This window comes from Pseudoduganella sp. RAF19 (genome assembly GCF_052114165.1).
Lineage (GTDB): Bacteria > Pseudomonadota > Gammaproteobacteria > Burkholderiales > Burkholderiaceae_D > Rugamonas.
Map to the genome: position 1 here is coordinate 115,343 of NZ_JBFREF010000013.1, position 56,463 is coordinate 171,805.

Consider the following 56,463-nt stretch of genomic DNA (forward strand, 5'->3'; position numbering starts at 1 on the left):
GCTGACCCAGATCGACGAGCTGTCCGCCCAGTTCGACGAAATCGAAGACGCTTACCTGCGCGAGCGCAAAGCCGATATCCAGCAAGTTGCCGAGCGTGTGCTCAAGGTGCTGATGGGTTCCGAGCAGCTCATGCCGAAGCAGGGCGAGCTCGAAGGCGACGAATTCCTGGCCCAGATGATCGTGGTGGCCCACGATATTTCCCCGGCCGATATGCTGAAGTTCCGCGACCGCTCCTTCATCGGCTTCGTGACCGATGTCGGCGGCCAGAACTCGCACACGGCGATTGTGGCGCGCTCGCTGGATATTCCGGCGGCCGTCGGCATGTCCACCGCATCGCAGCTGATCGAACAGGATGACTGGGTCATCATCGACGGCGATGCGGGCGTGGTGATCGTCACGCCAAGTGCGCAGGTGCTGGAGCAATACCGCGAGCGGCAGATGGCCGCCATGCGCGCCCGCAAAAAACTGGGCAAGTTGAAAAAGACGCCCGCCATCACCAAGGACGGCACGCCGATTACCCTGCTGGCCAATATCGAGCTGCCCGACGATTGCCCGCCGGCGCTGGAAGCCGGCGCGGTTGGCGTGGGCCTGTTCCGTTCCGAATTCCTGTTCATGGGCCGCGAAGGCGATATGCCATCCGAGGACGAGCAGTTCGAGCAATACAAGAAAGCCGTGCTGGCCATGAAGGGGCGGGTAGTCACCATCCGTACCCTGGATATCGGCGCCGACAAGCCGCTTGATCAAACCGAACACACGGCGCTGAATCCGGCGCTGGGCTTGCGCGCCATCCGCTACTGCCTGTCCGAGCCGCAGGTCTTCCTGTGCCAGCTGCGTGCGATCCTGCGCGCCTCTGCGCATGGCAAGGTGCGCATCCTGATCCCGATGCTGGCGCACGCCTTCGAAATCGAACAGTCGCTGGCCATGATCGAACAGGCCAAGGCGCAGCTGCGCGAAGCGGGCGAGAAGTTCGATCCGGAAGTGCAGGTCGGCGCCATGATCGAGATTCCGGCGGCTGCGCTGGCGCTGCCGATGTTCGTGAAGAAAATGGACTTCCTGTCCATCGGCACCAATGACCTGATCCAGTACACGCTGGCGATCGACCGGGTTGATTATGAGGTGGCCCACCTTTACAATCCATTGCATCCCGCCGTACTTCAGCTGATTTCCATGACCATCGCCGCTGGCCACAAGGCCGGTATCGACGTGGCCGTGTGCGGCGAAATGGCGGGCGATGCCAAGTTGACCCGTCTGCTGCTGGGCATGGGCCTGCGCGAATTCTCGATGCATCCGGCACAGCTGCTGTCCGTGAAGCAGGAAATCCTGAACACGGACCTGGAGCAGATCGCACCGTACACGCGCCGCATCATGCGCTCGATGGACCCGGATGCGATCGCGGACGCGGTCATCGCCCTGCAAGCCCTGTAACACCAAATCCAAACAATTCGGACTCACATGCCTTCGATCGGAATCGTCTCGCCGCAGACCATGCATTTTGCGGAACCCCTTCAGCTACAAAGCGGAGCGTCGCTGCGCGATTACATGCTGATGTACGAGACCTATGGCACGCTGAACGCCGACAAATCCAACGCCGTGCTGGTGTGCCATGCGCTGAACGCTTCGCACCACGTCGCGGGCTATTACGCGGACAATCCGAAAAGCGTGGGCTGGTGGGACAATATGGTCGGTCCCGGCAAGCCGCTGGATACGGACAAGTTCTTTGTCATCGGCGTGAATAACCTGGGCTCCTGCTTCGGTTCCACCGGTCCGATGCACAACAACCCGGAAACCGGTAAGCCTTATGGCGCAGGCTTCCCTGTCGTGACGGTGGAAGACTGGGTCGCTGCGCAGGCGCGCCTGGCCGACCAGCTGGGCATCCGGCAGTTTGCCGCCGTGATGGGCGGCTCGCTGGGCGGCATGCAGGCGCTGRCCTGGTCCATCATGTATCCGGATCGTTTGCGCCACTGCCTGGTGATCGCATCGACGCCGAAACTGTCGGCGCAGAACATCGCCTTCAACGACGTGGCGCGCCAGGCGATTCTGTCCGACCCGGACTACCGCGAAGGCAATTTCTACGAACACGGCGTGGTGCCGAAGAACGGCCTGAAAGTGGCGCGCATGGTGGGGCACATCACCTATCTGTCCGACGACGATATGGCGGAGAAGTTCGGCCGCAAGCTGCGCGACATTGCCACCAATGGCGGCGACTACAAATTCGGCTTTGGCATCGACTTCGAGATCGAGTCCTACCTGCGCTACCAGGGCGACAAGTTTGCCGAATACTTCGACGCCAACACCTATCTGCTGATCACCAAGGCGCTCGATTATTTCGACCCCGCGCGCAAATACGATGGCGATCTGACCAGGACGCTGGCGGGCACCAAGGCCAAGTTCTTCCTGGCGTCCTTCACTACCGACTGGCGCTTCTCGCCGGAGCGCAGCCGTGAAATCGTGCAGGCCCTGCTGGCGAACCGCCGCGAAGTGACTTACGCCGAAATCGATGCGCCGCACGGCCACGATGCCTTCCTGCTGGAAGACTCGCGCTACATGAATATGGTCGGCGCTTACTACGAGCAGGTCTGGAACGAAACGAACAAGGAATCCGCAGCATGACTTTCGATGAGCTGAGCAAAGCCCGTCCCGACCTCGCCTTCATCGCCCACTGGGTAAAGACTGGCGCCCACGTGCTGGACGTCGGCTGCGGCGATGGCGTGATGATGAATTATCTGCAGACCGACAAATCCTGCACCGGCTACGGCCTGGAGCTGGCGGACGAGCAGGTGCTGCAATCCACCAAACGCGGCGTGCGCGTGGTCCAGCAAGACTTCGAGCGCGGCCTGGGCATCTTTGGCGACAACAGCTTCGATACGGTGCTGTGCCTGTCCTCGCTGCAGATGATGAAGCATGTGGAAGATCTGCTGCGCGACATCGTGCGGGTGGGCCGCGAAGCCATCGTGTCCTTCCCAAACTTCGCCTACTGGCCGCACCGCATTGCGCTGGCGCGCGGCCGCATGCCGGTGTCCAAGTCGCTGCCTTATCAGTGGTACGACACGCCAAACGTGCGCTGTGCCACCATCAAGGATTTCCAGGAGCTCGCGGAAGAAGTGGGCCTGGAAGTGATCGAATGCGTGGCCCTGGCCGAAGGCAAGATCGTCAACGTGATGCCTAACCTGCGCGGCGACCTCGCCGTATTCCGCTTGCGCAAGCGGGCAGCGCACTGACCTGTGCTATCTTATTTCGCATGAAAAGGACGCTCAAGCATACTGTCGCGTTGCTGGCGCTGGCGGGCTTCGCCAGTGTGGCGCCTGCGCGCCAGCCGGAAACACAGCAGGATGGTATCCCCGTCAGCAAGCTGTCGCCGGTGCGCATCCTCGCGGATGAAGAGACGGTCGATCAACAATCCAAGCTGCAATACACCCAGCTGCTGCAGGAAGCGCAGAAAGAGCGCTCGCTCATCCCGGCCACCGATCCGCGTGTGCAGCGCTTGCGCGCTATTGCAAAACGCATCATTCCTTACACGGCGCGCTGGAATCCTTCGGCCGCCAACTGGAAGTGGGAAGTGAACCTGCTCGATTCCGACCAGGTCAATGCCTTCTGCATGCCCGGCGGACGTATCGCCTTCTACACCGGCATCCTTGAAAAACTGAATCTGACTGACGACGAAGTGGCCATGGTGATGGGCCACGAAATCTCGCACGCGCTGCGCGAGCACGCGCGCAAGCGGATGGCTGAGTCGTCGGTTACCTCAGGCATCGGCAAGCTGCTGGGGGCCGGCGCCGCGGCTTACTTCGGCCTCGATCCGCGCGTGACGGACACGGTGGCCGGCATCGGCGCGCAAATGGTCAACCTGCATTTCTCGCGCGGCGAGGAAACGGAGGCCGATATTGTCGGCCTGGACCTGGCATCCCGCGCCGGCTTCGATCCGCGTGCAGGCGTCGCGCTGTGGCAGAAGATGAGCGCCGCGAGCGCGCGCCAGCCGATGGAGTTCCTGTCCACGCACCCGAGCGGCGAGACGCGCATCAACGAGATGAACAAGAATCTGCCGCTGGTCCTGCCGGTCTATGCCCGCACACGCGGCCTGTCGGTGGAAGCGCTGCCGCCCTACAAGACCACGCCACTGCCGCCTAAAGCCTGATCGATGTCCTCCACCGTGAAGTTCCACGGCAAGCCGCCGCTGCCTATGCGCGACGGTGTCACGCCAAGTTTTCTCTGGCTGCCTGAAGGCCAATGGCCGGATATGCTGACTTTCATGGCATCCAACTATCCCGCGGTGACGGAAGCGCAGTGGCGCGAGCGTATGGAGCGCGGCGATGTGGTGGACGGGCAGGGCGCACCGCTGATGCCAAACGCACGCTACAAGCAGGGCATGCGCATCTGGTACTACCGTGAGCTGGAGGCGGAAACGCCGATCCCCTTCCACGAAGAGATCCTGTATCAGGACGAACACATCATCGTCGCCGACAAGCCGCATTTCCTGCCGACGATTCCAACCGGCCGCTTCCTGAAAGAGACCTTGCTGGTGCGCCTGCGCCAGAAGCTGGGCATCGAGGAGCTGGTGCCGATTCACCGCCTGGACCGCGAAACGGCGGGCGTGGTGATCTTCTCGGCAAACCTGAACAGCCGCGGCGCCTATCAGTCGCTGTTCCAGAAACGCCTGGTGCAGAAGGAGTACGAAGCGCTGGCCGGCCCGCTGCCGGGCCGCGAATTCCCCTTCGTTTATCGCAGCCGCATGGTGGAAGGCGATAAATTTTTCACGATGAAGGAAGAGCCGGGCGAACCGAATTCCGAAACCATGATTGATGTGGTGGAGCCGCGCGGAGAGCATGTACTGTACCGCCTGTGGCCGCACACGGGACGCCAGCACCAGCTGCGGGTGCACCTGTCAGCACTGGGCATCCCCATCGTCAACGACGTGTTCTATCCGGTGGCGCTGCCGTGCAAGCAGGACGACGTGTCCGCGCCGTTAAAGCTGCTGGCGCGCGCCATCGGTTTCCCTGATCCGCTGACGGGCGAATGGCGCTACTTCGAAAGCAAGCAGCAGCTTTAATCAGCGCTTGACCTGCATGCTGCGCACAAATGCCTTGCCTTCATTGGACAGGAAAGGCCCCAGCTTGCCGTAGCTGACGACAATCGCTTCGTTGCAGGCGCGGCCTGCGTGCGGATAGTCGCTGTAGAAAGCGAGGCCGGTATCTGTAGGGTAGGGCGCCTCAAGTCCGAAGTCGCTATTGAATTCCTTGCAGTCCGTGCGCGGGTTCAGCTTTTCGATCAGCTTGCGCAGCGGGTGCTTTGGATGCTCGTCGCTGCCGCTGCTGAGGCTTGCCTCGCCATCCTTTAGCCAGGCAAGGGTATTGACCTGGTCACCCGTGCGCAAGTCGAAAGTGTGCACGGAGTGCGCGGAATTGCCGTGCGGGCCGCCGCAGTAGTTATCCTGTTCGTTGTCGCCAACCAGCAGGTAATCGCCCATCACCCGGTCTGCCGTCAGGTCGCTTTCCCATCCGCCACCGCCATTCAGCTGGCAGCTGAAGGCGCTGATTGCCTGCTCATTGAGCCAGTGTCTGGTGTATGCATTGATCTTGTGGGCGGCGCTGGAGTTAGCTGTCAGTTCGAAGGCTTCTCCCAGCGGAGACTTGGCGATCCGCAGCGGCAGGCCGGCCACTTTGGCATTGCGATATTCGTATTTGATGGCTTTCAGGACGGGCGCGTAATAAGCCGCGCCACAGCCGCCATCTTCCTGCAAGGGCGCGAGGCGGTTCAGATGGATGGTCAGGCGCTTGCCATCGCCAAGCCAGACGCCTTGCACTTCAACCTCGGTGACCTGGTCGATCTTCCATTTGCCATTTGTCTCGGCCCAAAGATTCCCTTCAGCGGCAGCCAGCTGAATGCCGTTCAGGTGCTTCAGGTAGAAATAGTGGGCGTCGCTTTGCGTGAAGCAGGCGTTGACCGGGCTGTTGCCGATTCGTCCGGTCCATGTACCTTGAATTGGCTGTGGCGCTTCTTCGGCCCAAACGGGACCGGCCGCCAGAGCGGCCATGAAAAACAGGAGTCGCTTCAAACTTCAGTCCTATTCAGTAGGCGCGGACTTCGGGCTGTAGTCGCTGTCCGGCGGCGCCCAGAACATCGGGCCTTTCGGCGAGATTTCCAGGTGATCGCTCAGGCCCTGCTTCTTCAGCTCTCGGCGCAGGCCTTCAACGCCATCTTGGCTTTCGATGACAAAGGCGCGGTCGATCACGTCGCCGTAGTGTTTATTGGTGCTTTCGACCGCGAGTTCGACGAGGTCGCCCTCCGCAGCGATCGACCACAGATGCACATCTTCGTCTTCCGCAAACGTCTTCACGCGCCAGGCGCCTTTCTCGTTCTGGACGAACTGGATCGTATCGAACTGCTCTTCGGTGGCTTCCGACTCTTCGTCGTTGATATAGCTGCTCTTAATACCGAGCAGGAATAGGACAAGTGTGGTTTTCATAGGAGTAACTATAACCATTTTGTCCCGCCTGCGGGTAATTCGGCATACAACAGTGTGTTGCTAATCAGATGGCATAACGCTGCCGTCGGCGCATGGCGCTTACACCGGCCAGGCCAAGTCCCAGCAGTGCCAGCGCTCCCGGCTCGGCCACTTCCGCCGCAGCACCGCCGCCACCGTCGGTGCCGTCACTGCTGGGTTCGAACTCGAGGTTGTCCAGGAAGCTGTACCTGGTGTCCGGTACTTCCATTACGAAGCGGTCGATGCCCATGAAATTGAGCGTGTGCTTGACCATCGCGCCGGTCACGGCAATCGTGACGTTGTATAGCTCGGTCGCCCCCGAATAGCCGCGCAGGGTCACTGAACTGGCGCTGTAATCTTCCAGGTAGACACTCAGAACATCATAGCTGCCACCGAACAGGATTTCGGGAGCATTGCTGTAGGGCGACTCGGCGTTGTAGATGATGGTGATACCTGACGCCGGATGAAAACTGTAGGGCGGGCTGTTGATGAAGTACCAATGATTGAAGGTAAAGCCCTCATAGGTGCCTGGCATGCTGCCGACGTCGCTGTAGGTCAGGTCGTCGAAGGTCAGCAGTCCGGCGTGGGCGGGGATGGTGGCGGTGGTCGCAAGCAATGCGGCGGCCGTCAGGAATTGAGCAAGTTTCATGGTTCCCTCCAGCAAAAGGCTGTCACGTAGGGCAGCTTAAACTGCCAGGGAGCAAGCTTTGTTCCTGCCGGGCTGGCGGCACCTGCAAGCTTCTGATTTCATGGGGGAAGTGACGCGACGGCGGCAAGCGCTGATTCAATCTTGCCGCCCGGATGTAAAAAATGCCGACAGTTACGGATGATATTCAATGATCAACGGTGCGTGATCGGAGAACTTCACTTCCTTGTAGACGGAAACCGTGTGCGCCTTGGAAGCGATGCCTGGAGTTGCGACGTGGTAATCGATGCGCCAGCCAACGTTCTTCGCGTAGGCCTGGCCGCGGTTGCTCCACCAGGTGTATTGCTCCGGGCGCGGATCGAGGCCGCGGTGCACGTCCACGTAGCCGACTTCATCGAACAGCTTGGTCATCCAGGCCCGCTCTTCCGGCAGGAAGCCGGAGTTCTTCAGATTACCTTTCCAGTTCTTCAGGTCGATCTCTTTGTGCGCGATATTCCAGTCGCCGCAAATCACGAATTCGCGGCCCTCTGCGATCAGTTCCTGCAGGTGCGGCAGGAACAGGTCCATGAAGCGGAATTTGGCTAGCTGGCGCTCTTCGGACGAGGAACCGGATGGGCAGTACACGGAAATCACGGTCAGGTTGCCGAAGTCGGCGCGTACGTAGCGGCCTTCGGCATCGAATTCCGGGGCGCCGAAGCCGATTTTCACGGTATCCGGTGCAATCTTGCTGTAAATGCCAGTGCCGGAGTAACCCTTCTTCTCCGCGTAGTGGAAGTGGCCGTGGTAGCCGTGCGGATTCAGGAATTCTTCCGTCATGTCGCCTGCCTGCGCCTTCAATTCCTGCACGCAGATGATGTCGGCGTCCACCGTTCCCATCCAGTTGAAAAAGCCCTTCTTGGCGGCGGAGCGGATACCGTTCAGGTTGGCGGAAATGATTTTTGGCATAGAGGTTCCGGTTAAAATACGGGCACTTTGAACAGAGATGGGTGCACTATGAGTAATTTGAGGCAAGAGTTTATCGCGTTTTCCGTACAGGCGGGAGTGCTGAAATTCGGCGAGTTTACGACCAAAGCAGGGCGCCAATCGCCCTATTTCTTCAACGCAGGTCTGTTCCATGACGGCGCCACGCTGGTGAAGCTGGCGGACTTCTACGCCCAGACCTTGCTGGACTCCGGCATCGAATTCGACATGCTGTTCGGCCCGGCCTACAAGGGCATTACGCTGGCCTCCGCCACCGCCATGGCGCTGGCCAATAAGGGCCGCAACACCTCGTTCGCCTACAACCGCAAGGAAGCCAAGGACCACGGCGAAGGCGGCACCCTGGTGGGCGCCAAGCTGACCGGCAAGGTCGTCATCATCGACGACGTGATCTCGGCCGGCACCTCGGTGCGCGAATCCGTGAACATGATCCGCGCTGCGGGCGCCGAGCCATGCGCCGTGCTGATCGCGCTGGACCGTATGGAACGCGGCGCCAAGGATGGCGTGATGTCCGAACTGTCCGCCGTGCAGGAGGTGAGCAAGAACTATGGCATTCCGGTGGTGTCGATCGGCAGCCTGGCCGACCTGTTCACCTACCTGTCCGCCGACCCGTCGCTTGCACAACACAAGGACGCTGTTGCTGCATACCGCAGTAAATACGGCGTCGAGTAAACCATCGCTCAGCCGTGTGCTAGACTAGGCCGCATGAATATTGCCACGTTGAAAGTATACGGCGACGAGACTGCGTTGGCCGATGTGCGCGACGGCTTGCCCAGCGAGCCGGAGAACGCCTGGCAGAAGGGCGAACCCGGCCCTAGCGGGCGCACGCACATCGATGCGGGCTTTTTCGTCACCATCGGCACGGACCCCAGCCCGGCGGTCGTGCTGCAACAGATCCGCGCCTACCTGGCCGAGTGCCAGGCGCGCGGCATCACCTTTGACGCCGCCAATATCGCCGCCGAACTGCGCGTGGCATACGCCGGCGGCGAAGCCCTCGACTTTTCTCTGGCCGATCTTGAGCTGCTGCTCCAGATGGGCGTCACACTCAGCATCACCAGTTGATGAACATCGTCCTGCGCGTTGTGCTGACGCTCTTTCTGGCCTTCTGCCTGATCGGGTTCGGCATGTGCGGACTGCTTGGCTTTGCCGCCTCGGCGGGGGACGCCGAACCGGGAATCATGATCCTGGCGCTGATCGGCCTCGCAATTGCGGGCGCTTGTGGCTACGCCATCTACAAGATCTGGGCCAAAAAACAGCTTGATGAAAGCGCCGGTCCTGACGCCTGATACGGCGCACATGGTCCACTTGCTGTTCGAGTGGGCTGCGCTGGCAGCCGGCGTGCAGGTTTATCGCTGGCAGCGCCGCCGCGCAGGGCAGGGCGGTATGCTGCAGCCCGGATCGTTTGCGGTGGTGATCGGCTGCATACTTGGCGCGGCCATCGGCAATAAACTCGTGTTCTGGATCGAATGGCCGCAGCTGTGGGCCGAACATGGCGCCAGCCTGCAGGCATGGGCCAGCGGACAGTCCATTGTCGGCGGTCTGCTGGGCGGCTTGATCGGCGTGGAGCTGGCCAAGAAGCTGTCCGGCATCCAGCATTCGACGGGCGATCAATTTGTGCTGCCGCTGGTCGCCGGCACGATCATCGGCCGCATCGGCTGCTTTCTCGCGGGCCTGAACGATGGCACTTATGGTGTCGCCAGCGGCCTGCCTTGGGCCATCGACTTCGGTGACGGCATCCCGCGCCATCCAACGCAAATCTACGACATGCTGTTCGCCCTGATCTGGGGCGGTGGTTTGCTGTATGCGCGTCCGTGGCTGCAGCAAAAGAGCGGTCTTGCATTCAAGTTCTATCTGGCGGGCTACCTGGCATGGCGCCTGCTGGTGGATGCCATCAAGCCCGTGCCTTATCAATATGCCGGTGGACTCAGTGGCATCCAGCTGGTGTGCGTGATTGCGCTGGCCTGCTATCTGCCGCTGCTGTTCAGACAGGCCTTGTCCAAACCAGGATATGCAGAAACAGCTTAGAACATCCGGCCGCGCTACGATGGTCGTCGTGGCACTCGCGCTCATCGGCGGCACCGGCTGCATTTCGACCATGATCCAGAACCAGCGCGGTGCCGCGGCATATCGCACAAGCTGGGATGAGAAGGTGGCAGCACTTGAGGCGAAAAGCGCGCGAGGCGATATGAATGCGCGCGTTGGATTGGCGTTGCAGCTGACCAGCAACTATGCAGGAACCAGCCAGTTTCCGCGCGGCGTGGCTTTGCTCAAGGAAGCGGTACAGGAAAATAATCCCTGGGCAGAATTCATACTCGGCCGGATCATGGTGCGCGGCGCGGGCATTGGCGGCTATGCAGAGACGAGCAAACCTTTTCGTGATGTGGAGCGCGGCTGGGAGCTGCTGCGGCGTGCGGCCAGCCAGTCCTGCCGCTATTCGATCGGACATCGCACGGAAAGTTCGACCGACGTCTTTGCCGGACTGTTCTCCGACGACCGGGTCATGATCAAACCCGCGCCGGAAGAGACGGCACTGTGGCGCGCACGTGGCGTGCTGCATTGTGGCTTTCCCTCGCCGGACGCCATGTACTGGCGCTTCACGTCGGAATCAAAAAATCCGGCAGCGCAAACCGAAGAGCTGGCGCTGCTGATGTTGCTGCCGCCGCGTTCCAGCGAGCTGGCGAAAGCGCAGTCGCTGGCCAGTGCCGACATGCTGGAGGCGGCGCGCCTGCGCTCGACGGCGTTGCGCCGTATGGTTGACGAATCGCTGGCGCGCTACTCTGCGCCCACACTGAAGGAGTGGAAATGAGCCGCAAGACCCGTCCCTATCTGTTTTACGACACCACGACCTCAGTGTGTTCGCAATGTCTGCATCCCGCCGAAGCCAAGATCATCTTCAAGGATGACAAGGTCTATATGGACAAGTGGTGCGGCGCGCACGGCACCGAGCGCGTGCTGGTCAGCGACGATGTCGAATATTACCGCCTGTGCCGCGAAGTCTTCGTCAAGCATCCCGAGATGCCGCAGCAGTTCAATACGAAGATGGCGTATGGCTGTCCGTACGACTGTGGACTGTGCCCGGACCATATGCAGCATTCCTGCCTGTCCGTGGTCGAGATCACCGACAACTGCAACCTGAATTGCCCGGTGTGCTATGCCGAAAGCGGCACGCATCGCGAGCGCCATAAGCCGCTGGAGGAGGTGATCCGCATGCTGGACGCCGTGGTGGCAAACGAAGGCGACGCCGATGTGATGCAGCTATCGGGTGGCGAACCGACGCTGCATCCTCAGTTCTGGGAAATCATGGACGCGGCCATGGCGCGGCCGATCCGCCATGTCATGGTCAACACCAACGGCATCGTGCTGGCGCAGGACAAGGACTTCGTGCGCCGCCTGGCCACGTACGCGCCGGGCGTGGAAGTCTATCTGCAGTTCGACTCGCTGCGCGCGGACGTGCACAAGGAGCTGCGTGGCGCCGACTTGCGCCGCATCCGCCAGCAGGCGCTGGAAAACCTGAATGAAGCAGGGCTGTCGACGACGCTGGTGGTCACCCTGAAAAAGGGCCTGAACGACGACGAGATCGGCGACATCATCGACTTCGCGCTGAAGCAGCCTTGCGTGCGCGGTGTAACGTTGCAGCCGATCCAGGATGCGGGCCGCGTGGAGAACTATGATCCGCGCCTGCATCGGCTGACCGTCTCAGAAATCCGCCGCAAGATCGCCGAGCAGAGCAATCTGTTCTGCTTGCAGGACGTGGTGCCGGTGCCCTGCAATCCGGACACGCTGGCCATGGCCTACGCGATCAAGACGCCGGAACGCACGGTGCCGCTGACGCGCTATCTCGATCCGCAAACGCTGGTGGAAGGCAGCGGCAACACCATCGTGTTTGAGCGCGACGAATCGTTGCGCAGCACGGTCAAGGATCAGGTGTTCAAGCTGTTCTCCACCAATCACTCGCCGGAGTCGCAGGCGAATTGTCTGTCCGAGTTGATGTGCTGTCTGCCGCTGGTCAGTGCGCCGTCCGAGCTACGCTACGACAATGTGTTCCGGGTGCTGATTGTACAGTTCATGGATGCTTACTCGCTGGATGTGCGGGCGCTGAAAAAATCCTGCATCCATTTCGCCCAGCCGGATGGGCGCCTGGTACCGTTCGAAAGCTTCAATCTGCTATACCGCGATGACCGCCGCCTTCAGGCAATCCGTGGCAGCATCGCCGGCCAGTTCGCGCAGCGCACGACGGCGCGCACGATTCCGATCGCAGCGGACTAAGCGCCTGCGAGCAGCGGTTTTTCGCGCTCGACGATTTCAACGATGGCATCGGCCACCGTGCGTACGCGCGGTGAGCGGCGCAGGTCGGGGTGCATCACCAGCCACAGTTTGCGTGTGGCAGGGCAGATGTGCTGCGGTACCGGCTGCAGGCGCGGATCGCAGCGGCCGATGAAGTGGGGCAGCAGCACCACGCCAACGCCGGCCACCGCCGCTTCCAGCAGAATGCCCAGATCATTCGAGCGAACGACGGTATTGCGCCTGCCGGTGAACTGCTCCAGCCATTGCTGCTGGGGCGAGTCGCGCAGGCTGTCGTCGTAGCCAACGAATTCCCATTCCTCTTCGGGACGCGCCAGCCATTCCGGCCGTGCGTAAAGGCCGAAATGCATATCGCCCAATGCCCGCGCCGACAGGCCTGGCGCGGTAGGACGCATCAGGCGGATCGCCAGGTCGGCTTCACGGCGGCTCAGGTTCACCTGCCGCACTTCGCCCACCAGCTCCAGCGTAATGCCCGGCCAGCGCTGGCGCAGCGGCAGCAGGCGTGGCGCGAAGAAGTAGGTTGCCAGCGTGGGCGGCGCCGAAATGCGCACGACGCCGCTCAGGGCCGAAACGCCGCTGGCGGCGCGCGCAAAGGCCTGTGCTTCCTCGTCGATGCGCAGGGCCTGGGCGGCCAGCGTTTCGCCTTCCGGCGTCAATGTCCAGCCGCGCGGCACGCGGTCGAACAGACGCACGGTCAGCGCTTGCTCCAGCATCTCCACGCGCCTTGCCACGGTCGAGTGCTCGACCTTCAGTTTGCGCGCCGCACCGGACAGGCTGCCTTCCTGCGCCAGCGCAAGGAAGTAGCGGATGTCGTCCCACTGGAAGGGAATGTCTGCCAATTTTTGCACAGATTGTGACGATATTTAGGGAATGTTCGAGTGATTATGCACGGAATAGACTGGTCTCGCTGATCAATCAACGGGAGAAGACCATGCAAGACATCGCGATCCGTATGCACACTACCGGCGGCCCCGAAGTGCTCGAAGCCGAAGCCCTGAATCTGCCCGCGCCGGCGCCGGGCGAGGTGCGCGTGCGGCACACGGCCATCGGCGTGAATTACGTCGACATTTACCAGCGCAGCGGCAAGTACGGCGCGCCCGCGCTGCCGTTCATTCCCGGCGCGGAAGCGGCTGGCGTGGTGGAAGCGCTCGGCGACGGCGTGACGGAATTTGTGCCCGGCCAGCGCGTGGCCTATTCGCGTCCGTTTGCAGGCAGCTATGCCAGCGCGGCCAATGTGCCTGCACCATTCCTGGTGCCGCTACCGGATAAGGTGCCGGACGATATCGCCGCAGTGTCGATGCTGAAAGGGATTACGGCCCACATGCTGTTCGCCCACAACCATCCTCTGCGCGCCGGCGAAACCCTGCTGGTGCACGCTGCCGCAGGTGGACTTGGCCTGTTGCTGACGCAGTGGGCCAAGGCGCTCGGCGTGCGCGTGATCGGCACGGTAGGCAGCAGGGAAAAGGCCGAGCTGGCGCTGGCCCACGGCCTGGATCACGCCATCCTGTATCACGAGGAAGACTTCGTGGCGGCCACACTGGCGCTGACGGACGGGCAGGGCGTGCATTTCGCCGTCGATGGCATCGGTGGCGACACGCTGAAACGCACGCTGCAAACGGTGCGGACTTTCGGCATGGTGGCCAGCGTAGGCGAAGTGGCAGGGGCGCCGGGCGGTATTGCCGTCTCCGACCTCGGGCCGAAGCATCCGATCTCGCTCAGCCGCCCCAGCGTGTTCAATTACATGCGCGACCCGGCGTGGTATCGCGCCGGTGCGCTGACGACGCTGGCGCATCTTGAGCGCGGCCTGAAGCTGCCGATTGGCGAGGTGCTGCCGCTGCGCGCTGCGGCGGAAGCACAACGCAAGCTGGAAAGCGGTACCACGACAGGAGCCTTGCTGCTGCGGCCTTGAGCTATACTGCCCTGATGACAAATCGATACGAAGAAGACCGATTCGCCCAGTTCAAAGGGCGTCAGGGCGCAGAGCGCACCATCCACATCTGGGAACCGGCGCAGCCGCGCGCCGTGCTGCTGGCGATACACGGAGGCATGGCGCATGCGGGCGATTACGTGACGCCTGCCTTGTGGTTCAAGCGGTACGGCATCGCCACGGTCGCATTCGACCTGTGCGGCCACGAAAAGGCGCGCCGCGTCGATATTCCGGACTTTGATATTTTTCTCGACGAGGTAGAGCTGTTCCTGCACTGGACCAAGCAGCACTATCCCGGCCTGCCCATCTTCATCATGGGCCATTCGATGGGCGCGCTGATTGCCACGCGCTTCGGCCTGGAGCGCATGGCGCGCGATGAGCAGGTGAAGGGCTTTGTACTGTCATCGCCGTATTACGTGAATGCGATCAAGGTGCCGGCGGTGCTGCAGGGGATGTCCAGCGTGCTGGCACGCTACATGCCGAGCATGAAGGTGCCGCTGGCTTCACTGACCGATGTGCTCACGCATGACAAAGCCATCACGGAGCGTCATCACCGCGATGAAGCGGACGATATTCGCGCGTCCGAATGCACGGTGCGCTTCGGCCATGCTTTGCAGCAGGCGCAGAAGGGACTGGCGGAGAAGATGCCGGCGTGGCGCTGGCAGATGTATGCCGTTGTTGCGGGGGATGACAAGCTGGCCGATGCGAAGGCCACGATGGCCATGCTGGCGACGGTGAATCCGAAGCTGGTGGAAATCAACCACCAGGCTTCGAATTATCACGAGAACTTCAATGAGGTGAACCGCGAAGAGATCTTCGCAGACATCCTCAAGTGGATGGAGGCGCGGGCTTAACCTTCAGCCAGCTTCTTCTTCAGCAGCTCGGTCAGCTGGGCCGGGTTGGCCTTGCCTTTGGAGGCCTTCATCGCCTGGCCGATCAGCGCATTGATGGCCGCTTCCTTGCCGGCGCGGTACTGCTCAACGGACTTCTCGTTGTTGGCGATGACTTCGTTGACGATGGCTTCCAGCGCGCCAGTGTCGGAAATCTGCTTCAGGCCTTTCTGGTCGATGATTACATCGACCAGGTTCGGGTCTTGCGACTTGGCTTCCCACATCGCGCCGAACACTTCCTTCGCGATCTTGTTGGAGATCGTGCCGTCAGCGATGCGCTTCAGCATGCCGGCCAGCTGCGCAGGCAGCACCGGCGCGTCCACGATCTCAACGCCTTCGCGGTTCAGGGTGGACGATACGTCGCCCATCAGCCAGTTCGCAGCAGCCTTCGCGTTCTCCTTGCCCGCAGCGGCAACCACGCCTTCGAAGTAGTTGGCCATGCCTTTGGACGCGGTCAGCACCAGGGCGTCGTACTCAGGCAGCTTGTACTCTTCGATGAAGCGGGTACGCATCACGGCCGGCAGTTCCGGCATATCGGCCTTCACGCGCTGAATCCAGTCTTCGGAAATCATCAGCGGCGGCAGATCCGGGTCGGGGAAGTAGCGGTAATCCTGCGCGTCTTCCTTGGTGCGCATGGCGCGGGTTTCCTTGCGGTCCGGATCGTACAGGCGGGTGGCTTGTACGACCTTGCCGCCGTCTTCGAGCAGCTCGATCTGGCGGCGCACTTCGACGTGCACCGCTTCCTCGATGAAGCGGAAGGAGTTCAGGTTCTTGATCTCGCAGCGGGTGCCGAATTCCTTCTGGCCTTTCGGACGCACGGACACGTTCACGTCGCAGCGGAAGGAGCCTTCCTGCATATTGCCGTCGCAGATGCCCAGCCATACCACCAGGCCGTGCAGGGCTTTGCAGTAAGCCACGGCTTCAGCAGCGGAGCGCATTTCCGGCTCGGACACGATCTCCAGCAGCGGCGTACCGGCGCGGTTCAGGTCAATGCCGGACATGCCGTGGTAGTCCTCGTGCAGCGATTTGCCTGCGTCCTCTTCCAGGTGAGCACGGGTCAGGTTCACGGTTTTGGTGACGAACTGGCCATCCTTCTCGTAGCCGAAAGTCAGCTGGCCGCCTTGTACCACCGGATCTTCGAACTGCGAAATCTGGTAGCCCTTCGGCAGATCCGGATAGAAGTAGTTCTTGCGGGCGAACTGCGACTGCGGCGCGATTTTCGCGTCCACGGCCAGGCCGAAGCGGATAGCGCGCTCGACGGCGGCCTTGTTCATGACCGGCAGCACGCCAGGCAGCGCCAGGTCAACCGGGCTGGCTTGCGTGTTCGGCTCGGCGCCGAACTGGGTCGGCGAGCCGCTGAAAATTTTGGAAACGGTCGTGAGCTGAACGTGGTTCTCAAGACCGATAACGACTTCCCATTCCATATTCTTCTCTCTTGTCTTAGATGCCCGCCGGAGCGCGCTTGTGCCAGTCGGTCGCCAGTTGGAACTGGTGGGCGATATTCAGCAGCTTCGCTTCGGCGAAGTAGTTGCCGATGATCTGCAAGCCCACTGGGCGCTTGGCGTTCTTCTCGCCTTCGCCGAAACCGGCAGGGATGGACATGCCAGGCAGACCGGCCAGGCTGGTCGACAGCGTAAAGATGTCGGCCATGTAGTTGGCGACCGGATCATCCGCTTTCGAGCCCAGGTCCCAGGCCACGGTCGGCGCCACAGGCCCCATGATCACGTCACATTGCTCGCCCAGCGCCTTCGCGAAGTCTTCGGTGATCTTGCGGCGGATCTTTTGTGCCTTCAGGTAGTACGCGTCGTAATAGCCGTGGCACAGGATGTAGGTGCCGACCATGATGCGGCGCTGCACTTCAGGACCGAAGCCTTGCGCGCGGGTCTTGCGGTACATGTCCTGCAGGTCTTTGTAGCCTTCGGCGCGGAAGCCGTAGCGCACGCCGTCGAAACGGGACAGGTTGGACGATGCTTCCGCCGGAGCCACCATGTAATAAGCAGGAATCGACAGCGCGGTATTCGGCAGCGAGATATCGACCAGGGTCGCGCCCAGTTCGACGAATTTGGCCAGCGCGGCGCGCACGGCCTTCTCCACGTCAGCCGCCAGGCCCTCGCCGAAATACTCCTTCGGCACGCCGATGCGCAGGCCGGTCAGCGGCTTGTTCAGATCGCGCGTGTAGTCTTCCGCCACGTTGCCTTGTTCAGGCGTCAGGCTGGTGGCGTCGCGCTCGTCGAAGCCGGTCATGGCGGACAGCAGCAGCGCGCAGTCTTCCGCGGTCTGCGCCATCGGGCCTGCCTGGTCCAGCGAGGAGGCGAAAGCGATCATGCCGAAGCGCGATGCGCGGCCATAGGTTGGCTTGATGCCGGTGATGCCGCAGAACGAGGCCGGCTGGCGGATCGAGCCGCCGGTGTCGGTGCCGGTCACGCCGGGCGCCAGGCGCGCAGCCACGGCCGCCGCCGAACCGCCGGACGAACCGCCTGGAATGGCTGCCTTGTCCCACGGATTCTTCACGGCGCCGAAGGCCGAGTTCTCATTGGACGAGCCCATCGCGAATTCATCGCAATTCAGCTTGCCCAGGGTGACCATGCCGGCAGCCTTCATCTTTTCAACGACCGTCGCGTTGAACGGGCTCACATAGTTGGCCAGCATTTTGGAGCCGGCGGTGGAACGCCAGTCCTGGGTCACGAAAATATCCTTGTGCGCGATCGGCACGCCGGTCAGCGGCGTGGCGGTGCCGGCAGCGATGCGGCGGTCGGCTTCTTCCGCTTGCGCGATGGTCAGCGCGCGGTCGACGTGCAGGAAGGCATTCAGGTCGCTTTTCTCGATGCGGTCGAGGAAGTGGTTCGCCAGCTGGACTGCGGTGACTTCCTTCTTCTGCAGCAGATCGGACAGCTCTTTAATAGTCTTGGTATGCATGGTTCGTTCTTCTGGAAAACCCGAGGCGGGGAGCTGGTGGCTGCCACGCCGTGGCAGCCACCTGTTTTACGCCTCTGGTTCTGTTAGTCGATCACTTTCGGCACCAGGTACAGGCCGTCTTCGGTCTTCGGCGCCACTTTCTGGTAATCGTCGCGGCGATTTGGCTCGGTCGGCGCGTCTTCGCGCAGGCGCAGGGCAACCTGCATGTGAGCGGCCAGCGGATGGCTCAGCGGCGCGACGCCGTCGGTGTCCACGGCTTGCATTTCTTCAGCCAGGGCGAAAATGCCGTTCAGCTTGTCCAGCATCGCAGCGGACTGTTCCTCGCCCATTTCCAGCTGTGCCAGATTGGCAATTCGTTTTACGTCGGATAGTGTCAGGGACATGGCTGTGCGGCGGGCGAACCCGCGTATTTGATTGTCGTATTGATAATTTACTTATTCATTCGCCGATCAACTCGTATTTAGCTGCCAACACCGTTTATTTCAACGGTTGCAGGCACGCACAATAGAGTGGATTTAGGGCAAATATCCTGCAAATTATAAGGTACAATCGCGGGTTAATGCGCTGCTGGAGCTGAATACTCGCCCGGCCGCATTCGTACCGGATACTTTAAATAACGAATTAATGCGCGACCTCGCGCCACAGGACACTCATGTTTGGTTTTTTACGTCGCTATATCTCGTCTGACCTGGCCATTGACCTGGGTACGGCGAACACCCTGATTTATGTACGCGGTTCCGGCATTGTGCTGGATGAACCGTCCGTCGTTGCGATCCGCCAGGAAGGCGGCCCGAACGGCAAGAAAACCATCCAGGCGGTTGGTAAGGAAGCAAAGCAGATGCTGGGCAAGGTGCCCGGCAATATCGAAGCCATCCGTCCGATGAAAGACGGCGTGATCGCCGACTTCACCGTCACCGAGCAGATGCTGAAGCAGTTCATCCGCATGGTGCACGACTCCAAATTCTTCCGCCCATCGCCACGCATCATCATTTGCGTACCTTGCGGCTCCACCCAGGTTGAGCGCCGTGCGATTCGTGAATCCGCACTGGGCGCCGGTGCTTCCCAGGTCTACCTGATCGAAGAACCGATGGCAGCGGCAATCGGCGCCGGCTTGCCGGTGTCCGACGCAACCGGCTCGATGGTGGTCGACATCGGTGGCGGTACCACCGAAGTGGGCATCATTTCCCTGGGCGGCATGGTCTACAAAGGCTCGGTGCGCGTGGGCGGCGACAAGTTCGATGAAGCCATCGTCAACTACATCCGCCGTAACTACGGCATGCTGATCGGCGAGCAGACCGCCGAAGCCATCAAGAAAGCCATCGGCTCCGCCTTCCCGGGTTCCGAAGTCAAGGAAATGGAAGTCAAGGGCCGCAACCTGTCCGAAGGTATTCCGCGTTCCTTCACCATCTCGTCCAACGAGATCCTGGAAGCGCTGACCGACCCGCTGAACAACATCGTCTCCGCCGTGAAGAACGCGCTGGAACAGACCCCGCCTGAACTGGGCGCCGACATCGCCGAAAAAGGCATGATGCTGACCGGCGGCGGCGCGCTGCTGCGCGATCTGGACCGCCTGCTGATGGAAGAGACGGGCCTGCCGGTGCTGGTGGCGGAAGATCCGCTGACCTGCGTGGTGCGAGGGTCCGGCATGGCGCTGGAGCGCATGGACCAGCTGGGGTCCATCTTCTCCTACGAGTAAGGACCGAAAGGGCGGCACTAGCCGCCCTTCTTAATTGGAAGACATGGAATACAGCCCACCGCCACTGTTCAAACAAGGCGCGTCCGCCCGTTTCAAAATGATGGTGTTCGCCGCCATCTCGATTGCGCTGCTCTTTGCAGATTCGCGCATGGATGCTTTGTCGGCTGTTCGCAAGGGAGTCGGTTTCGTGCTGTATCCGCTACAGCAGGCCGCCCTGTTGCCGCGCGACGCCGTGAATGGCGTGGGAAGCTACTTCTCCACGCTGTCGTCGCTGCAGAAACAGGTGAATGACCTCAAGCAGCAGCAGATTGCGTCCTCGATGCAGATGCAGCAGGCGCAGCTCTACCAGGCCGAGAACAACCAGCTGCGCAAGCTGCTGGACGCCAAAGAGCGCGTTCCCGGCAAGAGCATGCTGGCCGAGATCCTGTACGACGCGCGCGACGTCTTTACCCGCAAAGTCATCCTGAACCGCGGCACGCAGCAAGGCGTGCAGCTTGGCCTGCCCGTCATCGATAACCAGGGCGTGGTAGGGCAGGTGACGCGCGTGTTCCCCTTCACCTCCGAAGTCACGCTGCTGACCGATAAGGAGCAGGCGATTCCTGTGCAGGTGCTGCGTAGCGGCCTGCGCTCAGTGGCCTATGGCCGTGGCCAGTCCGGCACGCTGGACCTGCGCTTCATGGCGCCCAATGCGGATGTGCAGGTGGGCGATATCCTGATCACCTCCGGCATCGACGGCGTGTATCCGGCCGGCCTGGCTGTGGCACGTGTGACACAGGTGGAGAATTCCTCCGGCGCCTTTGGCCGCGTCGTGTGCCAGCCGCTGGCAGGCATCGAGCGCAATACGCAGCTGTTGATTCTGACGTCCGTGCCGGAGATTCCGCCACGTCCCCCGGAAGAGGAAGTGGTCAAGCCATCCAAGAAGAAGAAAGACGCTAAGGATGCGGCGCAGCCGGCGGCAACGCCGGCAGCTCCCGCGGCGGCTCCGGCCGGCGGCGCTCCTGCTGCCGCTACATCGGGCGCGGCGCCAACCGCCGGCGCTGCGGCTGCCGCTGCACCTGGCGTAGTGCCAGGCGCCGGAGCCCCCGCTGCACAGGCGCCGCGTGCCGCCACCGCTGGCATGACGCCGACCCTGAGCACACCGCCTGCCGCTGCGCCGCGCGCTGCCGCACCGGCGCCTGCTGCTACTGCTCCGGCTCCTGCGAAAAAGGAACCTGCACGATGAACCGTCCACAATACATCCTGCTGCCCGTCAGCCCGCTGTTCATCGCATTCAGCCTGCTCTGCGCGGTCTTGTTGAATATGCTGCCCTGGGGCCGTATGGTTGGCGTACCGGATTTCGTAGCGCTGGTGCTGGTGTTCTGGGGTATCCATCAGCCGCGCAAGGTCGGCATCGGCACTGCCTTCTTCCTCGGCCTGCTGATGGACGTGCACGACGCCACCCTGCTGGGCGAGAACGCGCTGGCCTACACGCTGCTGTCCTACTTCGCCATCATGATGCACCGCCGTGTGCTGTGGTTCCGCGTCTGGACCCAGGCCATGCATGTGCTGCCCCTGCTGATTCTGGCGCAAGGCGTGCAGCTGCTGGTGCGCTTCATCGTGTCGAGCAAATTCCCGGGCTGGTTCTTCTTCCTGGAGAGTATTGTGGCTGCGCTGCTGTGGCCCGTGGTGACGATGTTCCTGCTGGCGCCGCAACGCCGCGCCGTGGATAAAGACCACACCCGTCCGATCTGAGCATGACCGAGTTTAAAAACACAGAACGCGACCTTCATCGCTTCCGCGTTCGCCTGTCGGCGATCGGCGGGCTGGTGTTCCTTTGCTTCATGGCGCTGCTGGCGCGCTTCATCTGGCTGCAGGTGATCAAGCACAGCGACTACGCCGCGCAGGCGGAAGACAACCGTATCGCCGTGGTGCCCATCGTGCCGAACCGCGGCCTGATCCTGGACCGCAAAGGGGTGGTCCTGGCCCGCAACTACTCCGCCTTCACGCTGGAGATCACGCCATCCAAGCTGCGCATTCCGCTGGAAGACATGATCGACGAGCTGGCGAAAGTGGTGGAAGTCACGCACAAGGACCGCCGCCGCTTCAAGAAGCTGATGGAGGAATCGAAGCACTTCACCAGCGTGCCGCTGCGTACCCGCCTGACGGATGAAGAAGTGGCGCGCTTTACCGCCAACCGCTTCCGCTATCCCGGCGTGGAGGTCCAGGCGCGCCTGTTCCGACAATACCCGCTGGGTGAAACCGCCTCGCACGTGATCGGCTACATCGGCCGTATCAACCAGGCCGAAGCCAAGGCGCTGGAAGGCACGGAAGACGCAGCGAATTACAACGGCACCGAGCATATCGGCAAGGAAGGCCTGGAAAAGAGCTACGAAAAAGAGCTGCATGGCCAGACCGGCTACGAAGAAGTGGAAGTGACGGCCTGGGGCCGCGCTATCCGCACGCTTTCGCGCACGCCGGCGGTGCCGGGCAATAACCTGATCCTGTCGGTCGATATTGAGTTGCAGAAGGTGGCGGAAGAGGCCTTCGGCGAATGGCGCGGTGCGCTGGTTGCCATCGAACCTGAAACCGGCGACGTGCTGGCGTATGTGTCCCGCCCCGGCTACGACCCGAATCTCTTCGTGGACGGCATCGATGCGCAAAGCTGGGCGGACCTGAATAACTCGCTGGACAAGCCGATGGTGAACCGTCCGCTGTCCGGTACCTACGCGCCAGGTTCGACCTTCAAGCCTTTCATGGCGCTGGCCGCGCTGGAGCTGGGCAAGCGTACGCCGAGTTCGGCGATTGCCGATCCGGGCTTCTTCTATCTCGGAGCCCACAAGTTCCGCGACGACGTGGTGGGTGGCCACGGCACGGTGGATCTGCGCAAGTCCATCGTTGTGTCCTGCAACACCTACTACTACATCCTGGGCCGCGACATGGGGATCGACGCGATCCACGATTTCATGGCGCCTTTCGGCTTCGGCCGGCCAACCGGCATCGACCTGGAAAACGAGAAGGCCGGCGTGCTGCCTTCGCAGGAGTGGAAGCGTCAGCGCTTCAAGAAAAATCCGGCGGCAGGCAAGTGGGTGGGCGGCGATACGATCTCGGTGTCCAACGGCTCCGGCTACAACGCGTATACCCCGCTGCAGATTGCACACGCGGTTGCGAACCTGGCCAATAACGGTGTGGTGATGAAGCCGCACCTGGTGAAAATCGTCGAAGATCCGGTCACCCGTGCGCGCAAGCTCACCGTGCCGAAAGAAAGCTACCGCATCCCGCTGAAGCAGCAGAACATCGACTTCGTGAAAGACGCCATGGTCGGCGTGACCAGCGAGCCGGGCGGCACCGCCTTCCGCGCCTTCACCAACGCGGGCTACACGGTAGGCGGCAAGACCGGTACGGCGCAGGTGGTGGCGATCAAGGCCAATGAGAAGTACAACGCGGCGCGCCTGGATGAGCGTCTGCGCGATAATGCCTGGTTCACGGCCTTTGCTCCGGCCGATAAGCCCAAGATCGTGCTGGCCATGATCGTGGAAAACGCGGGCTTCGGCGGCCAGGTCGCTGCGCCGATCGCACGCAAAGTGCTGGACTACTGGCTGCTGGGCAAACGCTCGACCGAGAAAGACACCACGCCGGTGCCGAAGGAAGACGCAGTTACCGTGCCGGTCGAATCGCTGCCGGCCGAAGACGTGGAAGCCGCCGCTGCTGCCGCTGAAAAGCGCCAGAATCCGGCAGGCCAGATCCCGGCGCCGCAATCGCCATCGCCTGCGCCGGAGAGCAAGGACCAGCAGAAACCAACGACGGCCCCGCCGCCGCGCAAGAAGGAATAAGGAGGCGCCATGCCGATCAATGAAAGACGCTCGCTGTGGCGCCGCATGCGTCCCTACCTGACCGTGTTCGATGGTCCTCTGACCCTCATTCTGGCGTTCCTGCTCGGGACCAGCCTGGTGACGCTGTATTCCGCCTCCATCGGTATTCCTGGCAAGATCGAAGACCATCTGCGCAATATCTTCATGGCCTTCCTGGTGATGTGGTTCGTGGCGAACATCTCGCCGCAGAACATGATGCGCATTGCCTTGCCGGCCTACTTGTTTACCCTGTTGCTGCTGCTGGCGGTTGCCGTGGCGGGCACGGTGAAGCTGGGCGCGCGGCGCTGGCTGGTGCTCGGGCCGATGCAGATCCAGCCCTCCGAATTCGCCAAGATTGCCGTGCCGCTGATGCTGGCCTGGTTCTTCCAGCAACGCCAGGGACATCTGCGCTGGCACGCCTATGCCGTTGCGGCGGCGCTGCTGCTGATTCCCGTTGCGCTGATCGCCAAACAGCCGGACCTCGGTACTGCACTGCTGGTGGTGGGCTCCGGTTTCGCCGTGATCTTCCTCGCGGGTCTGGCATGGAAGGCGCTGCTGGCGCTGTTCGTCATGGGCGCGGCCAGCCTGCCGGTAGCCTGGTCGATGATGCACGACTACCAGCGCGAGCGCATCATGACGTTGATCGATCCGACTTCCGACCCGCTGGGCAAGGGCTTCCACATCATCCAGTCCACCATTGCGGTTGGTTCCGGCGGCATCTTCGGCAAGGGCTGGACCAACGGCACGCAAGCCCACCTGGAATTCATCCCCGAACGCACCACGGACTTCATCTTCGCCGTCTATTCCGAAGAATTCGGCCTGGTCGGCAATATGTTCCTGATGTTCCTCTATCTGCTGCTGATTGGCCGCGGGCTGATGATCGCCAATGGCGCACCGAATTTCTTCACGCGTCTCCTGGCCGGCGCCATCACCATGATCTTCTTCACCTACGCCTTTGTGAACATGGGCATGGTGAGCGGCATTTTGCCGGTGGTGGGTGTGCCGCTGCCGTTCATGAGCTACGGCGGCACCGCGCTGCTGACGCTGGGGCTGGGTTCCGGCATCCTGATGAGCATTCAGCGCCACCGTAAGCTGGTGCAGACATGAAGCGCATTTACGCTTGTTCGCCGCTGTTGCTAGCGCTGCTGCTGGCGGCGTGTGGCACCACGCCGACAACGACCACGACGCCGCGCATTCCGCCGCCAGCCAAGTCTTCCATCCGCGAACCGGGCATGCCGGTGCTGCCGCCTGCCAATTCGGGCCGTGGCGGCTACTACCTCGATGATGGTCCCGGCGAGAATCCTCCTCCTGGCCTGATGGATGTACCGGACGCCGAAGTGCGCCTCGATCCGCTGCTGCCGCGATCGAACAAACCTTACACCGTGTTCGGCAAGACGTACACCCCAACGCCGATGGATCAGCCTTACACCGTGCGCGGTCTGGGCACCTGGTATGGCAAGAAGTTCCACGGACAGCGCACCTCGTCCGGCGAAATCTACGATATGTACAAGATGACGGCGGCGCACCCCACGCTGCCGATTCCGTCCTATGCACGCGTGACGAATATGAGCAACGGCAAGACCGTTGTGGTGCGCATCAATGACCGCGGGCCTTTCCATTCCACGCGCGTGATCGACGTGTCTTTCACCGCTGCGCTGAAACTGGGCCTGCTGGCGAATGGCAGCAGCGAGCTGGAAGTAGTGCACTTGCTGCCGTCGGATATTGAACAGATCATTGCGGCGCGCAAGAGCGGCAGCGCATCGCCCGTCACGAGCACCGGCGCCGCGGCGCCTGCCGACTCGGCCCCGGCCACGACATCGGCATCGTCGCGTGCCGTGCCATTGCCGAAGGCTGCGCCCATGCTGGCTTCCGGCGGCGCTCCTGCCGATGTGGAGGCAATGATGCTCGGCGGCGGCAATGGCGTCGCGCCGGACAGCGCCAACGTGCAGCGCACCGGTGGCACGGCGGCGGCGGCCTTGGACAGCGGTTTCTATCTCCAGCTGGGTGCCTACACGCGCGCTGAAGCCGCGGACGCAATGCGCGACAAGCTGTCTGCGGCAGACGCGGAAGACAATTTCACGGTCGTGCAGGCAGGCTCGGTGTACCGGCTGTATGGCGGCCCGCATGCCACGCGCAAGGACGCTCAGGATGCGGTCAAGCGCATCCCATCGGCGTTGCGACTGAAGCCGATCATCATCCAGCGCTAGCCGGCTAGCCGGCTAGCCGGTTACTTGCTGCAGGCGCGGGTTTCCTGATCGGGGAACTTGGCGGCGATCTTTTCCAGGCGCGACTTGGTGTCGGCGCTGATATCGCGGAATTGATAGAACAGCTGCTTGCTGCCCGTGTAGCGCGGCGCGACTTTGGCGCTGTGCACGCCTTGCTTCACCAGCGCTGCGAGCTGCGCTTCTGCGGCCGCTTCAGTGCGGAACACACCCAGCGAAATACCCCAGCGCAGCGGCGAGCTTTCGTTCAGGATGAAGTAATTGGTCACCCCCAGGCCGCGCAGTTCAGCGGCTTTCTTGTCGGCGGCTTCCTTGCTGCCTTGCGGCGGAATGTGGACGATGTAGCTGCTGATTTCCTGGCCCGGCAGATTCTTGCGCACCTGGCGGTCGCCCAGTTCCAGCGGACCCACACGCTCTTCAAAGCGGCGCGCATCGGCGAGCTGGAAATTGCCGACTTCCAGGCAGCCGGTTGCTGCCGGTTCGTCGCGCGGCACTGGTGGAGGCGGCGCGGCGGCTGCCACCGCGGCATTGGCTTCGTCGGCGCTGATGACGTGCAGCTTGTCCGAGTTCAGTTGATTCTTCAGGCGTGCCGGTTCGTGCTCGTTGCCGCTGAAATGGCCGAGATAGCCCCTGCCGTAAGCGAAAAGGGCGGCGTTCGCAGCGAGCAGCAGGAAGAAGATCAGTTTCAGCACGGTCTTTCCTTGTTCAGCACGGCCTGCAGGCCGATCAGCACAATATTCTCCACATGGCGATGCGGCACCGGTACCGCTGGCGACACATAAGGTGCAGCGCCGCCGGAAATAATACATTCTACGGCCTGGTGCAGCTCATATGCACGTTCGATGGCGCCTGCCTGCGCAGCCAGGCAGCCGGTCAGGATGGCGTCGCCGGTGTTGTCGGCAAAGCCTTCAGGCAGCCTGGCGCCTGGTGCGATTTGCGGCAGCTGAGCGGTGTTCTTTGCCAGCGAACTGGCCATCAGTCCCAGGCCGGGCAGGATCATGCCGCCCAGGAAGGTGCCGTCTGGCGTGATCGCATCGATGGTCGTGGCGGTACCGCAGTTGGCGACCACGATGGCTTTGCCGGGACACAGCGCATGCGCGGCGATCGCTGCGGCGAAGCGGTCGCAGCCCAGTTGCAGCGGATTGCGGTAGGCATTGCGCACGCCGGCGCGGCTTGGCACGGAAGCGAACCATTCGATGGCGTCCGGCGCGATGGCCAGCGACGGATCGGCCAGCGCGGCAGTCAGCAAGTCGCGCACGGCTTGTCCTGCCACGTTCGCGATCAGCACACGCGCGATGCGCGCACCAGCCGACGCGGCGATGGATGCTGCAATGCTTGTGGCGAGACGGGGCGCGGCGGTGTCGGCGGTGGTGCGGAGGTCGGTGTGGAATTCGGCGCCGAAGGCGAGCCAGGTGCCGAGAGGCGCGCTGGACGCGGCCGCATCGTCGGCGGCGAGCGCCCATTTGATGCGGGTATTGCCAGCGTCGATCAGCAATGCGCTCATGATGCGAGCCTCAGCGATACATCACCGGACAGCACGGCCACGCGGCCGGCCGGCGTATCGAGCAGCAGGCGGCCATGTTCGTCCACACCGGCGGCCAGGCCTTGCTGTTGTATGGCGCCCTGGTCGAGGATATTCACGGTCTGCCCGCGCCAGGCTTGCAGTGCATTCCAGCGCTCGGCAAAAGCCGCGAAGCCGACGTCGTCGAATTCGGACAGCACGGCGGCGAGGCGGCTGAGCAGCTGCGCCATTAAGGGGTTGCGGTCCATGCGCGCCAGCCAGGGCGCGGACGAGATGTCGTTGCGGCCGATGGCCGCTTCCAATTCGTCCGGCATCAACAGGTTCATGCCGCAGCCGATCACCGCCCATACCGTGCCATCCGGTGCGGATTGGGTTTCAACGAGAATACCGGCCAGCTTGGCGCCATCCTTCAGCACATCGTTCGGCCATTTCAATTGCACAGGCACGCCGAGCTGCGCCAGCGTTTCAGCGATGGCGACGCCGACCGCCAATGGCAGGCCGACCAGGCGTTGCAAAGGTGAGCGGAATGGCCAGGCCAGCGAAAAGGTCAGCGAGGCGCCGGCGGCGGATAGCCACGGACGTCCCGCGCGGCCACGACCGGCGGTTTGCTCCTCGGCGATACGCAGGACCGGAGCGCGCAACGGCGCGCCGGATGGGCCGCCGTTGGGCCCGGCACCGGGCACGCGCGCGAGCAAGTCGGCATTGGTGGAACCGGTCGTCGCGACGGCTTCAATGACCACATGGCTGGCGCTGGTCGCCAGATGCTGCGCGATAGCGTCAGCGGAAACAGGAGTAGCGTTCATATCTTGCGCGCCTTGTGCGGCGCCTTGGCAAATGCCAGGTCATACAGGAAATTGGGCAGCATGCGCAGCACTCTGGCGATCATGCCCGCTTGCCACGGGATCACGCGATAGCTCGCCCCACGTTCGATAGTGCGCGCCGCAGCGGCGGCGAAAGCCTCTGGCGCCATCAGGAAAGGCATGGCGTAGGCATTCCCTTGCGTCATCGGCGTGTCGACATAGCCGGGCGCAATCGTCACCACGCGAATGTTCGAACTGCGCAGCTCAACGCGCAGCGACTCGCAATAAATCTTCACCGCCGCCTTGGATGCGCTGTAGCCACCGCCACCCGGCAGTCCGCGTACGCCAGCCACGCTGGAAATGCCGACCAGCCGCGCCGGCGTACCTTGCGCGCGCATTGGCGCTACAAACGGCGAGAACGTCGCGACAGTCGCCGTGACATTGGTCGCAATGATGGATTCGAACACCGGTAAATCCTCCGGCAGCTCGGTGATCGTGCCATGCGAAATGCCGGCATTGGCAATCACCACGTCGCAGCCGCCTGCGTAAGCCAGGAATTCTTCGGCAGCGCGGCGCACGGCCGCGTGGTCGGTCACATCCGCGACATAAGCGCGGTGACGTTCGGGAGAGGGGAGGGATGCGATCAGCGCCTGCAGCGCCTCGCCGCGGCGCGCCAGCAGGCCGAGCGTGGCGCCTTGCCGCGCGTATTCCGCGGCCATTGCGGCGCCCAATCCGCTCGATGCGCCAGTGATGAAGACGCGCTTCAAGGCAGTGTTACTTCTTTTCCGCCTTGGCCTTGGCCACCAGGAAGTCCATCACCTGCAGTGCGTTCTGCTGTTGCTGGGCTTCGGACATTGGCGCGGTAGCGGTATGGTTGGCGATGTAAGGCGAAGTCAGGTACTTGCCGTCGATCGCGATCATCGGCCAGGAATCCACTTCATAAGCCTCCATCATCGGATCGGTGTGTCGCACGCGGGCTGCGATGCCGAAGCCGCGGTAAGTGTCGATGAATTTGTTCTTGTCGATGCCGTTCTTCTCGATCCACTCGAACACTTGCTCATCGCGGTTCAGTCGATTGTGCTCAACGTGCATCGCGTTGAAGACCTTGTTGTGATACTGCTCGACCAGGCCCAGCGCTTCCAGCGTGAAGAACAGCTTCTGCTGCGGCAGCACTTCCTGGCCGCGCGACACGTGCACGCGCTTGAAGACGATGGTGTCGCCCTGCTTCTTCACCCACTCGGCCAGTTTCGGCTCCAGTGCGTAGCAGTGAGGGCAGTAGTACGCGAAGAACTCGATGACCTCGACCTTCTTGCCGGTGTCGGTCGACTGCGGCGCTTTCAGCACGGTGTATTCGGCGCCCGGCTTCGGATCAGCCGGAGAAGCCAGCGCGCCCAGCGCAGCGAAGGACAGGGTAGTCAGGACCAGGAATTTCTTCAGGATTTGCATCGCGTATCAGCTCCTTATTTTTGGGTGCGTACCACGGCGGCATCAATGCCGTTTTCGGACAGTTTGCTGCGAACCTTGTTCATTGCTTCCACCTGCGAGAAAGGACCCATGCGCACGCGATGCAGCACCACGTTGTCGTTGGTGCGGTCGGAAACGCTGGCCTCAAAGCCCAGCAGGGCCAGTTTGGCGCGGGTTGCTTCCGCATCGCTGATTTCGCGGAAGGCGCCAGCCTGCAGATAGTAGATGTATTTGTCTTCGGTAGTCGACGGCGCAGGAGCAGCCGCCTGGGTCGGCGGTGCAGCGCTGTTGACTGGCGCCGGCATTGCCGGCTTATCCGCCGCAGGAGCCGGCGCCGGCGCCGGTTTCGGTGCCGCCGGTTTGGCTTCGCCCTGCGCCTGGATATTGTCCACCACGCGCTGCAGCTCGTCGGCAGGCGGCGCCTTGTTCTCTTTTTCGAACTCGTTGTTCGCCTTGCGTGCCGCTTCCTTGTTGCCGTACATCGGCTTGTTCGGATCGGAGATCTGGCCGTCGGCCTGGTCCGTCTTGCCGGCTTTGGGCGCGCGGTCGGTGAAGGGGCTCTGTCCTTTGGTGATCATCAGGGCCACCACAACTGCGATGACCAGGCCGATTACGAGGCCGATAACAATACCTACCAGCGTGTTGCCTTGCTGGCGCAACGAAGGGGGAGTGCGAAAAGTCATCGTGCGGTGGGTCCTTGGGATTACATTTGCCGGGGTTACATTTGATTTGGTGCGGAGACGCCGATCAGAGCCAGGCCATTGCGCAGCACCTGGCGCGTGGCGACCATCAGCGCCACACGGGCCAGCTTGGTCGCTTCGTCTTCCACCAGCACCTTTTCGGCGAAGTAGAAGGAGTGCAGGGCGGCTGCCAGGTCACGCAGGTAGAAGGCTACCTGGTGCGGGCCCAGTTCGGACTGGGCGCGGGCCAGCATTTCCGGATACTGGGCCAGGGTGGCCAGCAGGGTGGCTTCGCTTGGCGCGGTCAGCGGGGACAGATCGACATCGGTGATGGTCTTCTCGTCGCCGCCCCAGTTTTCCAGCATGCGGCAGATACGCGCGTGGGCGTATTGCACGTAGTAGACCGGGTTTTCGTCGGAATTCTTCAGGGCGACGTCGACGTCGAATACGAATTCGGTGTCGGCTTTGCGGGAGATCAGGAAGAAGCGCACGGCATCGCGGCCCTTGGTGATTTCGCCGCCACCGGACCATTCGATCAGGTCGCGCACGGTCACGTAGGAACCGGCACGCTTGGAGATTTTCACCTCGGCGCCGTCCTTCATCACGGTGACCATCTTGTGCAGCACGTAGTCAGGGAAGCCTTGCGGCACGCCCAGGTTCACGGCTTGCAGGCCGGCGCGCACGCGGGCGATGGTGCCGTGGTGGTCGGAACCCTGCACGTTGATCGCTTGCGTGAAGCCGCGCTGGAATTTGACGATGTGGTAGGCGACGTCCGGCACGAAGTAGGTGTAGCCGCCTTCGGTCTTGCGCATCACGCGGTCCTTGTCGTCGCCGAAGTCGGTAGTGCGCAGCCACAGGGCGCCGCCGTCTTCGTAGGTGTGGCCGCTGGCGATCAGCTGTTCCACTGCCTTCTCTACTTTGCCGTCGGAGTACAGCGAGGATTCGAGGTAGTAGTTATCGAACTTCACGCCGAAGGCCTGCAGGTCGATGTCCTGCTCATTGCGCAGGTAGGTCACGGCGAAGTGACGGATATTTTCCAGGTCTTCCACGTCGCCATTGCCGGTTGCCGGCAGGCCGTCGGATGCAGACACGGTCTTTTTGGCCAGGAAGTCGGTGGCGATGTCGGCAATGTAGTCGCCGTTGTAGGCCGATTCAGGCCATGCCTGGTCACCCGGCTTGTGGCCTTTGGCGCGCGCTTGCACGGACAGGGCCAGATTCTGGATCTGCACACCGGCGTCGTTGTAATAGAACTCACGGGTGACCTTGGCACCTTGCGCCTCGAACAGCGAGGACAGCGCGTCGCCCAGTGCCGCCTGGCGGCCGTGACCCACGTGCAGCGGGCCGGTCGGGTTGGCGGAGACGAATTCGATGATGACGTTCTTGCCGGCCAGCGCATCGCTGCTGCCGTAGGCGGCGCCTTGCGCCAGCACGGTTTTCACGACGGCTTGCTTGGATGCTTCGGTCACGCGCAGGTTGATGAAGCCTGGGCCGGCGATTTCGGCGGCGGCCACCAGCTGCTTGCCTGCCGGGTTGTCGAGCAGGGCGGTGACGATTTTCTGCGCCAGCTCGCGCGGGTTCATTTTCAGCTGTTTGGCCAGCTGCATGGCGATATTGCAGGCGACATCGCCGTGCGACGCGTCGCGCGGACGCTCCAGCACTACGTTGGCCTTAACTTCGGTGCCTTCCAGAATCGGCGCCAGCGCGGTCTGGAACAGGGAAATGATCTCTTGCTTTTGTTGGGCGAGCATGTCGTGAAAGCGGCACGGGCCGCATGATGTAAACGTCTGAAAAGACGGACATTATACTTGTTTGCAAGAAGGGCTCAATTGCAATAGCCGGACGGCTGCCGGGGTACAATCCTGCTTTTATAGTATTTACGCGTGCGGATGGCGGGCGTGATATCAGGATTGCAATGACTAAGAAAGAACGCCCAACTCTGTCCCTCAAACCCAAGGCGAAGCCAGCACCCGCCGCTGCCCCCGCGGCCCGCAAGCCTGGCCCCCGCCCAGCCGACGCCCCGCGCCCGGCAGGCAAGCGCCCGGACGCGCCGGCACGCTCGGACGCGCCACGCGCTTCGGGCCCCCGCCCAGCCGMYKCCCCGCGCCCGGCCGGCAATCGCCCGGATGAGCAGCGTGCCGATGGCCAGCGCCCGGCAGGCAAGCGTCCCGACACGGCAGCGCGTTCAGACGCGCCGCGGCCGGCTGGTCAGCGGCCCGCCGCTGCGCCACGCGCCGACTCGCCGCGCCCGGGAGGCGAGCGCCCGGCTCCTGCGCAAGGCGGCGCGGTCTGGCCGGCACGCGCCGGCGCTGGCGCACGCCCGGCGCGCGCGCGGGTGGGTGACGAGCGTCCTGCTGCTGCGAAGCCGCAGCTGCGCGAGAGCCACCAGCGCGACTTCAAACCGCGCGTGCAAACCGAATTCCAGGCCGAGCTGAAACAGGATTCGCTGGCCTTTGCCATGCTGGGCGCCGCCACGGCTGCTGTGCAGGTGAAGGGGGGCATGGCGCTGCCGCAAGCGCTGAATGGCATTTTTACTAACGCGAACGCCACCCCGCAAGCACGCGGTGCGATCCAGGACATCGCCTACCGCGCCATGCGACAGCTTGGCCGCAGCGAAGCGTTGATCACCCTGATGGCGCCCAAAGCCCCAGACCCGATGGTGCAAGCCCTGCTGTCGGTAGCCCTGCCGCTGATGATGGCAACGGAAGAAGGCCCGGCGCCTTACGAAGCCTTCACCGTGGTCGACCAGGCCGTCACCGCCGCCGGTTCGCACCCGGACACCGCCCGCGCCAAAGGCATGGTCAACGCCCTGCTGCGCCGTTTCCTGCGCGAGAAGGACGAGTTGCTGGAAGAAGCCCTGCGTGACCCGGTCGCGCAATGGAACTATCCGCAATGGTGGATCGACAACGTCATCACCTCCTACCCGAAAGAATGGCAGGATGTGCTCAGCGCCGGCAATAAGGCGCCGCCGCTGACCCTGCGCGTCAACACCCGCCGCAACAGTGTGGAAGACTACCTGCAGCGACTGAGTGAAGAAGGCATCGAAGCCACCCGGATCGGCCCGCAGGCCGTCCGCCTGGCCAGGCCGATTGGCGTGCACCTGATCCCCGGCTTTGCCGAAGGTCTGGTTTCGGTGCAGGACGCCGGCGCTCAGCTGGCCGCGCCGCTGCTTGACCTGCAAGCAGGCCAGCGCGTGCTGGACGCCTGCGCCGCGCCTGGCGGCAAAACCTGCCACATCCTCGAATTGGCCGATGTCAATTTGACAGCGCTGGACGCTGATGCCAAGCGCTTGCAGCGCGTGCAGGAAAACCTCGACCGTCTGCAATTCCAGGCCACTTTGCAGCCCGCCGAGGCGCAAACGTCCGACTGGTGGGACGGCCAGCCCTTCGACCGCATCCTGGCGGACGTGCCTTGCACGGCCTCCGGCATCGTGCGCCGCCACCCGGATATCCGCTGGCTGCGCCGCAAGGCGGACGCCCGCCAACTTGCAACACTTTCTTCGCAAATTCTCGACAATCTTTGGCGAATGCTCGCCCCCAATGGTAAATTGCTGTTCGTGACATGTTCGTTGTGGCCGCAGGAATCCGAGGCGCAGGCGGCCGCTTTCGCGGTGCGCAATCGCGCCACGCGACTCGAAGCGCCCGGCCAGCTGCTGCCTGAAGGAGGCGCCGAGCAGGATCACGACGGTTTGTTTTACGCATTGTTCCAGAAGAGTGATGCGTGACCCTTTGAAGAGCACCTCGCAAGTGATCCGACGATTTTTTCGACTCCTTTGCTGGCAGTTGCTGCTGACGTTTGCCTGCGTCTTGCCGCAGGCTGCAAGAGCCGCCGAAGAGACGGTGGAGATCACACGCGCCTATATCGAAGCGGCCGAAGAGGGCTACCGCCTGTCGGCCGGTTTTTCCTTCGAGCTGAATCACGGTCTTGAAGACGCCATCCAGTCCGGCGTCCCGCTGCACTTCACCACCGAAATTTCCTTTACGCGTCCGCGCTGGTACTGGTTCGACGAAAAAGCCGTCACCGCCAAGCGCACTTACAAGCTTTGGTATGACGTCTTTCTGCGGCAATACCATGTGACCATCATCGGCAGCGTGCAGCAGACTTTCTCCACGCTGGAAGATGCCCTGTTCTTCATCCGCCGGCCAACGCGCTGGGTGGTGGCGCCGCGCGGCGCATTGAAAGCGGGCGAGGTCTATAACGTCACGCTGCGCATGGGCATGGATCGCGACTATCTGCCCAAGCCGATTCAGGTGAATGCCTTTAATAACAGCGAATGGCGTCTCTCCTCGAACAAGAAGACCTTCCAGTACAGGGCTGAGTAAGTGACTTCTCTGCTACGGTACTTGTTCGTCGTCGCTGGCGCAGTGTGCAGCATTTTGCTGTTTCTGCTGGCTTCCGCATCGGACAATTCCGGCTTCTTCGACCGCTATTATTCTTGGCTGCTTGGCCTGAACGCGTCGGTGGCGGTGGCGCTGCTGGTGCTGGTGGGCGTGTCCCTGTTCCGGCTCTACTCGCGCTACAAGAGCGGCAAGTTCGGCTCCAAGCTGATGACGCGGCTGGTGCTGCTGTTTGCCGCCATCGGCGTGCTGCCAGGGCTGGTGATCTTCCTGGTATCCGTGCAGTTCGTGTCGCATTCCATCGATTCCTGGTTCAATGTGCGGGTGGAAGAAGCGCTGAACTCCGGCCTGGACCTGGGCCGTGCTGCGCTGGACGATGCCCTCGCCGAACTGGAAGGCCAGGCCCGCATCACCGTGCGCCAGCTGGCCGATGATCCTTTCTACGCAGCGCCGGCCACGCTGTCGCGCTTCGTGCGCCGCCATCCGGGCACGCAGAGCGCCATCATCGTCGACTCGGACGGTGGCCTGATCGTGTCGGCCATGGGCGAGCGCCGCGTCAACCTGAGCGCGGACTTGCCGACGACGGCCATGCTGGGCAAGGCCAAGGACGAACCTTCTTACGCATCCGCCGAAGGTGGCGGCGAATTGCGCGATGACCGCGTCGGCGCGCCGCCGCCCGCCGCGCCGGACCCGAACAATGTACTGCGCCTGCGCGTGCTGATGGCCATCCCCGATCCGGTGCAGCCGAACGGCACGCATCTGGCGCCGCGCTATCTGCAGGTAATTCAGGCCGTGCCGCAGCGCCTGGCGACCAACGGCGACATGCTGCGTACCGCCTACTCGGAATACAAGGAGCGCTTCGTGGCCCGTGTCGGCCTGCGCAAGATGTATATCGAAACGCTGACGCTGACCTTGTTGCTGGCGGTGTTCGGCGCCATCGCCGCCGCGTTCCTGATCGCGAACGACCTGGCCCAGCCTCTGCTGCTGCTGGCCGAAGGCACGCGCGCGGTGGCGGAAGGCGACCTGTCGCCGCGTCCGATTGTCGCCAGCTCCGATGAACTGGGCACGCTGACGCAGAGCTTCAACACCATGACGCGCCAGCTGTCCGATGCGCGTACCGCTGTTGAACGCAACCGCATCGCGCTGCAGAACGCCAAGGCCCACCTGGAATCGGTGCTGGCCAATATGTCGGCGGGCGTGATGGTGCTGGATGCCGAGTTCCGCATCGTCACCTGCAACGATTCCGTCGAACGCATCCTGCAGCAAGCGGGTGTAACCCTGATCAACCGCGCGCTGAGCGAAGTGGAAGGCATGCAGGAATTCGCGGCAGCCGTGATCAACGCCTTCTCGGCGCAGAGCGCGCAATCGGCCGCTGGCCGCAATGTGCAGCGCCTGCACTGGCAGCGCCAGATCGAATTGCCGCATCCTGCGGCCAGCGCGGAAGAGGGCGAGCTGACCCTGCTGGCGCGCGGCTCGCGCCTGCCGCTGGAAACGGGCAGCGGCTATATCGTGGTGTTCGACGATATCACCGACGTGATCTCGGCCCAGCGCTCGATCGCCTGGGGCGAAGTGGCGCGCCGCCTGGCCCATGAAATCAAGAACCCGCTGACGCCTATCCAGCTGTCGGCGGAACGCCTGCAAATGAAGCTTGAACCCAAGCTGGCGCCGGCCGATGTGGAACTGTTGAACAAGAGCGCTTCCACCATCGTCAACCAGGTCGCCGCCATGAAGCGCATGGTGGACGACTTCCGCGATTACGCCCGCACCCCGCCCGCCGTACTGCAGCCGCTGGACCTCAACGCCCTGGTCGAAGAGATCCTGCACCTGTACGTCGATAGCGAGGGCGAAGACATTATTCATGCGCACCTGGCGCCCTTCCTGCCCATGATCATGGGCGACGAGACACAGCTGCGACAGGTGATCCACAATTTGCTGCAAAATGCGCAGGACGCATTGGCAGACCATCCATCCGCCGACCGCGTGCCGCGCGTCGACGTGGTGACCGAAGCGATCCATTACGAGAGCGCGGACGGCGGTACCCGTATTGCGGTGCGCCTGTCGATCTCGGACAATGGCCCCGGCTTCGCGCCCAAGATCATGGCGCGCGCCTTCGAGCCTTATGTGACTTCCAAGGCGAAGGGAACGGGCCTGGGGCTGCCGATGGTGAAAAAAATTATCGAAGATCATGGTGGCCGGATCGATATCCAGAACCATGCCGATAGTAGTGGAGCATCCGTGCTGATTTTGCTGCTAAAGTTGGCGCCGGTGCAGTTGGCATAATATTGTTTGACAAATAAAATCATTGTCGCGCCGACAGGTATAGAATGCCTGCGTGATGACGACGAAAATGAATGGGAAGGGGCAGGGATAGATGGCAAACATTCTCGTAGTTGATGATGAAATGGGCATCCGGGAGTTGCTCTCGGAAATCTTGGGCGACGAGGGACACGCAGTCACGCTGGCGGAAAACGCGCAGCAGGCACGCCTGGCCCGCGCGGCCGGAGCGCCCGACCTGGTCCTGCTCGACATCTGGATGCCGGACACTGACGGCGTCACGCTGCTGAAGGAGTGGCAGCGCGATGGCCTGCTCACCATGCCGGTCATCATGATGTCCGGTCACGCCACCATCGATACCGCGGTGGAAGCGACCCGCATCGGCGCATTGAATTTCCTGGAAAAGCCGATTGCGATGCAAAAGCTGCTGAAGGCAGTGCAGGCGGGCCTGTCGCGCGCGCAAGAGCAGGTACGAGCGCCGGTGCTGGCGCCGCGTCCTGCGGTAGCGGCGCCGGCGGAGGACCACAGCCCGAGCGTCGGCAGCTTTGGCGCGCAGCCTGTGGCGCCGGCTTCGGCGCATGGCGTGGCCGTGGCGCGTCCGAACGGTGAGAACCATATGTTCAATCTGTCGTTCGACCTGCCGCTGCGCGAAGCGCGTGACGCTTTCGAGCGCATGTACTTCGAGCATCACCTGGGCCGCGAAGGCGGCAGCATGACCCGCGTGGCCGAGAAGACTGGCCTGGAACGCACCCACCTGTACCGCAAGCTGAAGCAACTGGGCGTGGAGCCGGGCAAGCTGTCGAAAAAAGGCCAGGTTTGATCCTTACCACCCTGGTCACGGGGACCAGGGCATCCGATCGCGAGAGCGCGATCGCGGCTGCTCTTGTCCCCGGCCAGTCCACCGCGGTGATCCTGGAAGGATTGGCCGACGGAAATTCCCCTCTGGTGTATGATGAAAGTGAAGGCGCCGTCTGGCGTCCGGACGTGCATCGCATCGCGCCGGGCTGCCTATGCTGCGCCGGTAATCTGGTTTTGCGTGTTACATTGAATCGTCTCTTGCGCCGTCCCCCGGCGCAGCTCTTTATCAGCCTGGCTGATGCCACTCACGTGGACAGCCTGCGCGCCATGCTGACAGCGGTACCCTACGACGCGCTGCTGCGCCTGGGTCCCGACCTGGCCGCTTGAAATCGGGCCAGAACAGCCCCATCTCGAGATGGAACGCGGAACCCCATCCCTATGGTTCCGCCCCGGAGTGAAGGAAGCATGATGAATCTCATCTACAACAGCGAGCAGTACAGCGTCGTCGAATTCGGCCCGGACCGCGAACTGGAAGCGTTGCGTTTCGGGGGCTATGAAATCGTCGACAAGGGCGGCAAGCGGGAAATCTTCATTGCGGGGGTGATGGCGCAGAACTTCAGGCGCGACGTCAACCAGCTGATTGCCAATGAACCTACCATGGAGGAAATCGACGAATTCCTCGGCAGCTACGACGTGCTGATGAGCCAGCCCGTATTACTCCACTGATTTGCCATCCCGCCGCGGAAGGGCACATGGTAAAGTTTCGCCATGTGCCAACTTCTCGGAATGAACTGCAACGTCCCGACGGACATTGTGTTCAGCTTCACCGGCTTCGCCATGCGCGGCGGCCACACCGATACTCACCATGACGGCTGGGGGATCGCCTTTTTCGAAGGCGCCGGCGTGCGCCATTTCGTCGACCATCAGGCAGCCGTCCATTCGCCGATCGCGGAGCTGATCAAGCGCTATCCGATCAAATCGAAAAACGTGATCGCCCACATCCGCAAGGCCACGCAAGGCCAGGTGATGCTGGAGAACTGCCATCCCTTTGTGCGCGAGCTGTGGGGCCGTTACTGGGTGTTCGCCCATAACGGCGACCTGAAAGAATTTCATCCGGTGCTGGATGGCGCCTTCCGTCCGGTCGGCACCACCGACAGCGAACAGGCCTTCTGCCTCATCATGCAGGAATTGCGCGAGCGCTTTGGCGACACGCGGCCGCCACTGTCGCTGCTGCGCGCCTGCCTGGAAAAAGTGGTGCGCAAGATCGCGGGCCACGGCACGTTCAATATGATGCTGTCGGACGGCACCTGCTTGTTCGCGCACTGTTCGACCAATCTGCATTACATCGTGCGCCAATATCCCTTCGATACGGCCCGGCTGCAGGATGAGGATTTGAGCGTAGACTTCTCCCAGGTCACTACGCCAAATGACCGTGTCGCCCTGATCGTCACTCAGCCATTAACCAGCAACGAACAATGGACAGCCTTCCAGCCAGGTGAGGTAAAGTGCTTTGTGGATGGCCTGCCTCAAAAGCGTGATTTCGAGCAAATTCAGGAGACATAGGCAGGGTTTGATGCCAAAATAGCAGGACATTTCAGGAAATATCTCATGATTGACCTCTCCACGAACGATGCCGCCAAGAACCTGCGGGTACGCGAGTTCTACCTCGGCCGGCAGCCGATTTTGGACCGCAACCAGGCCCTCTTCGGTTACGAGTTGTTATTTCGCAACGCTCCTGTTGGGCCGGCGGTCATCGAAACTTCGGGGCTGAACGCCACCGCAGCCGTGCTGGCGCACGCCGCGCAGCTGGGCATGGAGCGCACCGTGGGTGACGCCATCGGCTTCGTCAACGTCGACGCCGAAGCCATCATGAGCGATATCTTCGGCTTCCTGCCGCGCGAAAAGCTGGTGCTGGAAGTGGTGGAAACCATGGAGCCAACACCTGAAGTGCTGGCCCGCATGTCCGAACTGGTGAGCCACGGCTTCCGCTTTTCGCTGGACGATGTGAAGCTCGATTCGCCGCACGTGGAAGCCATGCTGCCCATGGTCGAATACGTGAAGCTGAGCATGCGCGACATGCCGATCGACCGCCTGGTGCGCCTGGCGCCCCGCTTCAAGCAGGAAGGCAAGAAGCTGGTGGCGGAGAAGGTCGAGAACCGCGAAGAATTCAAGAACTGCCTGGACCTGGGCTTCGATTACTTCCAGGGCTACTACTTCGCCAAGCCGGTGATCATGAGCGGCAAAAAGCTGTCGCCGTCCCAGCTGGCGGTGATGGAGCTGATGGCCCTCGTGACCGACGAGGGTAAGGACAATATCGACATCGAGCGCGCCATCAAGAAGGATGTGTCGCTGGCGCTGAATCTGCTGCGCCTGGTGAACACGCCTGCTGTCGGCGCGCGCCAGCGCATCGATTCGCTGAGCCAGGCAGTGACCATTCTCGGCCGCCGCCAGCTGCAGCGCTGGCTGCAGATCATGCTGTACGCCGAGCCTTCGAAGCGCGGCCACTCCATGACGCCGCTGCTGATGCTGGCCACCACGCGCGGCCGCCTGCTGGAACTGCTGGCGCACAAACTGCGCCCGAATCAGCATCACATCGCCGACATTGCCTTCACCGTCGGCATCATGTCCCTGATGGATACCTTGTTCGGCATTCCGATGACCGAGATCCTGCAGCAGATCGCTGTGGCGGATGAAGTGTCGGAAGCCCTGATGTGGCGCGGCGGCTTCTTCGGCGATCTGCTCAAGCTGGCCGAGTGCATCGAGCGCATCGAAGATATGGAGAACTACATCGTACCAACCCTGCGCGACCTGGCCATGTCCACCGACGAACTGGTGGAACTGGAAATGGCGGCCTTCGAATGGAGTGATAACGTGGTCCGCTACGCGCTGTAAATCCGATTTTGTTAACGCGGCGCCGCCTTCTTCGCGGCGCCGTTTTTATTCGTGAAGGGGTTTGCTTTGCTCAGTGTCAGTAATCTCTGCAAGACCTACGGCGACCGGCGCGCCGTGGATGGTGTCTCCTTCAACGTACAGCGCGGCCAGACGGTCGGTCTGCTTGGTCCGAACGGCGCCGGCAAGTCCACCACCGTGGGCATGATCTGCGGCCTGGTGCGCAGCGACAGCGGTTCCGTCACGCTGGACGGCGAACCGGTAGGGCAGGGCAATAATGCTGCCAAGCGCAAGATCGGTCTGGTGCCGCAGGACCTCGCGCTGTACGACGATCTCTCCGCTCTCGAAAACCTGAAATTGTTCGGCGCCTTGTATGGCCTGAAGGGCGAGCCGCTGAAGAAGCGCTGCGCCGAAGTGCTGGAACTGGTGCGCCTGTCCGACCGCGCCAACGACAAGCCGGCCACCTTCTCCGGCGGCATGAAGCGGCGCCTGAATATCGCGGCGGCGCTGCTGCACGATCCGCAGCTGCTGATTCTGGACGAGCCGACTGTCGGCGTCGATCCGCAAAGCCGCAATGCCATCTTCGACACGCTGGAAGCGCTGAAGGCCCAGGGCCGTTCGCTGATCTACACCAGCCACTATATGGAAGAAGTCGAGCGCCTTGCCGACCACATCGTGATCATTGACCACGGCAAGGTACTGGCCGACGAAAGCCCGACCGCTCTGTATCAGCGCCTGCCCGCGCAAGCTGCGCTGCGCGCCGAGCTGACCGAAGCCGATGCCGCGTCAGCACCTGCCGTCGCCGATGCCATCGCGCGCCTGCCTGGCGTGACCAGCGCCAAAGCGCATGGCAGCGTGCTCGATATCGGCCTCTCCGGCACCGAGCACGCAACGTCGGTCGTCTGCTGGCTGCAGGAGCAAGGCCACAAGCTGGCCCACTTCGCGACCGCGCGCACCAACCTCGAAGACATCTTCCTGACCCTGACCGGTCGCTCCCTGCGCGACTGAGAGGACAACAATGACCGCATTATTCGCACTGGTCCGCAAGGACATCATCCTGTACCTGAACGATAAACGCGCACTGATGCTGAACCTGCTGATGCCTATCGTGCTGGCAGCCTTCTTCGGCTCCCTGTTCGGCGGGAGCGGCGACAGCAAGACCGGCAAGATCGACATCGGCCTGGTGCAGCAGGACAGCTCCGTGGTCGGCAAGAAGATTGCCGATGGTCTGAAAGCCGACGCCAATCTGCGCGTAGCAGAACTGAGCCTGGACGAGGCGCAGGCACGCGTGCGCGCCGGTAAGCTGTCCGTGGCTGTCGTGATTCCGGAAGGCTTTGGCGACAAGGCCGGCACCGCGCTGTTCGGCGCCACCGAAAAGCCTGAACTGCCGATCTTCTATGACCCGTCGCAATCAACCGTGCTGGCCATGGTGAAGGGCCTGCTGACGCAGCAGGTGATGCAGAACGTGAGCGCCGAAATGTTCAACGGCCAGGCTGGCCGCAAGTTCACCGATGAGAGTATCAGGAAGCTGGAGCAGAATGACTCCGACGCATCCTTGCGCGACTTCCTCGGCAGCTTGAAGAAATTCCAGGCAGCCGAGGATGCGAAGGCGGACACGCCGGCGGGAGAATCGAAAGCGGGCAAGGGCGGCCTGTCCATGCCTTTCGATACCAGGGACAATGCGCTCAGCTCCGGTCCCAAGTACAACGGCTACGCCCACTCATTTGCTGGCATGGGCGTGCAGTTCATCCTGTTCATGGGCGTGGACATGGGCATCGGCATCCTGCTGGCGCGCCGTATGGGCATCTGGAACCGCTTGCTGGCGGCGCCGCTGACCATGACGGAAGTGCTGATGTCGCGCGCGCTGTCCGCAGCGATCATTGCGCTGGGCCTGGTGCTTGCGATCTTTGCTTGCGGCGTGATCATCTTCCACGTGCAGATTTCGAATCCGGTCGGCTTCGTGATGGTGGCGCTGAGCTTTGCGCTGATGACCGCCAGCTTCGGCCTGCTGATCGCAGCCTTCGGCAAAACCCCGGAAGCCGCGCGCGGCATGGCGGTGTTTGCGACGCTGATCCTGGTGATGCTGGGTGGTGCGTGGGTGCCGTCGTTCATCTTCCCGGAGTGGATGCAGAAATTGACGGTGGTGGTGCCGACGCGCTGGGCGGTCGATGGCCTGGATGCGATGACCTGGCGCGGCCTGGGCATGGATGCAGCCTTCGCCAGCAGCGGCGTGCAGCTTGGTTTCGCTGCGGCCTTTATTCTGCTGGCGATCTGGCGGTTCCGTTCGCAGCAGGCTTAAACCCTAAACCCAGGGTCAGACCCTTGGGTCTGACCCGCAGTTAGGGCTTACAGGTTTGGTGCCAGCCAGCGTTCCAGCTGCTCGCGCGGCACGTTACGGCGTGCCGCCATATCGTTCAGCTGATCCTCGGTGATCTTGCCGACCGTGAAATACTTCGACTCGGGGTGCGCGAAGTAAAAGCCCGAAACGGCCGCACCCGGGAACATCGCAAACGACTCGGTCAGTTCCATGCCGATCTCCTCGGCATTCAGCACACGGAACACATCCGCCTTCACGGTATGCTCAGGGCAGGCCGGATAGCCTGGCGCCGGGCGAATGCCCTTGTACTCTTCCTTGATCAGCGCCTCATTCGACAGCGTCTCATCCGCCGCGTAGCCCCACAGGTCTTTACGCACACGCTCGTGCATGTATTCCGCGAAGGCTTCGGCCAGACGGTCCGCCAGCGACTTCAGCATGATGGACGAGTAATCGTCGTGCGCATCCTCGAAGCGCTTCTCATACTTCTCGATACCCAGGCCCGTCGTCACCGCGAACATGCCGATGTAATCCTGCTTGCCGGACGACTTCGGCGCGATGAAGTCCGCCAGGCACTGATTCGGTCGCTGCACGCCATCGATCACCGGCTTCAAGCCCTGCTGGCGCAGGCCGTAGTAAGTGAAGGCCACTTCCGAGCGCGTATCGTCGGTGTACACCTCGATATCGTCATCGTTGACCGTGTTGGCCGGCAGCAGGCCAATCACGCCGTTGGCAGTCAGCCAGCGGCCATCGATGATTTTCTTCAGCAGCGCCTGGCCTTCTTCGAATACCTTGCTCGCAGCCTCGCCCACCACTTCGTCCTTCAGGATGGCAGGGTAAGGGCCGGCCAGGTCCCAGGTCTGGAAGAAGGGACCCCAGTCGATGTACTCGGCGATGGTGGCCAGATCGACGTTGCGGAACACGCGGCGGCCGATGAACTTCGGCTTCACCGGATTAAACTCGACCTTCATCTTGTTGGCACGTGCAGTTTCCAGCGACACGGTCGGCAGCGCCTTCTTGTTGGCGTGCTGCTCGCGGATGCGGGCGTAGTCGTGGTCCAGGTCTTCAATGAATTTGTCGCGCTGTTCTTCGGTCAGCAGGGACTGGGCCACGGACACCGAACGCGAAGCATCCGGCACATACACCACCGGACCCTCGTAGTTGTGGGCGATCTTCACGGCGGTGTGGGCGCGGCTGGTGGTCGCGCCGCCGATCAGTAGCGGGATCTTCATCATGCGGAAGTGCTCATCACGCTGCATTTCTTTCGCGACGTGGGCCATTTCTTCCAGTGATGGCGTGATCAGGCCGGACAGGCCGATGATGTCCGCATTCTCCACCTTGGCGCGCGCCAGGATTTCGGAGGCCGGCACCATGACGCCCATGTTCACCACTTCGAAGTTATTACACTGCAGGACCACGGACACGATGTTCTTGCCGATGTCGTGCACGTCGCCCTTCACGGTCGCGATCACGATCTTGCCCTTCGGCTTGGCGACGATACCGGTGCGCGCTTCCTCAGCCTTCTTTTCTTCTTCGATGTACGGAATCAGGTGGGCCACGGCCTGCTTCATCACGCGGGCCGATTTCACCACCTGCGGCAGGAACATCTTGCCCTGGCCGAACAGGTCGCCGACGATGTTCATGCCATCCATCAGCGGGCCTTCGATCACGTTGATCGGACGGCCGCCGGAGCCCATCACCTGCGCACGCATCTCTTCGGTGTCGTCGGTGATGAATTGGGTGATGCCGTGCACCAGCGCGTGCGCCAGGCGCTTCTCGACTGGCGCTGCACGCCATTCGAGGTTGGCGGCTTCCTGCTTGGCGCCGCCCTTCAGCGTGGCGGCGAATTCGATCATGCGCTCGGTGGCGTCTTCGCGGCGGTTCAGCACCACGTCTTCCACGCGTTCACGCAGTTCGGCTGGCAGGTCGTCGTACACGCCGACCATGCCGGCGTTGACGATACCCATGGTCATGCCGGCCTTGATGGCGTGGTAGAGGAACACGGTATGGATCGCTTCACGCGCCGGGTCATTGCCGCGGAAGGAGAAGGACACGTTCGACACGCCGCCCGAAATCTTCGCGTGCGGCAGATTGTCCTTGATCCAGCGGGTGGCGTTGATGAAGTCCACCGCGTAGTTATTGTGTTCTTCGATACCGGTTGCGATGGCGAAGATGTTCGGGTCGAAGATGATGTCTTCCGGCGGGAAGCCAACCACTTCGGTCAGCACCTTGTAGGCGCGCTCGCAGATTTCGATCTTGCGCTCGAAGGTGTCGGCCTGGCCCTTCTCGTCGAAGGCCATCACGATCACGGCGGCGCCGTAGCGGCGGCACAGTTTGGCCTGGCGGATGAATTCTTCTTCGCCTTCCTTCATCGAGATCGAGTTGACGATGGACTTGCCCTGCACGCACTTCAGGCCTGCTTCGATCACCGACCACTTGGACGAGTCGATCATGATCGGCACGCGCGAGATATCCGGCTCGGACGCGATCAGGTTCAGGAAGCGCTGCATCGCCGCGAGCGAGTCCAGCATCGCTTCGTCCATATTGATGTCGATGACCTGGGCGCCGTTTTCCACCTGCTGGCGTGCGACGGACAGTGCCTCGTCGTACTGCTCGTTCAGGATCATGCGCGCGAAGGCTTTGGAGCCGGTCACGTTGGTGCGTTCGCCGACGTTGACGAACAGCGAGTCGTCGTCGATGGTAAAGGGCTCCAGGCCGGACAGGCGCTGCGCCACCGGCACATGTGGCAGCTCGCGCGGCTTGGCTTCGGCCAGCACCTTGGCGATAGCGGCGATGTGGTCGGGCGTGGTGCCGCAGCAGCCGCCGGCCACGTTGATGAAGCCCGCTTCGGCAAATTCACGCAGCAGGCGCGAGGTGTCTTCCGGCAGTTCGTCGAAACCGGTGTCGCTCATCGGGTTGGGCAGACCGGCGTTCGGGTAAATACAGACGAAGGTATCGGCGATCTGCGACAGCTCTTCGGCATATGGGCGCATCAGGGCGGCGCCCAGTGCGCAGTTCAGCCCAATGGTCAGCGGCCTGGCGTGGCGCACCGAGTTCCAGAAGGCCGGCACGGTCTGGCCGGACAGAATACGGCCGGAAGCGTCGGTCACGGTGCCGGAGATCATCAGCGGCAGGCGTTCTTTTTCCGGATGCTCGTCGAAATACTGGTCGATCGCGAACAGGGCGGCCTTGCAGTTCAGGGTGTCGAAGATGGTTTCGACCAGCAGCACGTCGGCGCCGCCGTCAACCAGGCCGCGTACCTGCTCATGGTAGGCGGTGACCAGCTGGTCGAAGGTGACGTTACGCGCGGCAGGGTCGTTCACGTCCGGCGAAATGGACGCGGTCTTCGGGGTCGGACCCAGCGCGCCGCAGACGAAGCGCGGCTTGTCCGGGGTGCTGTATTTGGCGGTGGCAGCTTTGGCCAGCTTGGCCGCTTCCACGTTCATTTCGTAGGCCAGGTGGCCCATGAAGTAATCGTCCTGCGCGACAGTGGTAGCGCCGAAGGTGTTGGTTTCGATCAGATCCGCACCGGCGGCCAGATAGCGCTCGTGGATTTCCTGGATCACGTGCGGCTGGGTCAGCGTCAGCAGCTCGTTATTGCCCTTCACGAACAGCTCGCGCGCGCCGGCTTCAGCGGGCGGCGCGAAGTCGGCGAAACGCTCGCCGCGGTAGGCTTTCTCATCCAGTTTGTATTGCTGAATGATCGTACCCATCGCGCCATCAAGGAACATGATGCGGCGCGCGAGCATTTCGCGCAGCTGTGCTTCGGTCTTGGAGGCGGGACGAGTCGACTTAGTCATTTTGAACCTATCAAAAGGGAACAACGGGCGGGTCTGAAATTATACGGCAAAGCAGCATTTTCTCCTCGGAACAGGCCCGTTTTGCCACGATTTGTTCGGAAAACCGCTACGGCGGCGATTTTGGACTTGCCGGCGACTCAGTCCTCCAGCAATGCCGCATAGCGCGCGGCCAGAAAGTCGATCAGTGCCCGCACCGAGGGCAGCAAGCCGCGTCGCGAAGGATAGACGGCATGGATCACTTCCCGGCGCGGCTCCCATTCCGGCAGCAGGCGCACCAGTGAGCCATCGGCTAACTGGTCGCGCACCATCAGGATCGGCAGCTGCACCACGCCCACGCCCGCCATCGCCGCATTGCGCAGCGCGATCATGTCGGTGGTGATGAAGCGCGGCCGGTGCATCACGGTCGCATGCGCGCCGTTGGGACCAAATAGATTCCAGCTGTGTGTCTGCTGCGGCGAACCGATCGTCAGGCTGGGCCACGCGGACAGCTCCGACGGCGCCGTGGGCATACCCATCTTCTCGATCAACGCGGGGCTGGCGGTGAGGCAGATGCCGCGGTCGGCCAGCGTGCGGATAATCAGGTCGCTGTCCTCAAGCGGCAGCGGGCGTGCGCGCAGTGCAATGTCAACGCCTTCCGCCACCAGATCGACGCGGCGATTGGTGGCTTCAAGATGCACCTGCACGTTCGGGTGCGTGGCCATGAACTCGGCCAGCATGGCGCCAACGTGCACGTGCAGCAGCGTGATCGGACAGGTAATGCGCACCACGCCGCTAGGTTCCGCGCGGACCGTGGCAATTGCTTCCTGTGCGGATTCCGCTTCCACCAGCATCGCCTTGCAGTGTTCGTAGTAGGTCTGTCCGACTTCGGTGACCGTGAACTGCCGTGTAGTGCGATGAATCAGCCGCACGCCCAGCCGGTCTTCAAGCGCTGCGATGCGGCGACTCAGCTTTGATTTGGGCATGCCGATCGCGCGGCCGGCCTGGGCGAAACCGCCGTGTTCTACGGCCTGTGCGAAGTAATAAAGATCGTTGAGGTCTTCCATCGTTTCATCGTTCTACCGCTAGGACTGTGCTGGCCAATTTAGCACACTACCGCTCCAATCGTTCCGCATCTATCCTGTCTTTATCAGACAAGGAGATAGCAATGAAACGAGTCCAAGGCATCTACAGCGCACAGCAGCCGCATTGGGTGGGCGACGGTTTCCCCGTGCGCTCTCTGTTCTCCCATCACAGCCACGGCAAGCAGCTCAGCCCCTTCCTGCTGCTCGACTATGCAGGCCCGGCCAGCTTTACGCCGACGGATAGGCCGCGCGGCGTAGGCGCCCATCCGCACCGTGGATTCGAAACCGTGACCATCGTCTACAAAGGTGAAGTCGCGCACCGTGATTCGACGGGGCAGGGCGGCGTGATCGGTCCCGGCGATGTGCAATGGATGACGGCGGGCGCCGGCATCCTGCACGAAGAATTCCATTCGCCTGAATTCACCCGCAGCGGCGGCCAGCTGGAGATGGTGCAGCTGTGGGTCAACCTGCCCGCGCGCGACAAGATGACGGCGCCTGCGTATCAGGCCATTACCGACGCCAGCATCCCACAGGTGGATCTGCCCGGCGGCACCGGCAGTGTGCGCGTGATTGCTGGCGACTACGACGGCAACGCCGGTCCTGCTCACACATTCACGCCTATGAATGTGTGGGACCTGCGCCTGAAGCAGGGCAGCACAACGCAACTGACCTTGCGCGAAGGCTGGAACACATCGCTGGTCATCCTGCGCGGCAGCGTAGTGGTGAACGGCGAAGCCGCAGCGCGCGAAGGCCAACTGGTGGTGCTCGACACCGCCGGCCAGCAAATCGCAATCGAAGCATCGCAGGACGCGACAGTGCTGCTGTTAAGCGGTGAACCCATCGACGAACCCGTCGTGGCACATGGCCCGTTTGTAATGAACAGCCATGAAGAAATAGCCCAGGCTGTCGAAGACTTCAACCGCGGCAAGTTTGGCCGCGTTGCGCACTAAGCCCAGTCGCGCTGAGCATAGACCTGCGCCGTCGCAATGCCGCGCCGGCCAGCGCTGCGTTGATGCACAGGGTGCCGGTAGGCCGGGATTGATGATTGCTGGCGGGAGGCGATGGTGTGCGAGATGTCCATCGCATCGGAGGCTGCGGTGAAGCTGCCCGGCTCCACCACACGGCGCAAGGCGCGCACCGCCGCCAGTTGATGCTGTTATTTGAAGCGCTGCCCGTCCAGAGGGAAGCCTTTGATGAACTCCGATGCGGGCAGGCGTTTGCCGCCCGGTTTTTGCAGTTCCGTCAGACGCAGCGAGCCACCGCCGCAAGCGACCACGATGCCGTGATGCGCATCGGCCGCCAGCACCTGGCCCGGATCGGCGCTGCTGGCGCCGTCCAGGATCTCGGCACCCCACAGCTTGACGATGGTGCCATTCACGTCCGCATGCGCGCCGGGGAAGGGATTGAAAGCGCGGATCTTGCGGCTGATTTCGCGTGCGGACTGGGTGAAGTCCAGCACGGCTTCTTCCTTCGCAATCTTGGCCGCGTACGTGACGCCGTTTTCCGGCTGCGGCACTGCTTCGAACACACCTTGTTCCATCTTGTGCAGCACCTTCACGCACATGCGCGCACCCATTGCGGCCAGGCGGTCGTGCAGGATGGCGGTGGTGTCCTGGGGGCCGATCGGCGTGCGCTCGATCAGCAGCATCGGGCCGGTGTCCAGGCCTTCTTCCATCTGCATGATGGTCACGCCGGTTTCTGCATCACCGGCTTCGATCGCGCGGTGGATCGGCGCCGCGCCGCGCCAGCGCGGCAGCACGGAACCGTGGATATTGATGCAGGGCTTGATGTCGAGCGTGCTGCGCGGCAGGATCAGGCCATAGGCCGCGACCACCATCACATCGTAATCAGTGGCCAGCAGGCGCTCATGCGCTTCCCTGGCTTCGGCAGCGCGCTGCGGATCTTTCGCATCCATGCGCAGCGACAGCGGTTGCGCGACCGGCAGGCCGTGCTTCAGCGCGTACTGCTTGACGGCGGAAGGCTGCAACTGCAGGCCGCGTCCGGCCGGGCGGTCCGGCTGAGTCAGCACCAGGGGAATCTCGAAACCTGCCTCATGCAGCGCCTGCAGCGCAACGGCTGCAAATTCAGGCGTACCCGCAAAGATGACTTTCATATGTGCCCCCAGAAGGAATTAACGGCGGCCGCCGGCGCGCTCGCGCGAGATCTCGCGTTCTTCCTTCTGCAGTTTGGTCTTGATACGGTTACGTTTCAAGGGCGACAGGTATTCCACGAAGACTTTACCCATCAGGTGATCCATCTCGTGCTGGATGCAGACGGCCAGCAGGCCATCGGCGTCCACTTCGAAAGCTTCGCCTTTGACGTTGTACGCGCGCACCTTGACCTTGGCCGGGCGCTCCACGCCGTCGTAAATGCCGGGAACGGACAGGCAGCCTTCGTCATACACCTGCTTTTCTTCGCTCGACCACAGGATTTCGGGATTGATGAAAACAGTTAAGCCCGATTTGTCTTCGCTGACGTCGATGACGATGACACGCTCGTGCACATCCACCTGGGTCGCAGCCAGGCCGATACCAGGCGCGTCGTACATGGTTTCGGCCATATCTTCAGCCAGTTTGGCGATGCGCTCGTCAAACACGGCAACGGGTTTGGCCACCTTGTGCAGGCGTGGATCAGGGTAGCGGAGGATGTTCAATTTCGACATTAGACTTGACGGCTCGATAATAAATGGCTGAGAGAACGGGGCAAAAAGCAACACGCACATCTGTTTGTGCAATGTGGTTTCTCTTGCTAGTTCAGGGTAATATGGGCAGAATTTGATGCAGTTCGGCAAGCCTTCCCAGGCCGTCCGTCATGCCGACTTAACGGACATATTCATGAAAAATTTTAGCACAGACCGCGTTCGCCTGTTGGTCGCAGCACTGTTTTGCGGAGTGACGGCCGTTTCGGCTCAGGCAAAGACAATTCAATGTGATTTCAAACCCAATGCGCCCGACAGCCATACCGTCGTGAAGGGCGATACCTTGTGGGACATTTCCGGGACTTTCCTCGAGAAGCCCTGGTGCTGGCCGCAGGTATGGGGCATGAACAAAGAAGAGATCGCCAATCCGCACTGGATTTATCCAGGCCAGATCATCTGGTTCGACCGCGCTGCAGGCCGCCTGCGCCTCGGCAATAAGATCGACGCCAATGGTGGCGTCAGCGACTACAAGCTTTCCCCTCAGCTGCGCATGCAGGGCCTCGGCAAGGATGCGGTGCAATCCATTCCTTCCGGCCTGATCGAGCCATTCCTGAGCCAGCCGCTCATCATTGAAGATGACGAGCTGAAAGGTGCGCCCGTCATCATCTCGACCCGCGAGAACCGCGTCTTCCTCGGTAAGGATGACAAGGCCTATGTGCGTGGCGATCTGAAGGGCGGCACGTCCTTCCAGGTGTTCCGTCCAGGTAAGCCGCTGAAGGACCCGCTTACCCAACAGGTGGTTGGCATTGAAGCTTTCTATCTCGGCACGCTCAAACTGAGCAAAGCCGCCGATGCCGGCTCCGATGTGCATACCTTCACCGTGGCCAGCGCCAAGGAAGAAATGGGCAAGGGCGACTTGCTGATGGCAATGCCGCCGATGCCGATGCAGAACTATGTGCCGCATCCGCCGGAGGCTGATGTCCAGGCACACGTGCTGGCAATCTATGGCGGCGTCACCCACGCCGGCCAGAACCAGGTTGTGAGCATTAATCGCGGAAAGCTTGACGGACTCGATATCGGATCTGTGCTGCAGCTGTACCATCGCGGTAAGGAGGTCTCCGATCCGAGCGCCGACAAGGGCTGGTTCGGCATGAAAGACCCCAAGGTCAAGCTGCCGGATGAGGAAGTGGGCAGCTTGTTTATCTTCCGCGTGTTCAAGCATATTTCCTACGGCCTGATCATGCAGGTGACGGAACCAGTCGAGGTGGGCGACGTCGCCAAATCAGCGGAGTAATTCCGATGGCCGTGCAGGACACGGTTTCCCCCTCTCCCAACCGCCAGGACTTCGATAGCCTGGCGGTTTGGTTTCGCCTGGCACGCACGCTGGGCATCTCCCGGCTTACCGCCAATCTCCTACTCGCTGAATACGGCAGCCCGCAAGCGGTGCTGGCCGCCGCGCGCGCTTTCGATTCCCCCGCTGCGGGCGCGTCTTCCTCCAGCGACGCCACGGCGGCGCACGACGTCGGCAATGCGCCCGACCGCAGCACTAGCCACGGCGCGGCCGCATGCGAAGGCGGGCAATCTGAAGATGGCAAGGTGGAGGAAGGCGAGGAAGATTGGGAGCTCGTGGCGGGCGATAGTGGTGAAGGCGCGGACACGGACGAAGACGCGGAGCCATACGCATACGCAAGCGCAAACGCAGGCGCAGAGGCAGAGGCAGAGGCAGGCGTGGGCGGTGAGGCGCGGCGTAGCAAGCGGAAGAACAGGCCGCCGCGGGTGGTGGTGAGAGATGGCGATCGGGCGGTGATGACGGCTGCGGCGGCGCGGCTGTTGAACGCGCCGCTGGCGGACAAGGTGCGCGAAGAGATCGAAGCCGCGCTGGTATGGCAGAACGCTGACGACGCGAACAACATCATCACACTGGAAGACGCTGCCTATCCGCCAACGTTGCGCCACATCCCTGATCCGCCGCTTGTCCTATACGTAAAGGGCCGCTACGAATTACTGCAGAAGGACGCGCTGGCAATCGTTGGCAGCCGCAATGCCACGCACAGCGGCAAACTGCAAGCGCAGGAAATCGCGCGAGCCGTCGCCGGTGAGGGCCTGGCGATCGTGTCGGGACTGGCGCTAGGCATCGACGCCGCCGCGCATGTAGGCGGCCTGCAAGCACCAGGCAGCACGATAGCAATCGTGGGCACGGGCATCGACCGCATCTACCCAAGCCGCAATGCGGACCTCGCGCGGCGCATTGCGAAAGAAGGTTGTCTTATCAGCGAGTTTGCACTGGGAGCATCACCGCAACCGCAGAACTTCCCGATCCGCAATCGCATCATCGCCGGCATGGCGCGCGCTACGCTGGTGGTCGAGGCAACAGCGCGATCGGGCTCGCGCATCACCGCGCATCAAGCCATGAATTTCGGACGCGAAGTGCTGGTGATGCCAGGCTCCGCACAGTCGCCATTCAGTCAAGGCTGCCATGCACTAATCCGTGAAGGCGCAAGGCTTGCGGCCAATGCGCAGCACGTGCTGGAAGACCTCGGACTGCGTGCACCGGAGAGCATTCCTTTCATGCTGACAGGCACAGCAAGCGAGCTGTTGGAGCAGTTAAGTTATGACCCGGTGAGTGCCGATGAACTCGCAGCAAGGTTGCAACTAAACCCAAGTGACACGCAGGCAAGCTTGCTTGCTTTAGAACTCGCAGGTGTGGTGGAAAGGCTGCCAGGTGGGGCTTTTCAGCGCTGTAAAGTGTAACGATCCGGTGTAGGACTTGTGCCCGTCCGAATTCTCCTGCTAGAGTAGCGCCATGTTTGACATCCTAGTTTATCTGTACGAGACCTATTACCGCCCCGATGCCTGCCCTGAACCCGCAGCATTGGCAAAGAAGCTCTCCGCTGTCGGTTTCGATGACGTAGAAATTTCCGAGGCGCTGGTCTGGCTGAACGACCTGACTGAAATGGCAGGCGTGGAGCACGCGCTGTCGTCGTCCTCGACCGGCATGCGTTTCTACGTGCGGCAGGAACAGGATATGCTCGGCTCCCAGGCCATCGGTTTCATCCAGTTCCTGGAGAGTGCCGGCGTGCTGACTCCTTTGCAGCGCGAAATTGTGGTGGAACGTGCCCTGGCGCTGGAAGAAGCGCCTGTGTCGCTGGGCAAGCTTAAAATTATTGTATTGATGCTGTTGTGGAGCCAGGGAAAAGAGCCGGACGCGCTGATGTTCGACGACCTGTTCGGCTCGGACGAAGACCAGGCTCCGCGTCTGTTGCATTAATTGCATCTTTTGGCGGCGAATACCCCCTCGCACGCCGTTTCCATACTATATTTACAGTGTTGTGCTGACGGCAACGTAGCCGCCCTGGCAGCGTTCAACTTCGAATGTTGTATCATGCGCCCTGTCGCATACAACCTAAAGCATTTTCGAGAACTATAAATATGAGCAAAACCCTCATCATCGCCGAGAAACCCTCCGTCGCGAACGATATCGCGAAGGCCCTTGGCGGCTTCAGCAAGCACGATGAGTATTTCGAATCCGACGAGTACGTCCTGTCCTCGGCGGTCGGTCACCTGTTGGAAATCGCCGTGCCGGAAGAGCACGACGTCAAGCGCGGGAAGTGGACGTTCACCCATCTGCCGATGATTCCCCCTTACTTCGCGCTGAATCCGATCGCCAAAACAGAGTCGCGTCTCAAGGTACTGAACAAACTCATCAAACGTAAAGACGTCACCGGCCTGATTAACGCATGTGACGCGGGCCGCGAAGGTGAACTGATCTTCCGCCTGATCGCCCAGAACGCCAAGGCCAAGCAGCCGATCAAGCGCCTGTGGTTGCAGTCCATGACGCCGAACGCGATCCGCGAAGGCTTCACCCATCTGCGCAGCGACGACGAAATGCTGCCGCTGGCCGATGCCGCGCGCTGCCGCTCCGAAGCGGACTGGCTGATCGGCATCAACGGCACCCGCGCCATGACGGCCTTCAATTCGAAAGAGGGCGGCTTCTACCTGACCACCGTGGGCCGCGTGCAGACGCCGACCCTGTCGATCGTGGTCGAGCGTGAAGAGAAGATCAAGAAGTTCGTCTCCCGCGATTACTGGGAAGTGCGCGCGGAATTCGTGTGCGCTGCCGGTATCTACGAAGGCCGCTGGCTGGATACCAGCTTCAAGAAGGACGAGAACGATCCCGAGAAGCGCGCCGAACGCCTGTGGAGCAAGGCTGCCGCTGATTCGATCGCGCTGGCCTGCAAGGGCAAGCCGGGCAGCGTCACCGAGGAGTCGAAGCCGACGACTTCCATGTCGCCGGGCCTGTTCGACCTGACCTCGCTGCAGCGCGAAGCCAACTCGCGTTTCGGTTTCTCGGCCAAGAACACCCTGGGCCTGGCGCAGGCGCTGTACGAGAAGCACAAGGTGCTGACTTACCCTCGTACCGATTCCCGCCATCTGCCGGAAGACTATCTGCCGACCGTGAAGCAGACGCTGGAGGTCATCAAGGAAAGCCACAATTACAACCAGTTCGCCAAGCAGATTCTGGACAAGGGCTGGGTCAAGCCGAACAAGCGCATCTTCGACAATACGAAGATCAGCGACCACTTTGCGATCATCCCGACCGGCATCGCGCCGAAAAACCTGTCCGAGCCGGAGCAGAAGCTGTACGACCTGGTCACGCGCCGCTTCATGGCGGTGTTCTTCCCGGCGGCTGAATTCCAGGTGACCACGCGCTTCACCGAAGTCGCGGGTCACCAGTTCAAGACCGAAGGCAAGGTGATGACCAACCCGGGCTGGCTGGCCATCTACGGCAAGGACGCGGCAAGCGAAGACGACAAGGAAAGCGGCAACCTGGTACCGGTGGCGAAAGGCGAGAAAGTCGCGACCGAGAAGGTCACGCCGAATGGCCTGGTCACCAAACCGCCTGCACGCTACACGGAAGCGACGCTGCTGTCCGCGATGGAAACGGCCGGCAAGCTGGTGGACTCCGACGAACTGCGCGACGCCATGGCCGGCAAGGGCCTCGGCACGCCGGCAACCCGCGCGGCCATCATCGAAGGCCTGCTGACCGAGAAATACCTGCTGCGCGAAGGCCGCGAACTGATGCCGACGGCGAAAGCCTTCCAGCTCATGACGCTGCTGCGCGGCCTGGGCGTGAATGAACTGACCGCACCGGAACTCACCGGCGAGTGGGAGTACAAGCTGTCGCAGATGGAACGCGGCCGCATCTCGCGTGAAGAATTCATGCGCGAAATCGCGCAGATGACCCAGATCATCGTCAAGCGCGCCAAGGAATACGACAACGACACCATCCCTGGCGATTACGCCACGATGAAGGAGCCGTGCCCGAACTGCGGTAGCGTGGTGAAGGAAAACTATCGCCGTTTCGCTTGCACCAAGTGCGAGTTCTCGATGTCCAAGACACCGGGCGGCCGCCAGTTCGAAATCGAGGAAGTGGAAGAGCTGCTGCGCGAGCGCACCATCGGCCCGCTGCAAGGCTTCCGCTCCAAGATGGGCCGTCCGTTCGCGGCGATCCTGCGCATCGTGCGTGACGAAGAGATCAAGAACTTCAAGCTGGAGTTCGACTTCGGCCAGAACGACGAGGAAGGCGAAGACGGCGAAGGCGTTGACTTCACCGGCCAGACCCCGCTTGGCCCGTGCCCGAAATGCAATGCTGGCGTGTACGAAATGGGCCTGGCCTATGTGTGCGAAAACCAGGTTGCCAAGCCGAAGACTTGCGACTTCCGCAGTGGCCGCATCATCCTGCAGCAGGAAATCCTGCCGGAGCAGATGGCCAAGCTGCTCAACGAAGGCAAGACCGATCTGCTGCCGGGCTTTATTTCGCAGCGTACGCGCCGTCCGTTCAAGGCCTTCCTCGTGAGGGGCAAGGACGGCAAGATCAGCTTCGAGTTCGAAGAACGCAAGGCCAAGCCGGCCGCCAAAGGTAAGGCAGCAACGGCCAAGGGCGACGGCGCCGATGCGGCACCGGCAACCGAGGAAGCAGCACCGGCAGCGAAGAAACCGGCCGCC

54 protein-coding genes (2 of these 54 only partly in view) are annotated in these 56,463 nt (G+C 62.1%); 34 read left to right on the top strand and 20 right to left on the bottom strand.

Translation table 11 applies throughout. From position 1 onward, the window contains the following. The 5 genes in view from ptsP to AB4Z19_RS28185 are tightly spaced (at most 27 nt apart) and all read left to right on the top strand, a layout consistent with a single transcriptional unit that may run on beyond the window. A protein-coding gene (gene ptsP, locus AB4Z19_RS28165; RefSeq protein WP_442022451.1) for a phosphoenolpyruvate--protein phosphotransferase crosses the window boundary here: on the top strand, positions 1-1,426 show its 3' portion. 323 nt of this gene lie to the left of the window's left edge; 1,426 of the gene's 1,749 nt are visible here — the last part of the coding sequence; its start codon lies beyond the left edge, outside the window; it ends in the stop codon at positions 1,424-1,426. Positions 1,427-1,453: 27 nt separating this feature from the next. Next, positions 1,454-2,611, top strand: coding sequence for a homoserine O-succinyltransferase MetX (gene metX / locus AB4Z19_RS28170; protein ID WP_442036825.1), 1,158 nt, complete (start codon positions 1,454-1,456; stop codon positions 2,609-2,611). Beyond that, the gene (gene metW / locus AB4Z19_RS28175; RefSeq protein ID WP_442022411.1) at positions 2,608-3,219 is read left to right on the top strand and encodes a methionine biosynthesis protein MetW; all 612 of its coding nucleotides are present in this window, start codon (positions 2,608-2,610) and stop codon (positions 3,217-3,219) included. The genes metX and metW overlap by 4 nt, the downstream gene beginning before the upstream one ends. A gap of 20 nt (positions 3,220-3,239) precedes the next feature. Then, positions 3,240-4,133 carry a M48 family metallopeptidase gene (locus tag AB4Z19_RS28180; protein WP_442022413.1) on the top strand — a complete coding sequence of 298 codons (894 nt, stop codon included), beginning with the start codon at positions 3,240-3,242 and terminating at the stop codon, positions 4,131-4,133. Positions 4,134-4,136: 3 nt separating this feature from the next. After that, positions 4,137-5,045 carry a pseudouridine synthase gene (locus AB4Z19_RS28185; RefSeq protein ID WP_442022415.1) on the top strand — a complete coding sequence of 303 codons (909 nt, stop codon included), beginning with the start codon at positions 4,137-4,139 and terminating at the stop codon, positions 5,043-5,045. On the opposite strand, the gene AB4Z19_RS28190 is transcribed toward AB4Z19_RS28185, so the two are convergent. The 4 genes from AB4Z19_RS28190 to AB4Z19_RS28205 form a co-directional block, all read right to left on the bottom strand. After that, complete coding sequence (locus AB4Z19_RS28190; RefSeq protein ID WP_442022417.1) at positions 5,046-6,050, bottom strand: hypothetical protein; 1,005 nt, start codon at positions 6,048-6,050, stop codon at positions 5,046-5,048. Between the two features lie 9 nt (positions 6,051-6,059). Further along, complete coding sequence (locus AB4Z19_RS28195) at positions 6,060-6,461, bottom strand: hypothetical protein (RefSeq protein WP_442022419.1); 402 nt, start codon at positions 6,459-6,461, stop codon at positions 6,060-6,062. Between the two features lie 64 nt (positions 6,462-6,525). Then, the gene (locus tag AB4Z19_RS28200) at positions 6,526-7,128 is read right to left on the bottom strand and encodes a PEP-CTERM sorting domain-containing protein (RefSeq protein WP_442022421.1); all 603 of its coding nucleotides are present in this window, start codon (positions 7,126-7,128) and stop codon (positions 6,526-6,528) included. Between the two features lie 171 nt (positions 7,129-7,299). Next, a complete protein-coding gene (locus AB4Z19_RS28205) occupies positions 7,300-8,070 on the bottom strand; it encodes an exodeoxyribonuclease III (protein ID WP_442022423.1) in 771 nt (256 codons plus the stop codon). Between the two features lie 48 nt (positions 8,071-8,118). Here AB4Z19_RS28205 and pyrE point away from each other — a divergent pair, with 48 nt between their 5' ends. From pyrE to AB4Z19_RS28235, 6 genes are read left to right on the top strand one after another with little or no spacing between them, the layout of a single operon-like run. Further along, the gene (gene pyrE / locus AB4Z19_RS28210) at positions 8,119-8,775 is read left to right on the top strand and encodes an orotate phosphoribosyltransferase (protein WP_442022425.1); all 657 of its coding nucleotides are present in this window, start codon (positions 8,119-8,121) and stop codon (positions 8,773-8,775) included. 33 nt (positions 8,776-8,808) lie between these two features. Beyond that, positions 8,809-9,165 carry a hypothetical protein gene (locus tag AB4Z19_RS28215; RefSeq protein WP_442022427.1) on the top strand — a complete coding sequence of 119 codons (357 nt, stop codon included), beginning with the start codon at positions 8,809-8,811 and terminating at the stop codon, positions 9,163-9,165. After that, entirely contained in the window at positions 9,165-9,389 is a 225-nt protein-coding gene (locus tag AB4Z19_RS28220) for a hypothetical protein (protein ID WP_442022429.1), read from the top strand. The genes AB4Z19_RS28215 and AB4Z19_RS28220 overlap by 1 nt, the downstream gene beginning before the upstream one ends. After that, a complete protein-coding gene (locus tag AB4Z19_RS28225; protein WP_442036827.1) occupies positions 9,364-10,128 on the top strand; it encodes a prolipoprotein diacylglyceryl transferase in 765 nt (254 codons plus the stop codon). The genes AB4Z19_RS28220 and AB4Z19_RS28225 overlap by 26 nt, the downstream gene beginning before the upstream one ends. Positions 10,129-10,156: 28 nt before the next feature. Next, positions 10,157-10,909, top strand: coding sequence for a hypothetical protein (locus AB4Z19_RS28230; protein ID WP_442022433.1), 753 nt, complete (start codon positions 10,157-10,159; stop codon positions 10,907-10,909). Continuing rightward, entirely contained in the window at positions 10,906-12,369 is a 1,464-nt protein-coding gene (locus tag AB4Z19_RS28235; RefSeq protein WP_442022435.1) for a radical SAM protein, read from the top strand. The genes AB4Z19_RS28230 and AB4Z19_RS28235 overlap by 4 nt, the downstream gene beginning before the upstream one ends. Here AB4Z19_RS28235 and AB4Z19_RS28240 read toward each other — a convergent pair. Further along, complete coding sequence (locus AB4Z19_RS28240; protein WP_442022437.1) at positions 12,366-13,244, bottom strand: LysR family transcriptional regulator; 879 nt, start codon at positions 13,242-13,244, stop codon at positions 12,366-12,368. The two genes, AB4Z19_RS28235 and AB4Z19_RS28240, sit on opposite strands and share 4 nt — an antisense overlap. Positions 13,245-13,336: 92 nt before the next feature. On the opposite strand from AB4Z19_RS28240, the gene AB4Z19_RS28245 reads away from it, so the two are divergent. Beyond that, positions 13,337-14,314 (top strand): quinone oxidoreductase family protein, encoded by a 978-nt coding sequence (locus tag AB4Z19_RS28245; protein WP_442022439.1) that lies wholly within the window; start codon positions 13,337-13,339, stop codon positions 14,312-14,314. A gap of 14 nt (positions 14,315-14,328) precedes the next feature. Continuing rightward, positions 14,329-15,186, top strand: a complete 858-nt coding sequence (locus AB4Z19_RS28250) for an alpha/beta fold hydrolase (RefSeq protein WP_442022441.1) — start codon at positions 14,329-14,331, stop codon at positions 15,184-15,186. On the opposite strand, the gene gatB is transcribed toward AB4Z19_RS28250, so the two are convergent. The 3 genes from gatB to gatC all read right to left on the bottom strand — a co-directional run bounded on the left by gatB (position 15,183) and on the right by gatC (position 18,521). Beyond that, positions 15,183-16,646, bottom strand: a complete 1,464-nt coding sequence (gene gatB, locus AB4Z19_RS28255; RefSeq protein ID WP_442036829.1) for an Asp-tRNA(Asn)/Glu-tRNA(Gln) amidotransferase subunit GatB — start codon at positions 16,644-16,646, stop codon at positions 15,183-15,185. The two genes, AB4Z19_RS28250 and gatB, sit on opposite strands and share 4 nt — an antisense overlap. A 16-nt stretch (positions 16,647-16,662) precedes the next feature. Next, the gene (gene gatA / locus AB4Z19_RS28260; protein ID WP_442036831.1) at positions 16,663-18,138 is read right to left on the bottom strand and encodes an Asp-tRNA(Asn)/Glu-tRNA(Gln) amidotransferase subunit GatA; all 1,476 of its coding nucleotides are present in this window, start codon (positions 18,136-18,138) and stop codon (positions 16,663-16,665) included. Between the two features lie 83 nt (positions 18,139-18,221). Next, positions 18,222-18,521, bottom strand: coding sequence for an Asp-tRNA(Asn)/Glu-tRNA(Gln) amidotransferase subunit GatC (gene gatC, locus AB4Z19_RS28265; protein WP_442022445.1), 300 nt, complete (start codon positions 18,519-18,521; stop codon positions 18,222-18,224). 269 nt (positions 18,522-18,790) lie between these two features. Between gatC and AB4Z19_RS28270 the strand changes: the two genes are divergently transcribed. The 6 genes from AB4Z19_RS28270 to AB4Z19_RS28295 are packed head-to-tail and all read left to right on the top strand — an operon-like array spanning position 18,791 to position 25,868. Then, positions 18,791-19,834: a rod shape-determining protein gene (locus AB4Z19_RS28270; RefSeq protein WP_050409489.1), complete on the top strand. Its 1,044-nt coding sequence runs from the start codon at positions 18,791-18,793 to the stop codon at positions 19,832-19,834. 43 nt (positions 19,835-19,877) lie between these two features. Continuing rightward, positions 19,878-21,056, top strand: a complete 1,179-nt coding sequence (gene mreC / locus AB4Z19_RS28275) for a rod shape-determining protein MreC (protein ID WP_442036834.1) — start codon at positions 19,878-19,880, stop codon at positions 21,054-21,056. Then, positions 21,053-21,565, top strand: coding sequence for a rod shape-determining protein MreD (gene mreD / locus AB4Z19_RS28280; protein ID WP_442028764.1), 513 nt, complete (start codon positions 21,053-21,055; stop codon positions 21,563-21,565). The genes mreC and mreD overlap by 4 nt, the downstream gene beginning before the upstream one ends. A 2-nt stretch (positions 21,566-21,567) precedes the next feature. Then, positions 21,568-23,643: a penicillin-binding protein 2 gene (gene mrdA, locus AB4Z19_RS28285; RefSeq protein WP_442036836.1), complete on the top strand. Its 2,076-nt coding sequence runs from the start codon at positions 21,568-21,570 to the stop codon at positions 23,641-23,643. A gap of 9 nt (positions 23,644-23,652) precedes the next feature. After that, positions 23,653-24,768: a rod shape-determining protein RodA gene (gene rodA, locus AB4Z19_RS28290; protein WP_442036838.1), complete on the top strand. Its 1,116-nt coding sequence runs from the start codon at positions 23,653-23,655 to the stop codon at positions 24,766-24,768. Beyond that, positions 24,765-25,868, top strand: a complete 1,104-nt coding sequence (locus AB4Z19_RS28295) for a septal ring lytic transglycosylase RlpA family protein (RefSeq protein ID WP_442028573.1) — start codon at positions 24,765-24,767, stop codon at positions 25,866-25,868. Before rodA ends, AB4Z19_RS28295 begins: the two co-directional genes overlap by 4 nt. A 20-nt stretch (positions 25,869-25,888) precedes the next feature. Here the strand turns inward: AB4Z19_RS28295 and AB4Z19_RS28300 are convergent, their stop codons facing one another. Genes AB4Z19_RS28300 through argS form a run of 7 tightly spaced genes read right to left on the bottom strand, consistent with a single transcriptional unit; the run spans position 25,889 to position 32,097 of the window. Continuing rightward, entirely contained in the window at positions 25,889-26,575 is a 687-nt protein-coding gene (locus AB4Z19_RS28300) for an SPOR domain-containing protein (protein WP_442028574.1), read from the bottom strand. After that, complete coding sequence (locus tag AB4Z19_RS28305) at positions 26,569-27,387, bottom strand: type III pantothenate kinase (RefSeq protein WP_442028575.1); 819 nt, start codon at positions 27,385-27,387, stop codon at positions 26,569-26,571. Before AB4Z19_RS28305 ends, AB4Z19_RS28300 begins: the two co-directional genes overlap by 7 nt. Beyond that, entirely contained in the window at positions 27,384-28,208 is an 825-nt protein-coding gene (locus tag AB4Z19_RS28310) for a biotin--[acetyl-CoA-carboxylase] ligase (RefSeq protein WP_442028577.1), read from the bottom strand. Before AB4Z19_RS28310 ends, AB4Z19_RS28305 begins: the two co-directional genes overlap by 4 nt. Next, a complete protein-coding gene (locus tag AB4Z19_RS28315; protein WP_442036840.1) occupies positions 28,205-28,972 on the bottom strand; it encodes an SDR family oxidoreductase in 768 nt (255 codons plus the stop codon). The genes AB4Z19_RS28310 and AB4Z19_RS28315 overlap by 4 nt, the downstream gene beginning before the upstream one ends. A 7-nt stretch (positions 28,973-28,979) precedes the next feature. Further along, on the bottom strand, positions 28,980-29,651 hold the full coding sequence (locus AB4Z19_RS28320) for a thiol:disulfide interchange protein DsbA/DsbL (protein ID WP_442028817.1): 672 nt from the start codon (positions 29,649-29,651) through the stop codon (positions 28,980-28,982). 14 nt (positions 29,652-29,665) lie between these two features. Continuing rightward, the gene (locus tag AB4Z19_RS28325) at positions 29,666-30,352 is read right to left on the bottom strand and encodes an SPOR domain-containing protein (protein ID WP_442036842.1); all 687 of its coding nucleotides are present in this window, start codon (positions 30,350-30,352) and stop codon (positions 29,666-29,668) included. 35 nt (positions 30,353-30,387) lie between these two features. Beyond that, a complete protein-coding gene (gene argS / locus AB4Z19_RS28330) occupies positions 30,388-32,097 on the bottom strand; it encodes an arginine--tRNA ligase (protein WP_442036844.1) in 1,710 nt (569 codons plus the stop codon). 620 nt (positions 32,098-32,717) lie between these two features. Here argS and rsmB point away from each other — a divergent pair. The 10 genes from rsmB to AB4Z19_RS28380 all read left to right on the top strand — a co-directional run bounded on the left by rsmB (position 32,718) and on the right by AB4Z19_RS28380 (position 42,943). Further along, the gene (gene rsmB, locus AB4Z19_RS28335; protein WP_442028226.1) at positions 32,718-34,070 is read left to right on the top strand and encodes a 16S rRNA (cytosine(967)-C(5))-methyltransferase RsmB; all 1,353 of its coding nucleotides are present in this window, start codon (positions 32,718-32,720) and stop codon (positions 34,068-34,070) included. After that, the gene (locus AB4Z19_RS28340) at positions 34,063-34,668 is read left to right on the top strand and encodes a DUF4390 domain-containing protein (protein WP_442036846.1); all 606 of its coding nucleotides are present in this window, start codon (positions 34,063-34,065) and stop codon (positions 34,666-34,668) included. The genes rsmB and AB4Z19_RS28340 overlap by 8 nt, the downstream gene beginning before the upstream one ends. Beyond that, positions 34,669-36,963 carry an ATP-binding protein gene (locus AB4Z19_RS28345; RefSeq protein WP_442028224.1) on the top strand — a complete coding sequence of 765 codons (2,295 nt, stop codon included), beginning with the start codon at positions 34,669-34,671 and terminating at the stop codon, positions 36,961-36,963. It abuts the gene before it with no gap. Positions 36,964-37,054: 91 nt separating this feature from the next. Next, entirely contained in the window at positions 37,055-37,777 is a 723-nt protein-coding gene (locus tag AB4Z19_RS28350) for a response regulator (protein ID WP_442036848.1), read from the top strand. Further along, complete coding sequence (locus AB4Z19_RS28355; RefSeq protein ID WP_442028566.1) at positions 37,774-38,142, top strand: GTPase; 369 nt, start codon at positions 37,774-37,776, stop codon at positions 38,140-38,142. Before AB4Z19_RS28350 ends, AB4Z19_RS28355 begins: the two co-directional genes overlap by 4 nt. Positions 38,143-38,223: 81 nt before the next feature. After that, positions 38,224-38,481: a BTH_I0359 family protein gene (locus AB4Z19_RS28360; RefSeq protein ID WP_442028571.1), complete on the top strand. Its 258-nt coding sequence runs from the start codon at positions 38,224-38,226 to the stop codon at positions 38,479-38,481. Positions 38,482-38,523: 42 nt separating this feature from the next. Next, complete coding sequence (locus tag AB4Z19_RS28365; RefSeq protein ID WP_442028568.1) at positions 38,524-39,318, top strand: class II glutamine amidotransferase; 795 nt, start codon at positions 38,524-38,526, stop codon at positions 39,316-39,318. A gap of 45 nt (positions 39,319-39,363) precedes the next feature. Continuing rightward, positions 39,364-40,647, top strand: coding sequence for an EAL and HDOD domain-containing protein (locus tag AB4Z19_RS28370; protein ID WP_442028569.1), 1,284 nt, complete (start codon positions 39,364-39,366; stop codon positions 40,645-40,647). A gap of 66 nt (positions 40,648-40,713) precedes the next feature. Further along, positions 40,714-41,652, top strand: coding sequence for an ABC transporter ATP-binding protein (locus AB4Z19_RS28375; protein WP_442036850.1), 939 nt, complete (start codon positions 40,714-40,716; stop codon positions 41,650-41,652). 10 nt (positions 41,653-41,662) lie between these two features. After that, complete coding sequence (locus AB4Z19_RS28380; protein ID WP_442036852.1) at positions 41,663-42,943, top strand: ABC transporter permease; 1,281 nt, start codon at positions 41,663-41,665, stop codon at positions 42,941-42,943. A gap of 47 nt (positions 42,944-42,990) precedes the next feature. Here AB4Z19_RS28380 and metH read toward each other — a convergent pair whose 3' ends face one another. Both metH and AB4Z19_RS28390 read right to left on the bottom strand, forming a co-directional pair. Continuing rightward, complete coding sequence (metH, locus tag AB4Z19_RS28385; protein WP_442036854.1) at positions 42,991-46,758, bottom strand: methionine synthase; 3,768 nt, start codon at positions 46,756-46,758, stop codon at positions 42,991-42,993. A 137-nt stretch (positions 46,759-46,895) separates the two neighbouring features. Further along, the gene (locus AB4Z19_RS28390; protein ID WP_442036856.1) at positions 46,896-47,801 is read right to left on the bottom strand and encodes a LysR family transcriptional regulator; all 906 of its coding nucleotides are present in this window, start codon (positions 47,799-47,801) and stop codon (positions 46,896-46,898) included. Positions 47,802-47,902: 101 nt separating this feature from the next. Between AB4Z19_RS28390 and AB4Z19_RS28395 the strand changes: the two genes are divergently transcribed. Next, positions 47,903-48,769, top strand: a complete 867-nt coding sequence (locus tag AB4Z19_RS28395; protein WP_442023506.1) for a pirin family protein — start codon at positions 47,903-47,905, stop codon at positions 48,767-48,769. On the opposite strand, the gene AB4Z19_RS28400 is transcribed toward AB4Z19_RS28395, so the two are convergent. From AB4Z19_RS28400 to def, 3 genes are read right to left on the bottom strand one after another with little or no spacing between them, the layout of a single operon-like run. Beyond that, positions 48,766-48,957, bottom strand: coding sequence for a helix-turn-helix domain-containing protein (locus tag AB4Z19_RS28400; RefSeq protein WP_442023508.1), 192 nt, complete (start codon positions 48,955-48,957; stop codon positions 48,766-48,768). The two genes, AB4Z19_RS28395 and AB4Z19_RS28400, sit on opposite strands and share 4 nt — an antisense overlap. 18 nt (positions 48,958-48,975) lie before the next feature. Next, positions 48,976-49,932 (bottom strand): methionyl-tRNA formyltransferase, encoded by a 957-nt coding sequence (fmt, locus tag AB4Z19_RS28405; protein ID WP_442036858.1) that lies wholly within the window; start codon positions 49,930-49,932, stop codon positions 48,976-48,978. An 18-nt stretch (positions 49,933-49,950) separates the two neighbouring features. Beyond that, the gene (def, locus tag AB4Z19_RS28410) at positions 49,951-50,481 is read right to left on the bottom strand and encodes a peptide deformylase (protein ID WP_442023512.1); all 531 of its coding nucleotides are present in this window, start codon (positions 50,479-50,481) and stop codon (positions 49,951-49,953) included. Between the two features lie 172 nt (positions 50,482-50,653). Here def and AB4Z19_RS28415 point away from each other — a divergent pair, with 172 nt between their 5' ends. The 4 genes from AB4Z19_RS28415 to AB4Z19_RS28430 all read left to right on the top strand — a co-directional run. Continuing rightward, positions 50,654-51,751 carry a LysM peptidoglycan-binding domain-containing protein gene (locus AB4Z19_RS28415; RefSeq protein WP_442023514.1) on the top strand — a complete coding sequence of 366 codons (1,098 nt, stop codon included), beginning with the start codon at positions 50,654-50,656 and terminating at the stop codon, positions 51,749-51,751. 5 nt (positions 51,752-51,756) lie between these two features. Continuing rightward, positions 51,757-53,208 (top strand): DNA-processing protein DprA, encoded by a 1,452-nt coding sequence (gene dprA / locus AB4Z19_RS28420; protein ID WP_442036860.1) that lies wholly within the window; start codon positions 51,757-51,759, stop codon positions 53,206-53,208. A gap of 52 nt (positions 53,209-53,260) precedes the next feature. Then, positions 53,261-53,725 carry a DUF494 family protein gene (locus tag AB4Z19_RS28425; protein ID WP_442023518.1) on the top strand — a complete coding sequence of 155 codons (465 nt, stop codon included), beginning with the start codon at positions 53,261-53,263 and terminating at the stop codon, positions 53,723-53,725. A gap of 161 nt (positions 53,726-53,886) precedes the next feature. After that, on the top strand, positions 53,887-56,463 hold the 5' portion of the coding sequence (locus AB4Z19_RS28430) for a DNA topoisomerase III (RefSeq protein ID WP_442036862.1). 78 nt of this gene lie beyond the right edge of the window; only the first 2,577 of its 2,655 coding nucleotides appear in the window; the start codon lies at positions 53,887-53,889; its stop codon lies beyond the right edge, outside the window.

Excerpts from the sequence above, each read along its gene's own strand:
- metW (WP_442022411.1), top strand. The coding sequence starts at position 2,608 with ATGACTTTCGATGAGCTGAGCAAAGCCCGTCCCGACCTCGCCTTCATC.
- argS (WP_442036844.1), bottom strand. The coding sequence starts at position 32,097 with ATGCTCGCCCAACAAAAGCAAGAGATCATTTCCCTGTTCCAGACCGCG.
- AB4Z19_RS28360 (WP_442028571.1), top strand. The coding sequence starts at position 38,224 with ATGAATCTCATCTACAACAGCGAGCAGTACAGCGTCGTCGAATTCGGC.
- AB4Z19_RS28295 (WP_442028573.1), top strand. The coding sequence starts at position 24,765 with ATGAAGCGCATTTACGCTTGTTCGCCGCTGTTGCTAGCGCTGCTGCTG.
- AB4Z19_RS28320 (WP_442028817.1), bottom strand. The coding sequence starts at position 29,651 with ATGCAAATCCTGAAGAAATTCCTGGTCCTGACTACCCTGTCCTTCGCT.
- AB4Z19_RS28250 (WP_442022441.1), top strand. The coding sequence starts at position 14,329 with ATGACAAATCGATACGAAGAAGACCGATTCGCCCAGTTCAAAGGGCGT.
- AB4Z19_RS28425 (WP_442023518.1), top strand. The coding sequence starts at position 53,261 with ATGTTTGACATCCTAGTTTATCTGTACGAGACCTATTACCGCCCCGAT.
- AB4Z19_RS28180 (WP_442022413.1), top strand. The coding sequence starts at position 3,240 with ATGAAAAGGACGCTCAAGCATACTGTCGCGTTGCTGGCGCTGGCGGGC.
- gatA (WP_442036831.1), bottom strand. The coding sequence starts at position 18,138 with ATGCATACCAAGACTATTAAAGAGCTGTCCGATCTGCTGCAGAAGAAG.
- AB4Z19_RS28380 (WP_442036852.1), top strand. The coding sequence starts at position 41,663 with ATGACCGCATTATTCGCACTGGTCCGCAAGGACATCATCCTGTACCTG.
- mrdA (WP_442036836.1), top strand. The coding sequence starts at position 21,568 with ATGACCGAGTTTAAAAACACAGAACGCGACCTTCATCGCTTCCGCGTT.
- rodA (WP_442036838.1), top strand. The coding sequence starts at position 23,653 with ATGCCGATCAATGAAAGACGCTCGCTGTGGCGCCGCATGCGTCCCTAC.
- gatC (WP_442022445.1), bottom strand. The coding sequence starts at position 18,521 with ATGTCCCTGACACTATCCGACGTAAAACGAATTGCCAATCTGGCACAG.
- AB4Z19_RS28235 (WP_442022435.1), top strand. The coding sequence starts at position 10,906 with ATGAGCCGCAAGACCCGTCCCTATCTGTTTTACGACACCACGACCTCA.
- AB4Z19_RS28245 (WP_442022439.1), top strand. The coding sequence starts at position 13,337 with ATGCAAGACATCGCGATCCGTATGCACACTACCGGCGGCCCCGAAGTG.
- fmt (WP_442036858.1), bottom strand. The coding sequence starts at position 49,932 with ATGAAAGTCATCTTTGCGGGTACGCCTGAATTTGCAGCCGTTGCGCTG.
- AB4Z19_RS28395 (WP_442023506.1), top strand. The coding sequence starts at position 47,903 with ATGAAACGAGTCCAAGGCATCTACAGCGCACAGCAGCCGCATTGGGTG.
- gatB (WP_442036829.1), bottom strand. The coding sequence starts at position 16,646 with ATGGAATGGGAAGTCGTTATCGGTCTTGAGAACCACGTTCAGCTCACG.
- AB4Z19_RS28365 (WP_442028568.1), top strand. The coding sequence starts at position 38,524 with ATGTGCCAACTTCTCGGAATGAACTGCAACGTCCCGACGGACATTGTG.
- AB4Z19_RS28390 (WP_442036856.1), bottom strand. The coding sequence starts at position 47,801 with ATGGAAGACCTCAACGATCTTTATTACTTCGCACAGGCCGTAGAACAC.
- mreC (WP_442036834.1), top strand. The coding sequence starts at position 19,878 with ATGGAATACAGCCCACCGCCACTGTTCAAACAAGGCGCGTCCGCCCGT.
- AB4Z19_RS28340 (WP_442036846.1), top strand. The coding sequence starts at position 34,063 with ATGCGTGACCCTTTGAAGAGCACCTCGCAAGTGATCCGACGATTTTTT.
- AB4Z19_RS28270 (WP_050409489.1), top strand. The coding sequence starts at position 18,791 with ATGTTTGGTTTTTTACGTCGCTATATCTCGTCTGACCTGGCCATTGAC.
- AB4Z19_RS28205 (WP_442022423.1), bottom strand. The coding sequence starts at position 8,070 with ATGCCAAAAATCATTTCCGCCAACCTGAACGGTATCCGCTCCGCCGCC.
- AB4Z19_RS28215 (WP_442022427.1), top strand. The coding sequence starts at position 8,809 with ATGAATATTGCCACGTTGAAAGTATACGGCGACGAGACTGCGTTGGCC.
- AB4Z19_RS28310 (WP_442028577.1), bottom strand. The coding sequence starts at position 28,208 with ATGAACGCTACTCCTGTTTCCGCTGACGCTATCGCGCAGCATCTGGCG.
- metH (WP_442036854.1), bottom strand. The coding sequence starts at position 46,758 with ATGACTAAGTCGACTCGTCCCGCCTCCAAGACCGAAGCACAGCTGCGC.
- AB4Z19_RS28305 (WP_442028575.1), bottom strand. The coding sequence starts at position 27,387 with ATGAGCGCATTGCTGATCGACGCTGGCAATACCCGCATCAAATGGGCG.
- def (WP_442023512.1), bottom strand. The coding sequence starts at position 50,481 with ATGTCGAAATTGAACATCCTCCGCTACCCTGATCCACGCCTGCACAAG.
- AB4Z19_RS28195 (WP_442022419.1), bottom strand. The coding sequence starts at position 6,461 with ATGAAAACCACACTTGTCCTATTCCTGCTCGGTATTAAGAGCAGCTAT.
- AB4Z19_RS28200 (WP_442022421.1), bottom strand. The coding sequence starts at position 7,128 with ATGAAACTTGCTCAATTCCTGACGGCCGCCGCATTGCTTGCGACCACC.
- AB4Z19_RS28225 (WP_442036827.1), top strand. The coding sequence starts at position 9,364 with ATGAAAGCGCCGGTCCTGACGCCTGATACGGCGCACATGGTCCACTTG.
- mreD (WP_442028764.1), top strand. The coding sequence starts at position 21,053 with ATGAACCGTCCACAATACATCCTGCTGCCCGTCAGCCCGCTGTTCATC.
- AB4Z19_RS28185 (WP_442022415.1), top strand. The coding sequence starts at position 4,137 with ATGTCCTCCACCGTGAAGTTCCACGGCAAGCCGCCGCTGCCTATGCGC.
- dprA (WP_442036860.1), top strand. The coding sequence starts at position 51,757 with ATGGCCGTGCAGGACACGGTTTCCCCCTCTCCCAACCGCCAGGACTTC.
- AB4Z19_RS28370 (WP_442028569.1), top strand. The coding sequence starts at position 39,364 with ATGATTGACCTCTCCACGAACGATGCCGCCAAGAACCTGCGGGTACGC.
- AB4Z19_RS28415 (WP_442023514.1), top strand. The coding sequence starts at position 50,654 with ATGAAAAATTTTAGCACAGACCGCGTTCGCCTGTTGGTCGCAGCACTG.
- AB4Z19_RS28220 (WP_442022429.1), top strand. The coding sequence starts at position 9,165 with ATGAACATCGTCCTGCGCGTTGTGCTGACGCTCTTTCTGGCCTTCTGC.
- pyrE (WP_442022425.1), top strand. The coding sequence starts at position 8,119 with ATGAGTAATTTGAGGCAAGAGTTTATCGCGTTTTCCGTACAGGCGGGA.
- AB4Z19_RS28350 (WP_442036848.1), top strand. The coding sequence starts at position 37,055 with ATGGCAAACATTCTCGTAGTTGATGATGAAATGGGCATCCGGGAGTTG.
- AB4Z19_RS28325 (WP_442036842.1), bottom strand. The coding sequence starts at position 30,352 with ATGACTTTTCGCACTCCCCCTTCGTTGCGCCAGCAAGGCAACACGCTG.